The following is a 56,875-nucleotide window of genomic DNA, read 5'->3' on the forward strand; positions in this document are numbered from 1 at the left end:
ACCGTCCCTGCACCTGCCCGTACCCCGTCCCCGTCCCCGCCGCCGTGTTCCAGCCCGGGGCGAGGACGGTCGCCGCGTGGGCGGCGGAGGCGAGGGTGATGTGCCGGTGCCAGCCGCGGAAGGAGCGGCCCACGAAGTCGCGGAGGCCCGAGCCCTCGCCGACCGCGCGGAAGTCCCGCTCCACCCGGCGCGACAGCTTCGTCAGCCGCAGCAGCGGGCCGACCGCCGAGCCGGTCAGGTCGGTGATCCACAGGCGGGCCGGGGCCCGGCGCGGGTCGTCCCACTCGCCGAGCAGCAGGAGCGGGCGCTGCCGCTCCCCGGCCGGCACGGGCAGGGTGACCCGTACCGCCGTGGCCAGCGAGGTGCGCGAGGTGCGCACCCCGGCCGCCGAGTCCACCCAGCTCACCGGGCGCCGCAGCCCCTTGAGGGATTCCAGGATCTGCTGGGCGGTCAGCGGGCCCGCGCCGAAGCCGGGCAGCGAGCGGTCCGCGACGGTCAGCCGGCAGCCCGTGCCGATCCGCGCCACCACCGGCACGCCCGCGACGGCCAGCCGGTGCAGCGCCGCCCGTCCCGCGCCGCCCCGGATGTCGAGCAGCAGCGGCTTGCGGGTCACCTCGGGCCAGCGGGCGGTGTCGAGCGCCGCGTTGACCGCGCACTCCTCCAGCGTCTCCTCCGCCGCACCCTCGGGTACCTCCGCACGGTCGCGCCGCGTGCGGTCCTTGACCCAGGGGTCCGGCAGGAAGAGACGCCAGTTGACGGGGACGCTCAGCTCGTCGGAGGCGAACCACACCCCGAAGGCCTGCTGTCCGCGGAAGACCTGGCCGCGCTCCGGATCGAAGCGGCGGTCGACACCGACCGAGTGGTCGCCGGCCTTCGGTATCGGCATGGGGCGCACCACCCACGCCTGCGGGCCGCTGTTCTGCTGGAGGAACCTGGCCAGTTCCGCCCGCATCGGCCGCCAGTCCCACGTGGAGCTGGAGATGAAGTGGTGCAGGCTCTGCTCCGCGGCCGGCCCGCCGATCTGGGCGGCGATGTTGCGGATGGACTTGCGGCCCTGCGCGGTCAGCAGCCCGCGCAGATACTGCTCGGCCTTGATCCGCTGGTCGCGGCGCGGGAAGGCGGAGAAGAGCGCGGCGCACAACTCGCCGTAGACGTCCTCGTCCGCCGCGTCCTGGGGCGCGGCGACGGTCCTGAACCTGGTTGCGACGGATGTACTCACGACACTCCTGACCGACGGGTGCGCAGCTCCCTCCAGCTGCCCCTCCAAGGTCGCGGTTCCGCGCCGCCACGACGAGGTGTACCCGGCACCCGTCTGGGCCGCTCGATGGTGGCCGGACCACCGCCATACCCCGCGGGGGGATCTGACAGACTCGCCGGACCAGCTTTGACCCGTGCGCGGCCCGGCCCGGACCATCACTTCCGAGGCTGCACGGGCCGGACTCCGGTTAATGCCCCAGGCCGGGGTCCGTGCCTGTGCGCCTCGCTTCATCCGTACGCCGACGTACCCGCCGTGAGCTGCGCGGACGGCCCCGTGGGCGGGCCCGCGCGCGTCGACCGCCTAGCCTGGTCCCATGGGATTCCGTGCGCAGCTTCCGGTCGTCGGCGTGGTCGCCGCGGGCGGCGCGCTCGGCGCCAGCGCCCGGTACGCGGCGACGCTCGCCTGGCCCACGCCCGCAGGCGCGTTCCCCTGGACGATCCTCACCGTCAACGCGGCCGGCTGCGCGCTGCTCGGCGCGATCATGGTGTTCGCCACCGAGACCCTGACCCCGCCGCATCCGCTCCTGCGCCCCTTCCTCGGCACCGGGGTCTGCGGCGGATTCACGACGTTCTCCACCTACGCCCTCGACACCCAGCGGCTGCTCGCGGGCGGGGAGGCCGTGCGCGGGCTGCTGTATCTCGCCGGGACCGCGCTGACCGGGCTCGCCGCGGTGTGGGCGGGCGTCACCCTGGCGCGGGCCGCCGCCCGTGCCGTACCCGAGAGGAGGCGGCGATGACCCGGCTCGCGGGCCGCGCCCTGCGCCTGACGGTCCTCGTCGGCGAGCGCGACACCTGGCACCACCGGCCGCTGTACACCGAGATCGTGCACCGCGCCCACGCGGCCGGTCTCGCCGGGGCCTCCGTCTTCCGCGGCATCGAGGGCTTCGGCGGCTCCTCCCTCGTCCACACGACCCGGCTCCTCTCGCTCGGCGAGGACCTGCCGGTCGCGGTCCTGATCGTGGACACCGAGGAGCGGGTACGGGGCTTCCTGCCCCGGCTGGAGGGGCTGGTTTCGGACGGACTCGTGTTCCTCGACGCCTGCGAGGTCGTGCACTACGGGGACGGCACAGGCGCCGGGGACGCGTTGCGGGAGCCGCCCGCGTGAACTGGCTGTTCGTCGTCCTGGGCGCCGCCGTCGGCGCGCCGCTGCGCTATCTCACCGACCGTGCCGTCCAGGCGCGCCACGACTCGGTCTTCCCCTGGGGGACCTTCACCGTCAACGTCGCGGGATCCCTCCTCCTCGGCCTCCTCACCGGCGTCGCCTCCACCCGCGCGGGGCTGCTCCTCGGCACGGGCCTGTGCGGGGCGCTCACCACGTACTCGACCTTCTCGTACGAGACGCTGAAGCTGTACGAGTCGGGCGCCCGGTCCTACGCCGTGGCCAACGTCCTCGGGAGCACGGCGGCCGGGCTCGGCGCCGTCTGGCTGGGAGTGCGGCTCGCCTGACCGGGGGCGAGCCCCGCCGTGCGGGGGCGCTCGTCAGGATCGCGTCAAGAGCGGCCCTCCGCGCGTCAAGAGCGCGGGAGGAACGCGCGGTGGTGGCCGGAACGCGGCTCAGGCTGGGCAGATCTGTCGGGATCTGTTCAGAAGGGGAATGCGAGCATGGGCGTCCAGGCTGTGGAGAGCGAAGGCGTACGGGGTGTCGAGGAGCCTCCTGATACCGGGGCCCGGCACCGGCTCACCGCCGTCACCGGGCTCGCCGCCCTGTCGCTCGACGCGATGGCGTCGGTGGCGTATGGGCCCGAGGCCATCGTCCTGGTGCTCGCCGCGGCCGGCGCGCACGGGCTCGGGTTCACCCTGCCGGTCACGCTGGCCATCGCCGGACTGCTGGCCGTGCTCGTCGCCTCGTACCGGCAGGTCATCGCCGCCTTCCCGGACGGCGGCGGATCGTACGCGGTGGCCAAGGCGCACCTCGGGCGCCGGAGCAGTCTGGTCGCCGCCGCCTCGCTCGTCCTCGACTACGTCCTCAACGTGGCCGTCGCCGTCACCGCCGGAGTCGCCGCCCTCACCTCGGCCTTTCCCGGGCTGTACGGGGACCGGCTGTGGATCTGTCTGGGCGTGCTGGTCCTGGTGACCGGGGTGAATCTGCGGGGGATCGTCGACTCGGCGCGGGTCTTCCTCGTGCCCACCGCCGTGTTCGTCGGCGCGATCCTCGCCATGGTGGTGGTCGGGCTCCTCCGTGACGCGCCCGTCTCCACCGCCACCTCCGCCGGGCACGCCTCCGTCCTCGCCGACAACGCCGTCTCCGTCGGCGCGCTGCTGCTGCTCAAGGCCTTCGCCTCCGGCTGCTCCGCCCTCACGGGTGTCGAGGCCATCGCCAACGCCGTGCCCTCGTTCCGGGCCCCCGCCGTCCGCCGTGCCCAGCGGGCCGAGGTCGCCCTCGGCGTGCTCCTCGGGGTCATGCTGATCGGCCTGTCCGTGCTCATCTCCCGGTTCGGGCTCCAGCCGGTCGAGGGCGTCACCGTGCTCGCGCAGCTCGCCGATGCCTCCTTCGGGCACAACTGGGTGTTCTACGTGGTGCAGTTCGCCACGATGGTGTTGCTGGCGCTCTCGGCGAACACCTCGTTCGGCGGCCTTCCGGTGCTGTTGAAGCTGCTCGCCCGGGACAACTACGTGCCGCACGTCTTCGGGCTGAAGGCCGACCGGCAGGTGCACCGGCACGGGGTCGTCTGGCTGGCCGTGGTGTCGGGTGCGTTGCTGGTCTTCTCCGGGGGCGACACGAATACGCTCGTTCCGCTGTTCGCCATCGGTGTCTTCGTGGGGTTCACGCTCGCCCAGACCGGGATGGTGCTGCACTGGCGGGCCGGGCGGCAGTGGGGCAAGGCCGCGCTCAACGGGTTCGGGGCGCTGCTCACCGGTGTCTCGGCGATCGTCGTCGCCGCCACCAAGTTCCATGACGGGGCCTGGCTGATCGTCATCGCCCTGCCGCTGATCGTCGGCCTGTTCGAGGCCGTCCACCGGGCGTACGGGCGGATCGGCGAGCGGCTCGGTGTCGGGCGGGTGCCCGAGCCGCCGCACCGCGCGCACTCCCTGGTGCTGGTGCCGGTCTCCTCCCTGACCCGGCTCACCAGCGAGGCCCTCACCGCCGCCGTCTCCCTGGGCGACGAGGTCCGCGCGGTCACCGTCTGCCACCCCGACCCGGAGGACCGGGAGCAGACGGAGGCCCTGGAGCGCGACTGGGCGCTGTGGAACCCGGGTGTCCCGCTGGTCCGGCTGACCTCCGAGCGGCGTTCCCTGGGGCGTCCGATCAGCGCGTACGTACGGGAGCTCTCCGCCGGCCGGCCGGACATCCGCGTCACGGTGCTGGTGCCGGAGGCCGAGCCGGAGCGGCTGTGGCAGCGGCTGCTCCAGAACCAGCGGGGAGCCGTCGTCGCCCACGCGGTGCGCCGGGACACCGACGCGGTCGTCTGCCGGCTGCGGCTGCGGATCTGACGTCGGGTCCGTGGGTGTGGCGCCGTCCCCGGGTGGGGCGGCGCCACGCGTGTTCAGAGGCCCGACACCTTGAAGACCGTCTCCGCCGTCTCCCGGTCGATCCTGCGCTGCAACTGGTCCAGGGCCGTTCCGCCGCACAGCAGCGTGCCCTCGCGCTGGGAGGTGCGGGCGGCGGTGTCGACGAGCTGCCACAGGGGCGGGTTGGCGATCAGGACGCCCGGGTCGAGTTCGGCGCGGTTGCCGTACCGGTCGCGCAGGACCAGGCGTTGGGCCACGCCGTTCGACCAGCGGACCGACACCAGGCGGTCGGTGCGCACGCTGTGCCGGGACCACAGGCCGCGCACGGTCAGCCGGTTCGGCGCGGCGGACACCCGGGCGGGCAGCAGGACGACGAAGAGCAGGACGGCGAGGGTGAGCCACAGGGCGGTGCCCCAGGTCTCCAGGCCGCCGTCCATGGTGTCGATGCAGAGGCAGGCGGCCAGGAGCAGGACGGCGCAGCCGGTGGCGGCCCGCGCCTCGGCGGGCCAGCTCGTGTCGTGGACGGTGTCGGGGGGCTCGGCGGGGGTGCCCGCCGCGAACGGGGTCTTGTGGAGCTTCATGGGTTTCATGGAACGGACGCTAGGCCCGGCGGCCGGGGCCGCCGGGCCGCCCTGACACGCCGTTTACGCGGCGTACGGCAACCTTGACGCCGGGCTGACGCGTCCCGTCGCGTAGTGCGTGTATTCGCGCGCGAGCCGGAAGCCGGCCGTCCAGGCGAGGAGCCGACTGGGCCGGTTGTCCCGGGAGCAGCACCAGCTGGCGGTGCGGCCGCGGGCCGCGATGTCGGCGGTGAGGCCCGTGACGCAGGCCAGGGCGAGGCGTCGGCGGCGTTCCTCGGGGGCCGTCACACAGGCCACGTCCTCGTACGCGCCGCCGGCGAACCGGGTGCAGGCCACGGCGAGGATCCGGTCGCGGCGGAACGCGGCCCAGCCGTGCCCGGAGCCCGCCAGGCCGATCGGGCCGCCCCAACTGGCGTGGATCCAGGCCATGGTGGGGTCCAGGGCCGCCAGGGCCGGGCTGTCGTCGGCGGTCAGGCGGCGGACGGTCACGCCCCACGGCGGGTGCGGGCCCTCGACCGGGACGCGGTGCACGTAGAGCATCCGCTCCCAGGGGTCCAGCCGTTCGAAGGCGGCGCCCAGGGCGGGCAGGAAGCGGTCGGGGGCCTCGACGTAGTGGCCCGCGAGGGGGGTGAGCTCGGCCGGGGTGACCGCGGTGGGGTCGCCGGCCAGGAGGGTGTGTCCGGCGCAGGAGACGCCCACGATCCTGGGGTGCTCGGTCCGGTCGCTCCACCAGTGGCCGTGGCCGGTGGTCAGGACGTGCTCGGCCAGGGTCGACGTGCCGGGGGCGCCGGTGGGGAACGCGCGTGCGGCGGACGGGGGTTGGTGGGCTGGGTGCTTGATCATCCGTACTCCCGGCGGAGGGGGAGGGGCGGCCCGTCCCCCCGGACGGGCCGCCCCTGGGGCGGTCGGCGCTGTCAGGCGGCCCTGCGGCCGTGGTTCGCCTTCTTCTTGCGGCGGTCCTTCTTCTTGCGGGCGCGCTTGGACATGGCGGTGTGCTCCTTGGGGTGTTGTCCAGGTAGGGGTGTTGTTCAGGCGGTCTGGCCGACGAGGACGTCGGCCAGCTTGGTGAGGCGCTTGACGGTGCGCTCCTCGGTGGCGCCGGGGGCCGGGGAGACCCGGTGGTCGAGGTCGTAGTAGGCGCCGTTGACGATCTCGACGGCCGGGTCGCAGAGCCGTACGACATGGGCGGCGCCCTCGGCCGGGGCGACGCCCTCGTGGGCGTACAGCGGCAGCAGGCTGGTCGCGCAGATGCCCGGGTGGACGGAGACCGCGGTGACGCGCGGGTCGGCGGCGAAGACCGTCAGGGCCAGCTGCGACTGGGCGTAGGCGGCCAGCCGGGAGTAGCGGCGGGCGCGGTTGGGGTCGGACCACTGGATGGAGCCGGTGCGGTGCAGCGAGGAGGACACGTTCACGACGCGGCCGCCGGGGGCGGTGGTCAGCGCGGGCTCCAGGAGGTGGGTGAGGAGGTAGTGGGCCAGGAAGTTGACCTGGAAGGCGATCTCGTTGCCGTCGGCGGTGACCGTGTGGCGCTCGGGCGCGGCCATGCCGGCGTTGTTGACGAGGACGTCCAGGCGCGGGTGGCCTGCGGCGACCCGGGCGGCGAGCAGCTCGACCTCCTCCAGGCGGGTGAAGTCGGCCCCGTACGCGCACAGTCGCTCGGCGGGGACGTCGGAGAGGGTGACGAGCCGGTCGACGGCCGCGTGCGCCTCCTCGGCCGTGCGGCCGTGCACCAGGACGGTCGCCCCGCGTTCGGCGAGCAGCCGCGCGGTCTGGTGGCCGATGCCGGAGGTGGCGCCGGTGACGAGGACGGTGCGTCCGGCCAGGGAGGACGGGGAGGACGGGGCAGACGGGGCAGAAGACATGGCGGGTCCAGAGAGAGTGAAGGGATGAAGGGATGAAGGGATACGAAGAACGGGGCGCCGGACCTCAGCGGTCACGGCGCCCCGTGGCGGAGTGCGGGCAGGCGTCAGCGCAGGGCGGACGCGCCCGGACGGCAGCGGGGCGTGCGACTCGGCGACGCCTGATGAGGCGGCCGGTCGAGCAGGAGCCACGCGCTGTTCACATGTCCCATCGAAGCGTCGAGGCGGTCGCCGGGCAAGGACAACGGGCTTTCTCTGACGCTCTTCTGACGGGTGTTCACCCGAGGCCGGGGATCGTCGAGACCAGCAGGTCGATCGCCTTGATGCCGAGGAACGGCAGCACCAGGCCGCCGAGCCCGTACAGCGTCAGGTTCCGGCGCAGCAGCTCGTGCGCGGAGGCCGGGGTGTAGCGGACGCCGCGCAGGGCGAGCGGGATCAGCGCCACGATGATCAGGGCGTTGAAGATGATGGCCGAGGTGATCGCCGAGGTCGGGCTGTGCAGGCCCATGATGTTGAGCGCCTCCAGGCCCGGGTAGGCGCCGGTGAACATGGCGGGGATGATCGCGAAGTACTTGGCGACGTCGTTGGTGATGGAGAAGGTCGTCAGGGCGCCCCGGGTGATGAGGAGCTGTTTGCCGATCTCGACGATCTCGATGAGCTTGGTCGGGTTGGAGTCCAGGTCGACCATGTTGCCGGCCTCCTTGGCGGCGGAGGTCCCGGAGTTCATCGCCACGCCGACGTCCGCCTGGGCGAGGGCGGGGGCGTCGTTGGTGCCGTCGCCGGTCATCGCGACCAGCTTGCCGCCGGCCTGCTCGCGCTTGATCAGGGCCAGTTTGTCCTCGGGGGTGGCCTCGGCGAGGAAGTCGTCGACGCCCGCCTCCTGCGCGATGGCCCGGGCGGTCAGCGGGTTGTCGCCGGTGATCATGACGGTACGGATGCCCATGCGGCGCAGCTCGCCGAACCGCTCCCGGATGCCGTCCTTCACCACGTCCTTGAGGTGCACGATGCCGAGCACCCGAGGCCCGTCCCAGTCGTGCACGGCCACGAGCAGCGGGGTGCCGCCGCTCGCGGCGATGGCGTCGGCCCAGGTCCTGGCCTCGGCGGGGACGGGCCCGCCGCGCAGCGTGACCCACTCGGTCACCTGGGCCGCGGCGCCCTTGCGGATGGCGCAGCCGGCCCCGTTCTCCCAGCGCAGGTCGACCCCGCTCATCCGGGTCCTGGCGCTGAACTCGACGTAGCGCACCTCCGCGAACTCGCCGGGGGCCGGCGGCAGCAGCCCGTACCGCTCCTTGGCGAGGGTGACGACGGACCGTCCCTCGGGTGTCTCGTCGGCGAGCGAGGAGAGCTGGGCGGCGTCGGCGACCGTCCCCGCGTCGACGCCGGGCAGCGGGACGAAGTCGGCGGCCTCGCGGTTGCCGTGGGTGATGGTGCCGGTCTTGTCGAGCAGCAGGGTGTCGACGTCGCCCGCCGCCTCGACGGCGCGGCCCGACATGGCGAGCACGTTGCGCTGGACGAGCCGGTCCATGCCCGCGATGCCGATCGCGGAGAGCAGGGCGCCGATCGTGGTGGGGATCAGGGTGACCAGGAGGGCGACCAGGACGGTGGTGGACTGGGCGGCGTCCGCGTAGCGGGCCATCGGCTGGAGGGCGAGGACCACCAGGACGAAGACGATGGTGAGCGCCGAGAGCAGGATGTTCAGGGCGATCTCGTTGGGCGTCTTCTGCCGCCGCGCGCCCTCGACCAGGGCGATCATCCGGTCCAGGAAGGAGTGTCCGGGGCGGGAGGTGACCCGGACCACGATCCGGTCGGACAGCACCGTCGTACCGCCCGTGACGCCGGAGCGGTCGCCGCCCGCCTCGCGGATCACCGGGGCGGACTCGCCGGTCACCGCCGACTCGTCGACCGCCGCCACCCCGTCCACGACGTCGCCGTCCGCCGGGATCAGCTCCCCGGCCTCGATGAGGACGAAGTCGAACTGGCGCAGCTCGGTCGCGGCGACCGCCTCCGTCTCGGCGGTGTGGACGTTGGTCCCGTACCGCCAGTGCTTGAGCCGCAGCGCCACCGTGTCCGTACGGGCCCGGCGCAGCGACTCGGCCTGCGCCCGGCCCCGGCCCTCGGCGACCGCCTCGGCGAGGTTGGCGAAGATCACCGTCAGCCAGAGCCAGGCGCTGATCACCCAGGTGAAGACGGAGGGGTGGACGAGCGCCGACAGGGTGGTCAGGACCGATCCGACGGCGACGACGAACAGCACCGGATTGCGCACGAGCGCGCGCGGATGCAGTTTGCGTACGGCCTCGGGGAACGAGGTCAGGAGTTGTACGGGGTCGAGCAGGCCGCCCGGGACGGCGCGCCGGGAGGTGGCGGAGGACATGGCGGTCCCCTTCGTGAGGTCGTGAGGCCGTGCGGCCGGGAAGGGGCCGCCGCCGGGGCGGCGGCCCGCCGGTCCAGGGATGGGTGTCCTGGGGGACCGGCGGGCCGCCGGGCGGGGCGCGGTGCGCGAGGAGGCGCGCGCCGCGTCGGCTGCCTCCGAGGGCGGTCAGGCCACTGACGTCCTCGAAGCTGAGCGGCCGAGGAGGAATCTAGGGCCGATCGGGGCCGGGCGGGGCCCCGGCGGAAGGGTGTTGACGGCCTTCTGACGCGGCCCGACAAGGGCGCGTCAAGAGCGGCGCCGACCGGTCCCGGCGGTGTGGTGACCGGTCTCGGCGGGGTCCTGACCGGCTGCTGACCGGATCCGGCGTAGAGGATGCGTAAAGAGGACCGCCGGCGGCGTTAGGGGGCCGTCAACGGCGGCGGTGACGTGTCTGAAAAGCGGTTTGCTCGGCACGTCAGAAAAATCCGCTCTCTCTGTCAGGAGCTCACGATGGCCGACCTGGCCTTCGTGGTCACCACGATCGCGGTCTTCGCGCTGGTGGCCTTCATCGCCAAGGGGGTGGCGAAGCTGTGAACGCCGAGAACATCGTCGGCCTCATCGTCGCCGTCGCCCTGCTGGGGTATCTGGTCCTCGCCCTCGTCAAGCCGGAGAGGTTCTGAGCCCCGACATGAGCCCTGTCCTCGCCGGCATCCTCCAGCTCCTCGCCCTGATCGTCGCCCTCGGCCTGTCCTATGTGCCGCTGGGTGACTACATGGCGAAGGTCTACTCCTCGGAGAAGCACCTCAAGCCCGAGAAGTGGATCTACAAGGCCATCGGAGCCAATCCCGACACCGAGATGCGGTGGCCCGCGTATCTGCGCGGCGTGCTCGCCTTCTCCGCGGTGAGCGTCCTCTTCCTCTATCTGCTCCAGCGGCTCCAGGGCTCCCTGCCCGGCTCGCTCGGCTTCGTCTCCATCGACCCGGACCAGGCCTTCAACACGGCCGCGTCCTTCGTCGCCAACACCAACTGGCAGTCGTACTACGGCGAGCAGGCCATGGGCCACGTCGTGCAGACCGGCGGCCTCGCGGTGCAGAACTTCGTCTCGGCGGCGGTGGGGATCGCCGTGGCGGTGGCCCTCGTGCGCGGCTTCGCCCGCTCCCGTACCGGCGAGCTCGGCAACTTCTGGGCCGACCTGGTCCGCGGCACCGTCCGTATCCTGCTGCCGATCGCGGTGATCGGCGCGCTCGTGCTGGTCGCCACCGGCGCCATCCAGAACTTCGCCGGCATCCACGAGGTCGGCCAGTTCATGGGCGGCACCCAGCAGTGGAACGGCGGCGCGGTCGCCTCGCAGGAGGTCATCAAGGAGCTGGGCACGAACGGCGGCGGTTACTTCAACGCCAACTCGTCCCACCCCTTCGAGAACCCCAACGGGCTCTCCAACCTCTTCGAGATCTTCCTGATCCTGGTCATCCCCTTCGCGCTGACCCGCACCTTCGGCCGCATGGTCGGCTCGGTCAAGCAGGGGTACGCGATCCTGGCGACGATGGCCACCATCTGGGTCGGCTTCACCGCCCTGATGATGTGGACCGAGTTCGCCCACCCGGGCCCCGCCTTCGACCTCGCGGGCGGCGCCATGGAGGGCAAGGAGACCCGCTTCGGCATCGGCGGCTCGTCGATCTTCGCGGTGGCGACCACGCTGACCTCGACCGGCGCCGTGAACTCCTTCCACTCCTCGTACACCGGCTTCGGCGGCGGCATCACCATGCTGGGCATGCAGCTCGGCGAGATCGCGCCCGGCGGTGTCGGCTCCGGCCTCTACGGCATGCTGATCATGGCGATCATCGCGGTGTTCATCGCAGGTCTGATGGTCGGCCGCACCCCCGAGTACCTGGGCAAGAAGATCGGCACCCGCGAGATCAAGTACGCGGCCTGCTACATCCTGATCACCCCGGCCCTCGTGCTGACCTTCACCGCGCTGGCGATGGCCCTGCCGACGCCCGCGGACTCGATGACCAACTCCGGCGCGCACGGCTTCTCCGAGATCCTGTACGCCTACACCTCGGGTGCCAACAACAACGGCTCCGCCTTCGCGGGCCTGAACGCCGACACCCAGTGGTTCAACACGACGATCGGCATCGCGATGCTGCTCGGCCGCTTCCTGCCGATGGTGTTCGTGCTCGCGCTGGCCGGATCGCTCGCCGAGCAGGCACCCGTCCCCGAGACCGCGGGCACCCTGCGCACCGAGAAGCCGCTGTTCACCGGACTCCTCGTCGGCACCATCATGATCATCACCGGTCTGACCTACTTCCCGGCCCTCGCGCTGGGCCCGCTCGCCGAAGGGCTCGCGGCATGACCACCGACGTAAAGAATCAAGAGGACGCCATGTCCCGAGCGACCTCCTCCGCCGCCCCCTCGGGGGTCGCGCCCCACGACGACCTGTCCGGCGGGCACACGCCGTCGGCCGGCCGCGTCGGCGCGGGCCTGTTCGACCCGAAGCAGCTGCTCAAGTCGCTGCCGGACGCGATCCGCAAGCTGGACCCGCGCGTGATGGTCAAGTCGCCGGTCATGTTCGTGGTCCTGGTCGGCTCGGTGGTCACCACCGGGCTCGCGATCAAGAACCCGGGCGACTGGTTCGGCTGGGCGATCACCGCCTGGCTCTGGCTCACCACGGTCTTCGCCAACCTCGCCGAGGCCGTCGCCGAGGGCCGCGGCAAGGCGCAGGCCGACACCCTGCGCAAGGCCAAGACCGACACGGTCGCCCGCCGTCTGACGAAGACCGGCGAGGAGCAGGTCCCCGGCACCGAGCTGCGCATCGGCGACCTGGTGGTCTGCGAGGCGGGCGACGTCATCCCCGGCGACGGCGACGTCGTCGAGGGCGTTGCGAGCGTCGACGAGTCGGCCATCACCGGCGAGTCCGCGCCCGTCATCCGCGAGTCCGGCGGCGACCGTTCGGCCGTCACCGGCGGTACGAAGGTGCTGTCCGACCGGATCGTCATCAAGATCACGACGAAGCCCGGCGAGACCTTCATCGACCGGATGATCAACCTGGTCGAGGGCGCCGCGCGGCAGAAGACGCCCAACGAGATCGCCCTCAACATCCTGCTGGCGTCCCTCACCATCGTCTTCCTGCTCGCGGTCGTCACGCTGAAGCCCTTCGCGATCTACGCCGGGGCCGACAAGCAGACCTCGATGATCGTCCTCACGGCGCTCCTGGTCTGCCTCATCCCGACGACGATCGGCGCCCTGCTCTCCGCGATCGGCATCGCGGGCATGGACCGGCTGGTCCAGCGCAACGTCCTCGCGATGTCGGGCCGCGCGGTCGAGGCCGCCGGCGACGTGTCGACGCTGCTGCTCGACAAGACCGGCACGATCACCCTCGGCAACCGCCAGGCCGCCGAGTTCGTCCCGGTCAAGGGCACCACCGAGGCCGAGGTCGCCGACGCCGCCCAGCTCTCCTCGCTCGCCGACGAGACGCCCGAGGGCCGCTCGATCGTCGTCCTCGCCAAGGACAAGTACGGGCTGCGCGAGCGCCACCAGGGCGAGCTGGAGCACGCCACCTGGATCGAGTTCACCGCCCAGACCCGTATGTCCGGCGTGGACGTCGACGGCAAGCAGACCCGCAAGGGCGCGACCGGCTCGGTCATCGCCTGGGTCGAGGAGCAGGGCGGCACCGTCGCCCCCGACGCCCGGGACCTGACCGACGCGATCTCCCAGGCAGGCGGCACCCCGCTGCTCGTGGCGGTCAAGGACGACAAGGGCGCCCGGGTCCTCGGTGTCATCCACCTCAAGGACGTCGTCAAGGAGGGCATGCGCGAGCGGTTCGACGAGCTGCGCCGCATGGGCATCAAGACGATCATGATCACGGGTGACAACCCGCTGACCGCCAAGGCCATCGCCGAGGAGGCCGGTGTCGACGACTTCCTCGCCGAGGCCACCCCCGAGGACAAGATGGCGCTGATCAAGCGCGAGCAGGCCGGGGGCAAGCTGGTCGCGATGACCGGCGACGGCACCAACGACGCCCCGGCGCTCGCGCAGGCGGACGTCGGCGTGGCGATGAACACGGGCACGTCGGCCGCGAAGGAGGCCGGCAACATGGTCGACCTCGACTCCAACCCGACCAAGCTCATCGAGATCGTCGAGATCGGCAAGCAGCTCCTGATCACCCGGGGCGCCCTGACGACCTTCTCCATCGCCAACGACGTCGCCAAGTACTTCGCGATCATCCCCGCGATGTTCGCGGTTGCCTACCCCGGCCTGGACAAGCTGAACATCATGCAGCTCGCCTCGCCGGAGTCCGCGATCCTGTCCGCCGTCATCTTCAACGCGCTGATCATCATCGCGCTCGTGCCGCTCGCCCTGAAGGGCGTCCGCTACCGGCCGACCAGCGCCGACAAGATGCTGCGCCGCAACCTCGGACTGTACGGACTCGGCGGCCTGATCGCCCCGTTCATCGGCATCAAGATCATCGACCTGCTCCTCTCCCTCATCCCCGGAATCGGCTGACGGCAATGAACAACTCCGTAGGAAACGCAGGGCGGTTGCTCTGGGCGGGCCTGCGCGCCCTCCTCGTCCTCACGGTCGTGTGCGGCGTGCTCTACCCGCTCGCCGTCACCGGCCTGGCCCAACTCGCCTTCCACGACAAGGCGAACGGCTCCGAGATCAAGGACGCGAGCGGGAAGGTCGTCGGCTCCGAACTCATCGGCCAGACCTACAACCTGCCGCTGAAGGCCGGCGAGGAGACGGCGAGCCCGGACCTCAAGTGGTTCCAGCCGCGCCCCTCGAACGGCCTCGGCAGCAACAGCGTCAACACCCAGTACAAGCTGATCCTTTCGGGTGCGACGAACCGCTCCGGCGACAACGCCGACCTGATCAAGTGGGTGACCGACGCCAAGGCGGCCGTGGTCAAGGACAACTCCACCGCCGGCTACAAGGTGAAGCCGTCCGACGTCCCCGCGGACGCCGTCACCTCCTCCGGCTCGGGCCTCGACCCGCACATCTCCCCGGAGTACGCGAAGATCCAGGTCCACCGGGTCGCCGAGCTCAACAAGCTGGACGTCGCCGCGGTCGACAAGCTGGTCGCCGACCACACCGACGGCCGGATCCTCGGCTTCGTCGGCGAGCCGCGGGTCAACGTCCTCCAGCTCAACATCGCGCTGAAGGCACTCGTGGCGGCCAAGGGCTGACACGCACCACCGCACGCAGCAGGCCCCGCGGGCCCGGGAACGACCTCCCGGGCCCGCGGGGCCATGAACAGGAAGGCCGCACGATGACCCGGGTACTGGTCGTGGAGGACGACCCGCAGCTCGCGCGGGCGCTGGTCATCAACCTCCAGGCGCGGACGTACGAGGTCGACGCCGCGCCCGACGGGGCCACCGCCCTCCGGCTCGCCGCCGACCGCAGGCCCGACGTCGTCGTCCTCGACCTCGGGCTGCCCGACATGGACGGCCTCGACGTCATCGCGGGGCTGCGCGGCTGGAGCCGGGTGCCGATCCTCGTGCTGTCCGCCCGCAGCGCCTCCGAGGAGAAGGTGCACGCGCTCGACGTCGGCGCCGACGACTACATGACCAAGCCGTTCAGCATGGACGAGCTCCTCGCCCGGCTGCGGGCCGCCGCCCGCCGCAGGGAGGCCGTCCCCGACACCGAGGTCACCGTCGTGGCGACCGAGGACTTCACCGTCGACCTGGTCGCCAAGAAGGTACGCCGGGGGGACCGGGACGTCCGGCTCACCCCGACCGAGTGGCACCTGCTCGACATCCTGATCCGCAACCCCGGCCGGCTGGTCGCCCAGCGGCACCTCCTGGAGGAGGTCTGGGGCGCGGGCTACCGGGGCAACACCAACTACCTGCGCGTGTACATGGCCCAGCTGCGGCGCAAGCTGGAGCCCGACCCCTCGCACCCGCGCTATCTGATCACGGAGGCGGGCATGGGCTACCGGTTCGAGCCGACGGGTCCCGAGGGCGCGGCCCGTGGCTAGGCGGGGCCGGCTGCGCATCTACCTCGGCTCCGCGCCCGGCGTCGGCAAGACGTACGCGATGCTCTCCGAGGGGCACCGGCGGGTCGAGCGCGGCACGGACTGCGTCGTCGCGTTCGTGGAGCACCACAACCGGCCGCGCACCGAGGTGATGCTGCACGGTCTGGAGCAGGTGCCGCGCCGGGAGATCGAGTACCGGGGCGCCGTCTTTCCGGAGATGGACATAGACGCGGTCCTCGCGCGCCGTCCCGCCGTCGCGCTGGTGGACGAACTCCCGCACACCAACGTGCCCGGCTCCCGCAACTCCAAGCGGTGGCAGGACGTGGAGGAGCTGCTCGCGGCCGGGATCGACGTCGTCTCGACGGTGAACATCCAGCATCTGGAGTCGCTGGGCGACGTCGTCGAGTCGATCACGGGAGTGCGGCAGCGCGAGACCGTGCCGGACGAGGTGGTGCGGCGGGCGGACCAGATAGAGCTGGTGGACATGTCGCCGCAGGCGCTGCGGCGGCGGATGGCACACGGCAACATCTACAAGCCGGACAAGGTCGACGCGGCCCTGTCGAACTACTTCCGGCCGGGGAACCTGACGGCGCTGCGGGAGCTGGCGCTGCTGTGGACCGCCGACCGCGTCGACGAATACCTCCAGGAGTACCGGACCGAGCACCGGGTCTCCACCATCTGGGCCTCCAGGGAACGCATCGTCGTCGGCCTCACCGGCGGCCCCGAGGGGCGCACCCTGATCCGGCGGGCCGCCCGGCTGGCCGAGAAGGGCGCGGGCGGCGAGGTCCTCGCCGTCTACATCTCCCGCAGCGACGGCCTGACCTCCGCCTCGCCCAAGGAACTCGCCGTCCAGCGCACCCTCGTCGAGGACCTGGGCGGCACCTTCCACCATGTGGTCGGCGACGACGTCCCGGCCGGGCTGCTCTCGTTCGCGCGGGGCGTCAACGCGACCCAGATCGTCCTCGGGGTCAGCCGCCGCCGCTCCTGGCAGTCCGTGCTCAGCCCCGGCGTCAGCGCCACCGTCGCCCGCGAGTCGGGCCCCGACCTCGACGTCCACATCGTCACCCACGACGCCATGGCGAAGGGCCGCCACCTGCCGGTCGTGCGCGGCGCGCATCTGTCCCGGGCCCGGATCGTGTGGGGCTGGCTCGTGGGCGTGGCCGGGCCGCTGCCCCTGGCGCTGCTCCTCGCGGAGCTCGCCCCCGGCATGGGGCTCGCCAACGACATGCTGCTCTTCCTGACGCTGACGGTCGCGGCGGCGCTGCTCGGCGGGCTGCTCCCGGCGCTCGCCTCGGCGGCCGTCGGGTCGCTCGTCATCAACTACTGCTTCACCCCGCCGATCGGCGAACTGACCATAGCCGACCCGGAGAACATGGTCGCGCTGCTCATCTTCGTGGGCGTCGGCGCGTCCGTCGCCTCCGTGGTGAGCCTCGCGGCCCGCCGCACCCACCAGGCGGCCCGGCTGCGCGCCGAGGCGGAGACCCTGTCGTTCCTCGCGGGCAGCGTGCTGCGGGGCGAGACCGGGCTCGACGCCCTCCTGGAGCAGCTCCGCGAGACCTTCTCCATGGAGTCCGTCGCCCTCTTCGAGCGGGCCGGGGACGTCGAGCCGTGGACCTGCGTCACGAGCGCGGGCGGTGCCGACCGGGTGGCGCGGCCCGAGGACGCGGACGTCGAGATGGCGGTCGGCGACCATCTGGTGCTCGTCCTGACCGGCCGGGTGCTGCCCGCCGAGGACCGGCGGGTGCTCGGCGCGTTCGCCGCGCAGACCGCCGTCGTCCTGGAGCGCCAGCGGCTGGTCGGGGAGGCGGAGGAGGCCCGCAGGCTGGCCGAGGGCAACAAGATCCGCACCTCGCTGCTCGCCGCCGTCAGCCACGACCTGCGCACGCCGCTGGCCGGCATCAAGGCCTCGGTGTCCTCGCTGCGTTCGGACGACGTCGAGTGGTCCGAGGAGGACCAGGCCCTGCTCCTGGAGGGCATCGAGGACGGCGCGGACCGCCTGGACCACCTGGTCGGCAACCTCCTCGACATGTCCCGTCTTGAGACCGGCACGGTGACGCCCGTGATCCGCGAGACGGACCTGGACGAGGTGGTGCCGATGGCCCTCGGCGGCGTCCCCGACGGGAGCGTCGAGCTCGACATCCCCGAGACGCTTCCGATGGTCGCCGTCGACCGGGGTCTCCTGGAGCGGGCGGTCGCCAACATCGTCGAGAACGCGGTCAAGTACAGCCCCGCCGGCGTCCCCGTCCTGGTCTCGGCGGGCGCCGTCGCCGGCCAGGTCCAGATCCGGGTCGTCGACCGGGGCCCGGGCGTCCCGGACGACGCGAAGGACCGCATCTTCGCCCCCTTCCAGCGGTACGGGGACGCCCCGCGCGGCGCGGGCGTGGGCCTCGGCCTGGCGGTCGCCCGCGGCTTCGTCGAGGCCATGGGCGGGGCGGTCACCGCCGAGGACACCCCGGGCGGGGGGCTGTCGATGGCGATCACGGTGCCTTTGGCCCCGGCGGGGCCGCGCTGAGCTCGCTCACGGTGTACGCCGCACCCGGCCCGGCAGCAGCAGGGCCGGGAGCACCGCCGCCGCCAGGAGGGCCGCGGCCACCGCGAAGGCGGTGCGGAAGCCGGACGGGTGGATGCCGGCCGTGGTCAGGACGACCGAGCACAGGGCGGTGCCGATCGCGGCGCCGAGCTGGGAGTTGATGCCGAGCGCGGTGCTGGCGGCGGCCATGCGGTCCTTGGGGAGGGAGCGGGTGGCCGTGGTCATCGTGGGCATCAGGACCATGCCCGCGCCCATGCCCATCACCATCGCGGCGGCGACCACCCGCCAGGGCGCCACCCCCGGTGTGCCGGTCTCCAGGGCCGTCAGCGCCATGCCGAGGGCGGCGAGGGCGGCACCGGCCGGGATCAGCCGCCGGGGCGAGGCCGTGTCGACGCGGCGGGCGGCGATCTGCATGGTCACGCCGACCGTCAGCCCGACCGGGGCGACGAGCAGCCCGGCGGTGGTCGCGTCGAAGCCGCGCACTTCCTGCCAGTACATGGGGGCGAGGAGCATCGAGCCGAAGTAGCCGCAGGTGAACAGGGCCAGGGTGGCGATGCCGATCGCGAAGGTGCGGTCCCGCAGCAGGCGCAGGTCGAGCAGGGGCTCACGGACCGTCAGGGCCCGCCGGACGAAGGCGGCGACGAGCAGCAGCCCGGCGAGGGTGGGGGCCAGCGTCCCCGGGGCGGTGAAGTCGCCGGTCTCGCCGCCGCGCGCGAGCCCGTACAGGAGCAGCGCGAGGCCGGGGGAGAGGGTCAGCAGACCCGGGACGTCGAGGCGGGGCGCCGGGGCCCCGGGGCGCGGGGCGTCGGGGCGCAGCAGCCGGGCGGCGAGGAACAGCGCGACCGCGCCGACCGGCAGGTTGACCAGGAAGATCCAGTGCCAGGAGACGGCGTCGAGCAGCCAGCCGCCGAGCGCGGGCCCAGCCACGGGACCGACCAGGATGGGTAGTCCGAGCAGGGCCATCGCCCGCCCGAAGCGCGCGGGGTCGGCGGCCCGCATCACCATGGCCATGCCCACCGGCATGAGCAGCCCGCCGCCGAGCCCCTGGACCGCGCGGAAGGCGATCAGGCTGCCCGCGTCCCACGCGAACGCGGCGAGCAGCGAGCCGAGGGTGAACAGGGCGAGGGCGGTGAGGTACGTGCGCTTGGCGCCGATCCGGCCCATGGCCCAGGCGGCGGTCGGGATGACGGCCGCCAGGGCGAGGGAGTAGGCGGTCGCGGTCCACTGGATGGTGGCCAGCGGGGCGTCGAAGACCTCGGACAGCTTGCGCAGGGCGACGTTGACGATGGTCACGTCGAGGACGGACATCACCGAGCCGATGACGACGACGGTGAGGACCCGGCCCAGCGGGGTGCCCGCTGGGGCGTCGGTCGTGGCAGCCCGCCCGGCACGGGGTGCCGCGGTGCTCATCGGGCGACCTCCGCTCAGGCCTGGTAGGGCAGCGCGGTCCTGGCGGTGCGCAGCGCCCGCCCCCACCAGATGAGCTGGCCGAGCATCCCCTTCGCCGCGCCCTCGGCGACGGCGGTGTCGCGCGGGGTGCCGTCCGGGCCGAGCCCGGACCAGGGGCCGTGCAGGCTGACGGAGTCGCGGACGGTGGTGGCGTGCAGCTCGGCGAAGACCGTCCGGAGCTGCTCGACGGCGCGCAGTCCGCCGCCGAGGCCGCCGTAGGAGACGAAGCCGACGGGCTTGGCGTGCCACTGCTCGTGGTGCCAGTCGATGAGGTTCTTCAGGGCGGCGGGGAAGCTGTGGTTGTACTCGGGCGTGACGACCACGAAGGCGTCGGCGGCGGCGAGCCGCGGCGAGACCTCGGCGAGCGCGGCGGCGGCCCGCGCGTCCGGCTGTCCGCCCCAGCCCGGCATGACGAGCGGCAGGTCGACCTCGGCGAGGTCGACGACATCGAACTCCAGGCCGCCGTGGCGCCCGGCGACGTCGAGGAACCAGTCGGAGACGGCGCCGCCCTGACGCCCCTCGCGGACGCTGGCGACGAGGACGGCGACACGCAGCGGAGCGGCGGCGGTGGTGTCGGTGGTGGTGGCGGTGGTGTCGGGCATGGCGGGGTCCCCCCTGAGCGGTACGGAGCGCTGCGGACACGGGCTGCGTCCGGCGCGTTCCAGTAAAGTACAACGAGCGTTGTAGAAAGTGCAACGCTCGTTGTAGTTCACCGTGGCGGTTACGCTGCGGTGTCGACGAGGAGGAGTGCATGGGCAGCGGCAACGAGGCCTGGATCGAGCGGGCGCGGCGCGAGATCCCGCCCCGCAAACTGGAGAAGCAGCTCGCGATGGTCCGCGCCGCCTGCGGCGTCTTCGGCCACGAGGGCTACGCGCGCGCCTCCGTCGACTCGCTCGCCGCCGCGGCCGGCGTCTCCACGCGCACCGTCTACAACCACTTCCCCGGCGGCAAGGCGGAACTCTTCCGTACGGTCATCACCTGGACCGCCAACACCGTCCGCGACGCTCAACTCGCCAGGCTGCACGCCCTCCTGGATCCCGCCCGGCCGCCCCACCCCGACCTGCTGGAACGCGATCTGGTCGCCCTGGCCTACGCGTTCACCGACCTGATCGCCGAATACCCGGACCACTTCGCGCTCGTCCGGCACATCCACGCCGAGGCCGGACACCTCCCCGCCGACGTCATGGGCGCCTGGCAGCAGGCAGGACCCGCCCCGGTCGCCGACGCCCTCACCGAGGCCCTGGCCGGGCTCGCCGACGCGGGCCTGCTCGACGTGCACGGCGACGCGGCCCTCGCCGCCGTCCACTACCTGGCCCTCAGCTCGGCCACCATCGTCCAACGCTCCCACTACGGCGTGGTGCCGCTCCCGCAGGAGGAGACCGACCGTCTGCTCACCGGGGGAGTGGCCGCCTTCCTGCGCGCCTACCGCGCCTGACCGCCCGGCACCGGCACATAGGCGCGGGCCCGCGCCCGGACCGCCGCCGCCGGGGCGAGGGCCAGGGCGAAGCCGTGGTTGGCGGCGACCGAGCGGATGTGGTCGGCCGACAGGGAACCCTGGCGTTCCAGGGTGAGCGCGGGCAGCCCCGAACGCCCCCGGCCCGCCGCGCGGTGGAACGAGACCACACTCGTCGACACCGGCTCATGGTGCGGATACCCGCGCCGGGCGGCGGCGTCGTCCGCGTGCGCGAGGATCCGAAGGCCCGGCTCGCGCCCGAAGTCCGCGACGACCCCCTCGGCCCGCCAGTGCGGCAGCTCCCGCGAGCGGTTGGCCGAGGTGATGAACAGGAACTCCGCGCCGGTGCGCTCCAGGGCCGCCGCGAAGAACGCGTTCGACGGGCAGGCCCGGCCCGGCGCGATGACCTGCACGGTCGGCACCCCGTCCTGGACCGCCGTCAGATGCCCCGGCACCCGCTCCGCCGCCGGCCCCCGGAAGCCGAACGGGCCGAGCCCGTACAGCTCCTCCATCAGCGACCGGACCTGCCGCCGGGGCAGCTCCGCGGGCAGCCGGGTCCAGTCGAACAGGCCGGGCAGGGCGGACGGCACGGTCGTGACGCTGCCGGTCTGCCCGGCCGGGCGCCCCTTCAGCAGGTTGACCCGCTCGACGACGGCCCGGTCGGCGCGGGCGGTCATCGCGTAGAAGTTCGCGAAGCCGTGCACCACCGCGTACCCCGCGGCCACCTCCCCGGCCGCCCGCGGCACGCCCTCCGCCCCGCCCAGGACCGGCTCCCCGCCCCGCGTCTCGACCAGCTCCTTGACCAGCACCGACCGCTCGTCACCCACTGCCGCGCCTCCACTGCCGTTCGCCTACGTGATCGTTTACGGCGTGCAACGACTTCACCGCCCTCCGGTCACGTGGTCGCAAAGACCGCCGCCCGGAACGCGTCGCGCACCGCCGTCACCGGGCCGGTCTCCCGGGTGAAGTAGAGCTTGTTGGTGAGCAGCACCGCCCAGCGGCCCCGGGTGGGGCTGACCCACATGCCGGTGCCGGTGAAGCCGTAGTGCGTCCACACGTCCTCCGCCACCCCCGTGCCCGGCGCGAGATGCCAGAACAGGCCGCGTGGCGGGGCGAGTTCACCGGTGCGGATCCGGAGCGACTCCGCCACCCAGCCGGGCCCGAAGGGACCCGCCGGACCCGCCGGACCGGCCCCGGGTGCCAGCGCGTACGCGAGGAAGCGCCCCAGGTCCCCCGCCGTGGAGAAGGCGCCCGCTATCCCGCACGCGCCCCCGAGCAGCCGGCTGGAGAAGTCGTGCACGGTGCCCTTCAGGTGGGCGCCGCTCGCGTCGTCGAACTCCGTCGGCGCGCAGCGCGCGGCCACGGCCGCCGCCAGCGGCCCGTACCGGGTCTCCGTCATGCCGAGCGGCCCCCAGATCCGGTCCGCCGCCAGCTCCCGCAGCGGCCGCCCGGTGAGGAACTCGGCGAGATAGCCGAGCACGAGTGCCGCCCGGTCGGTGTACTCGACGGCCTCGCCGGGCCGCCGCCGCAGCTCCTCGCGCAGCACCCCGTCCCGTACGTCCTGGGGGTCGGACCCGTACAGCTGCCGCAGGTTGGCCCGCAGCGGCAGTCCCGCCGTGTGGGTGAGGAGCTGGTGCGGGGTCACCGGGGCCAGCGGCTGTCCGGCGACCTCCGGCCAGAAGGTGCCCAGCGGCGTGTGGAGGTGCAGCTTCCCGGCCTCGACCAGCGTGCCCACGACCGGCCACACCGCGATCACCTTCGTGAGGCTGGCCAGGTCGAAGAGGGTGTCGGGCCGCGTGGGCCCGTCGCCCCGCGCGGGATCGAGCACCCCGACGGCCCCGCCCGCCACCGTCCCGCCGGCGTCACCGACGGCCCACGCGGCCCCGGGGAAGACGAGGGAGCGGACCCCGTCCTGGAGGAGCCGCTCGATACGAGGAGTCCTGGACGTCATGTTCACACGGGGTGTCTACCCCGTCCCGGGCCCGTCCCGTCGGGGAATGCGGCCGGAGGAGTGGCGGCGTGGGGTGCAGGACGAGGGCGACATCGAAAGGATCTTGCATGCGGCGAGTATGGACGTACCGTCCTATTGTGCGTGTATCCGACACGCGTCGACGGGCAGGGTGCCGACCCAGATCCCGGTCACGGCGCTCACGTACCGGGCGCCGCAGCGGTCCGAGGGGACGACCAACTGGGTGCCAGCCGCGTCCAGTTCCTCGCCGTCCATCCGGGTGGCCAGGAGCACGGGGGCGTCGCCGAAGTCGGCGTCGATCTCCGCCCAGGACAGCACCGTGTGGTGCCCGTCGCCGCCGCTCACCGTCAGCAGGAAGCGTGAGCGCTCCTTGCGCCGGGCCGGGTCGAACTCCGGGCGGGCGCGGCCCACGACCTCGCGCAGCAGCGGGCCCTCGAAGGTGTGGTGCTGCGGCCCGGCGGTGGCGCAGTCGAAGACGACCCGGGCCCGGTGCGCGGTCCACTCCCGCCGCAGGTCGGCGACGGTCAGCGTGCCGGGTCGCGCCAGCTCTCCCCACAGGGCGAAGGCTCCGGTGACGGCTCCGGTCATCGTCGTTCCCCTTCCCGCGTCGTCCCGCGGCGTCCTGCGTCGCCTGGCTGCCCGACTGCATACCCGGCCACGGGGAGCGGAACCGTGCCTGCGGTCCAAATCCCCGCAGAGGCCCGGCATTTGTGAGCTTGCTACGAGGAGAGCGGGCGCACCTTCCGGTCCTATACGCCAACTCCCCGGGCCGCCCGGTCCAGTGCTACCCACACCCGGTCGCGGGTGAACGGCGCCTCGGTGAAGCGGATGCCGGTCGCGTCGCGCAGGGCGTTGGCGAAGGCCGGGGGGACCGGGTTGAAGGGGCTCTCGCTCATGGACTTGGCGCCCAGCGGGCCGATGGAGTCGGTCGTCTCGGTGAAGTGGACCTCGGTCCTGGGCACGTCCGCCAACTGCGGGAGCCGGTAGCGCCGGAACGCCGCCGTCGTCACCTCGCCCCGCTCGTCGATCCGGACGTTCTCGAAGAGCGTCGCGCCGAGGGCCTGGGCGACACCGCCCTCGACCTGGCCCCGGCACTGCATGGGGTTCATGACCTTGCCCGCGTCGGCGGCGTGGACGCTGCGCAGGATGCGGATCTCCCCGCTGCCGGGATCCACCGCGACGCGGAACCACTGCGCGTTGAAGGCCACCGAGCGCGGCGAGCCGCCCCAGTGCCCGTCGGCCGCCAGCTCCTCCGCCGCGCCCAGCGCGTGCGCCGCCTCGTACAGCTCCTTGAGTGGGACGGTCCGCCCGGCGCAGTCGATGCTCTCCGCGCCGAGCACGCACAGGTGCCGGGCGACGCCGGTGTGCCGGGCGGCGAGGCTCCGCAGCCGTTCCGCGAGCGAGCCCGCGGCCAGCAGCACGGCCTTGCCCGCGACGACGGTCCCGGCGGAGCCGAAGGCGCCGGTGTCGTGACGTACGACGTCGGTGTCGGACTGGCGGACCGTGAGCCGGTCCTCGGTGGTGTGCAGGGCCCCGGCGGTGATCTGCTTGTGGACGGTCGTGGTGCCGTTGCCGAACTCGGCGGTGCCGACGGCGATGTCGTACGTGCCGTCCGCGAGCAGCGAGACCCGGGCGTCGGCGTAGTGGCCGCCGGGCGGGCCGGTGGCGATCATCGCCATGGCGGTGCCCTGGCCGACCAGCCACCCCTCGGGGGCGTCCTCGGCGCTGCGGTCCTCGGCGAGCGCCTTGCGGACGACCGCGAGGCACTGGTCGAGCCCGTACGAGGCGATGTGCAGGTCCTCCTCCTCGCCGATCGGGCTGTGCATGCCCTCGCCGGGCCCGATGACGTTCTTCTCGCGCAGCGCGAGCGGGTCCATGTCCAGGCGGCGGGCCAGTTCGTCCATGGCGGACTCGACGGCGAAGGTGACCTGGCCGAGGCCGTAGCCGCGGAAGGCGCCCGCCGGGACGGCGTTGGTGTAGACGGAGTAGGCGTCGACCTTCTTGTGCGGGGCGCGGTAGACGGCGAAGGACTCACCGACGCTGTGGAACATCACGGCCGGGCCGTGGTTCCCGTACGCGCCCGTGTTGGACACGACCCGCATCCGCACCGCCGTCAGCGTCCCGTCCGCGCGGGCGCCGACCTTGATGCCGATGGTGAAGGGGTGGCGGGTGGTGGCCCCGTAGAACTGCTCGGCGCGGGTGTACTCCAGCTTCACCGGCCGCCGCAGCCTGAGCGCGGCGAGGGTCACGATGTCCTCCGTCAGCATCTCCTGCTTGCCGCCGAAGCCGCCGCCGACCCGGCCCGCGACCACCCGCACCTCGTCCTCGCGCAGGCCGTAGAGGGCGCACAGGGCGCGCCGGGTGAGGAACGGCGTCTGGGTGGAGGAGCGCACGGTCAGGCGCTCGCCCGTGCCGTCCTCCTTCGGCTCGAAGTACGCGACGCAGCCGTGGGTCTCCAGGCTGGCGTGCTGGACGCGCTGGGTGCGGAAGGTCTCCTCGTACACGACGTCCGCCTCGGCGAAACCGGCCTCGACGTCGCCGATCTCCCCGTGCACCTCGCCCGCCACGTTGTTCTCGACCCGGGCGATCCGCGCCTCGGGCCCCTTGCCCGCGTGGACGACGGGCGCGCCGGGGCGCATCGCGGCCTCCGGGTCGATGACGTACGGCAGTTCCTCGTACGTCACCTCGATCCGGCGGCAGCCCTCCTCGGCCGCCTGCTCGCTGTCGGCGACGACGGCGGCGACCCGCTGGCCCACGTACCGGACGACGTCGTCGAGCACCCGGGTGTCGTCCGGGTCCTCCGTCGGGTGCTCGTGCCGGGCGCTGGAGTAGAGGGTGTCCGGCGCGTCCTCGTGGGTGAGGACGGCGACCACGCCGGGGACCCGCAGGGCGGTGGCGGTGTCGATCGCGAGGATCCGGGCGTGCGGGTGCGGGGAGCGCAGCAGCTTCATGTGGAGCAGGCCGGGGACCTGCACGTCGAAGGTGTAGCGGGCGGTGCCGGTGACCACCTGCGGTCCGGCCGGGGCGCCGACGTTGCGGCCCACCGCCTGCCCCGCGCACGGGCGTTCGGTGTGCGCGACCCCGCGCACGGCGTCCTCGACGGCCCGGTAGCCGGTGCAGCGGCAGATGTTGCCCTTGAAGGCGCGCGGCAGGTCGTCCAGCTTGCCGTCGTCGTGCTCGGTGCCCCGCTCGGCCTCCAGGGCGGCGGTGGTCATCAGGAACCCGGCCGTGCAGAACCCGCACTGGAAGCCCTGCGCGGCAAGGAACTTCTGTTGTACGGGGTGGAGTTCACCGTCCGGGGAGGCGAGCCCCTCGACCGTGGTGACGGCCCGGCCCGCCGCCCGCACCGCCGGATACAGGCAACTGTGCACGGGCTCCCCGTCGACGTGGACGGTGCAGGCGCCGCAGTCCCCGGCGTCGCAGCCCTTCTTCACGCCGAACCAGCCGCGCTCGCGCAGATAGGTGCGCAGACACTGGCCGGCCCGGGGCTCGTCCTCGAAGGGACGGTCGTTGACCTGGACGCGGAAGCTCATCGGGCACGCTCCTGAGGGTCGGCGGGGGCGGCGGGGCCGGCGGGGCCGGTGGTGAGTTCGCGGCGGACCTCCTCGGCGAGCCGGAAGCCCATGTGCCGCCGCCACGCGGGGAGTCCGTGGATGTCGTCGAACCAGTCCCCGTCCCCGACGGCCAGCTCGATGGCGGCGCGCAGCTTGGCGCGCGAGGGCGGCAGCGGGAACCAGAGCCGGAACGGGCGTACGGTCGCCGCGCTGATCGTCACCGCCAGCGAGCCGTCGACCGGGTCGAGGGCGCCGATGACCAGCGCGCCGGAGCGGCCGAGCCCGTACAGCGACGCCTGCCGGAACGCCGTACGGCACTCCAGGGCCCGGCCGGGCAGGGTGACGGACCGCAGCAGCTCGCCCGGCGCGAGGTCCTTGCGCCCGGCGCCCGTGACGAAGTCGACGACCTTCACCTCGCGCAGCGAGCCGTCCTGGGCCTGGAGCAGACAGCTGCCGTCGAGGGCGGCGGTCAGCGAGATCATCGGCCCGGCGGGCAGCCCGTTGCAGAGGTTGCCGCCGACGGTGGCCATGTTCCAGATCTTGAACGAGGCGAGGAAGGCCCGGCAGCACTGCTCGAACAGCGGCGCCGCCACCGCGTCGAGGCCCCGCCGCCCGAACCGCGAGAGCGTCGCGATCGTGCAGGTCGCGGCGATCTCCAGCGAACCGTCCGGGTGCCGGGTCAGCGGCTCCCAGCCCATCCGGCCCAGGTCGATCAGCCGCCGCAGGTGCGGCTGCGGTTCGGAGAAGAGGTACGTGCCGCCGCCGAGCCACGCGTCCCCCGGCCGCCAGGGCTCGCGCAGCCGGGCGTCGCGCACGTCCGCCACCGTGTTCAGGTCCATGGCGCCAGTGAAGCCGGACGACGGGGGCGGAACGACTGGTGCGGGGCCCGGAATACGGCGGGCGGGGAGGGAGCGGGGCTGGAGGATCCACCAGGGGGGAGAGGCGGCGTACGGGGGCGCCCGCCGGCCGGGCTCAGGTGGTGTAGTCGGCGTTGATCTTCACGTATCCCTCGGTGAGGTCGCAGCCGTAGACGGTGAACTCCGCCTCGCCCAGCCCCAGATCGACGCCGATCACCACCTCGGCGCCTGCGAGGTGCGCGGCGGCGGCGGCCAGCAGCTCCTCGCCCGCCTCGCCCGGGTAGAGGCCGACGTCCCCGATGCGGATGGAGACGAGCTCGGGGGAGAGCGTGGGGTCGTCCAGCTTGCCGACGGCCATGGCGACCCGGCCCCAGTTGGGGTCGGCGCCGTGCACGGCCGTCTTCACGAGCGGCGAGTTGACCACGCTCTTGCCGACGGCCTTGGCCTGCGCGGTGTCCCGGGCGCCGCTGACCCGGACCTCGATCAGCTTGGAGGCGCCCTCGCCGTCCGAGGCGATGTCCCGCACGAGCCGCAGCGCGCACGCGTGCAGCGCCGCCTCGAACGCGGCCGGGTCCACCGGTCCCGCGAGCCCGTTGGCGAAGACGGCGGCGGTGTCGCTGGTGGAGGTGTCGGTGTCGATGCTGAGCGCGTTGAAGGTGCGGTCCACGACCCGGCGGAAGACCGCGTCGAGCTCCCCGGCCGGGACCTCCGCGTCGGTGAAGAAGAAGGTGAGCAGGGTCGCCATGTCCGGCTCGATCATGCCGACGCCCTTGGCGATGCCGACGAGCACCGCGTCCCCGCAGCGCACGGCGACATGCTTGGAGCGGGTGTCGGTCGTCATGATGGCGCGCGCGGCGGCCTCGAAGTCGGCGGCGGGGAGCGGCTGGGGGAGCAGGGCGAGCCCGTCGCGCACGGCCGCCATGGGGTAGCGCCGCCCGATCACCCCGGTGGAGGCGATGACGAGCTCCTCGGTCCCGATCCCGGCGGCCTCGGCGACCCGGGCCCGCACCTCGGCCGCGTCCCGGTCGCCGGCCGGGCCGTTGGCGACGTTGGCGTTCTTCGAGAGGACGACGACCCCGCGGCTCCGCGCGGAGGGCGCGTCGCCCCGGCTCAACAGCACGCTGGGCCCGGCGAAGCGGGACCGGGTGAAGACGGCGGCGGAGACGCACGGGACCTCGGAGACGAGGACGGCGAAGTCGTCACCGTCGTCCTTCAGGCCTAGCCGGGCGGTGTGGCCGCGGAAGCCTTGGGGGGTGAGGGGAGCTGGGGGCATGGGAGTTCCTCCGTCGACTGACTCGTGCGCGTGGCTCGTGGGTGTGATCCATGGGCCATGATGCATGAGTATGCAGTCTTGCGTAACTCTATTCTTCCCTCTGTCCCTCGGCCTCGCTCAGATCGCGCAGGCGAGATACAGGTCGACGCGGTCGCGGGCGGTGGACAGGTCGCGGCCGGTGAGCCGCTCGATGCGGCCGACGCGGTAGTGCAGCGTGCTCACATGGATGTGGAGCGCGGCCGCGGCCGTCCGCCAGGCGCCGTTCTCGCCCAGGAACACCGTCAGGGTGCGGACGAGCTCGGCGCCGTGCTCGGCGTCGTACGCCTCCAGGGGGCCCAGCAGCCGGTGCCGGTACGAGGCGCGGATCTCGGCCGGGACGCCGGCGAGCAGCAGCAGGTGGGAGTCGAGTTCGGCCGCGGTGACGAGGGCGAGCCGCTGGGGGCGCAGGGCGGCGAGGCGGGCCGCGTGCCGGGACTCCTCCAGGGCGCGGTCCAGGCCGGAGGCGTCCGCGGCGGTGGCGCCGAGGCCGAAGGCGATCCGCCCGCCGTCGGCGGCGGGTTCGAAGGCGGCGAGGCGGGCGCGCAGCAGTTCCGCCAGACGCTCGCCGCCGTCCTCGCGGTCCAGCGAGACGAGCAGGGTCAGCCCGTGCTCCCCGCCGGCGACGACGGCCTTGGCGCCCGCCGTCTCGTCGATGACGCTCTCGGCCAGGTCGGCGGCGAGGTCCCAGGGCCGCAGCGCGCCGCGCGTGAGGGCGGTGAGGGCCAGGAGCGGGCGGTCGGGGGCGAGACCGGCGGTGAGCAGCCGCGCGTGGACGGTGGACGGGGGCGCGCCGCTGTCGACGAGGGCGATCAGGTCGGCGTGGAAGCGTTGTTCGGTGCGGCGGCGCTCGTCGCGCCGGGCGCCGCCGAGGGCGAGCAGCTCGGCGGTCTGCTCGGCGGTGCCGAGGGCGTCCGCGCCGAGCTCGTCGGGGGCGCCGCGGACCACGAGATGACCGCCGCCCGCGCCGTGCCGCCCGATCGGGAACAGGGTGTGCCCGTCGACGGCCGCGGGCCGCCGCTCGGCCCGCAGCGCCTGGGTGGCCAGCCGGGCCCGCAGGGCCGGGTCCAGGTCGTCGCCGGGACCCGCGAGGAGGCGTCCGGCGACGGAGAGCGCCCAGCAGTCGGTGTCGAGCTCGGTGGCGAGCATCGCCACGAGGCCGCCCAGGTCGGCGCCCTCGACGAGCGCGGCGACCAGCCGCCGGTGGCGGCCCAGGACATCGGCGAGCTCCCGGCCGCGCTCCCGGTTGATCCGCTCGATGACGGTACGGGAGAGGGCGCCGTACGAGATCTCGGGCGGCGCGGCGAGTACGGGGATGCCCCGGCGCGCGCAGGCCTCGACCAGCAGCGGGGGCACCTCGCCGAGGAGGAGGTCGCCGGCGACGAGGGCGGCGGCCCCGCCCTCGTCGAGCGAGGCGGCGAAGGTCTCGCAGTCGGCGGGCGCGCGGTACCAGCCCTCGCTGGTGAGGACGAGCTCGCCGCCGCCGAGGAAGGCGGCCGGCTCCAGCAGGTCGGTGGTGTAGACCCAGCGCAGCTCGTGGTCGAGCGGCACGTCCGGAGTCAGCAGCTCAAGCCGCAGCCCGGGCTCGCCGAGCAGATCCCGTACGCGCATGCTTCCCGCCCTCGCCCTCGCCCTCACTGATATGTCTCCGACGATCGTAGGAAACAGCGACGGATTCCGGCCACTGTTTCCGAGCGCTGGACGCTGCCGACGGCCTGCTGGGCGGGTGTGTACTGCCGTTGCTGCAGCACACCGACATCCCTGACTTCCTACGAATGATGGAAGGGGGCACGACATGACCTCATCAGGCCCTCTCGCGCGACGGCTCTCCGCCGCGGTGCGCTCCGCCACCACGGTGGAGACCTCGGGCGTCGAACCGATACCCGCCGACGACCGCGAAGGCGGACCGGGTTCGTCGTTCACGCTCTGGTTCAGCTCCAACGTGCAGTTCTCCAGCCTCACCAGCGGCATGCTCGCCACCGCCGCCTTCGGCCTCGGCTGGACGCAGGCCCTGCTCGCGATCGTGCTCGGCAGCGCCGTGGGCGCGGCGGCCATCGGGATCACGTCCACGTTCGGGCCGCCGAAGGGCGTGGGCCTGCTCGTCCAGACCAGGCTGCCGCTCGGCCGGCGCGGCGCGGCGATCCCCGCCGTGCTGGTCTTCTTCAAGGCCTGCGCGTGGTTCGCGGTCAACTCGATCCTCGGGGCCTTCGCCGTCCAGACCCTGATCGGTACGGGCTTCGGACCGGCCTTCGCTCTCGTCACCGTCGCCCAGGTGGCCATCGCGCTCGTCGGCTACGGCTTCATCCACCTCGTACAGAAGGCCATGGCCCTCGTCCTGCCCCTGCTCTTCATCGGGGTCTCCCTGTACGGGTACACCGAGAGCGACCTCGGTTCCGGCTTCGACGCCGCCAGGGCCGGCCCGCTCGGCCTCGCCGGGGCCTTCGCCCTGGTCGTGGCCATCCAGGCGGCGCGGGCGCTGAGCTTCTCCTCGTACGCCGCCGACTACACCCGCTACATGCCCGTCGACACCCCGCCGCGCACGCTGTTCCTGTACGCCTTCACAGGCACCTGGCTCGGCTCGGTGTGGATCGCCAGCCTGGGCGCCGCCATCGGCACGATCGCCTTCATCGGCACCCCGACCGACCTCGTCGGCCAGGTGCTGCCCGGGGCGCTCGCCACCGTCACGATGCTCGCGCTGGGCGTCTCCACGGTCACCTCCAGCTGCCTGGACTGCTATTCGGGCGCCCTGGCCTGGCTGATCGCCGGGGTCCGGATGGCCCGCTGGCAGGCGGTGCTCGTGGTCGGCGGCCTCGGCAGCGCGATCGGCTGGTTCGCCGGCCAGGGCGACTACTGGAAGTCCTTCGAGAACTTCCTGATCGTCCTCGGCAACTGGATCGCCCCCTGGCTCGCCGTGATGCTCGTCCAGCGCTTCCTCGTCGCCGCCCCGGACCGCGCCCACGACTCCGCCCTCGACCTCGCCCCCGCCCCCGACGAGAGGGAACCCCGGAACTTCGGACCCGGATTCGCCGCCTGGCTGATCGGACTGCTCGCCGCCGTCCCGTTCATGAGCCAGCCCGGTGTCTTCGTGGGCCCGATCGCCGAGAGCCACCCGGCCCTCGGCGCCTGCGCCGCGGCCGTCGCCTTCCTGACGGCCGGGCTCCTCCACTACGCGCTCACCCGGAACCGCCGGCCCCGAGCCGCCCACCGCTCCACCGACACCTCCAAGGAGATCCACGCATGACCGCCGTCCCCGCCACCGGTACCGGTATCGACACCGACACCGACCTGGCCCGCCTCCGCGCCGCGGTGGAGATCGCCCGCCGCTCCCGCGCCGCCGGCAACCACCCCTTCGGGGCCGTCCTCACGGGCCCCGACGGCGAGATCCTGCTCGAAGCGGAGAACACCGTCACCACCGAGCGGAACGCCACCGGCCACGCCGAGACCAACCTCGTCCGCCTCTCCACCGCGGCGTACGACGCGGACTTCCTGCGCACCTGCACGCTCTACACGAGCACGGAGCCGTGCGCGATGTGCTCCGGCGCCATCTACTGGGGCAACATCGGGCGGGTCGTGTACGCGCTCGGCGAGGACGAACTCCTCGCGATGACCGGCGCCAACGACGAGAACCCGACCATGGCGCTCCCGTGCCGCGAGGTCTTCAGGTCCGGCCAGCGCGACCTCCCGGTGGTCGGCCCGGTCGACCTCCCCGAGGCCCGCGAGGTGCACACCGGCTTCTGGAACTGATTCCGGGAAGCCCCGATGAACACCCTCCCGGGGGCTGTCAGGGACCCCCGGGAGGGCTCGCGCCGTCTCCCCCCCTCAGACCGCGCGACGGTTTCCGGCCTCGTCGCAGGGCAGGTCGGCGGCCGGATGGTTCTGCGTGAAGTCGCGTTCGGCCTGGCGTTCGGCCTCGGCGATGGCGGTCGGCTCGACGTTGATGATGCCGCCGAAGGGCCGGTCGACGTCCCGGATGATGCACAGGGTCGTCGTGAGCAGCGCGGTGATCACGGCGAGGGTGAGGATCTGCCCCCGGTTGTTCTTGCGCGGCAGGCAGATGCCCAGGGCCATGACCGTGATGGTGAGGGTGGCCAGCAGGAACCAGAAGATGGCGCTGGGGATGCTGGCGGTCGCCTGGGTGAGGCGTTCCTCGCGCTCGTCGGACCGTTTGTTGTCGGCGGCGACCAGCATCCCGAAGACCGGCTCGCCCTGGAGCGTCTTGAACGCCGCCCGGAAGTCGGTCGACCAGACGCTGGGCGCCGGTGAACCCTCCGCTTCGGACATCGCCGGCCACTCCTGGACCCGTACGGCACGGGCGTAACAGACGGCGTCGGCCTGGATCCTGGCCCGCTGGAGCGCCGGCGCGTACTCGGCGGTCTCCACGAGCTGGTCCAGCGCCCGCGCCTCACCGCGCGAGGCGACCTCGGCCTTCCCGTACGAGCCGTTGGCGGTGACGAGCACGAACGCCAGCAGCAGCACCGTCAGCGTCAGCAGCGGCCCGACGAGATCCTTGACCGCCATCCCCTCGTCGTCGTCGGCACTGACCAGCCGCGGCCGCAGCCAGCGGTTCGCGGCGAGTCCCGCGAGCAGGGCGAGTACGGCGACGACGATGACGAGGACCACGGGGGCCACCTCCGGGGCACGAGGACAGACGGGACCGCCGCGATCATTCCCGTACCCCCACCGCCCCCGGAACGACGGAAACGTTCCCTCGCCTCCACACGGGGGACGCGCCTTGCGCCGGGCGGCGGATCGGGCCCCGCACGGCCCGCGTCCGTTGAGGTGATCTCGCGGAAGCCGGCCCGCGCCCGCCCTCCCCTCCGGCGTCCTTGTCCGACCGATGAAGAAACGATCTGGCAAGGAGCGCGCCGCCGCGGCGCGGTGCCCCGAGCGGTCGGAATACCAAATTCCGTTTCACTACTGTCCGGACGGACGCGTCGAACCGACCAGCCGGAGGAACAGTGAAGAAGACAGCGACCATCGCCCTCGCGATCACGATGACCGCGAGCGCCGGGTTCATCGCGCTGGCCGCGACCGGTGCCTCGGCGACGGTGTCCGGTGACGGCGGCGACCGTATCGGGATCGTGAAGGGCGACGGCTCCGCGTACGTGAAGGCCGGTGGGCTGAGCGCGCTGTGGGTGGGGCAGGCCGACGACGTGAAGCAGATCGTGCTGTCGGGGTCGCGGATCGGTGTGCTCAAGGACGACGGCAACGTCTGGGTCAAGGAGGGCACCCTCACGGCCGAGTGGAAGTGGCAGGCCGACCACGTCAAGCAGATCGCCCTGGCCGGCGACCGCGTCGGCGTCCTGAAGGGCGACGGCGCCGCGTACGTGAAGGCGGGCGACCTCGACGCCGAGTGGGTGGGCGAGGCCGACAACGTCAAGACGCTGGAGCTGTCGGGCAACCGCATCGGGATCGTCAAGGGCAACGGCGCCGCGTACGTGAAGGAGGGCGCGCTCGACGCGCTCTGGAAGGGCCAGGCGGACGACGTCGTCGACATCGACCTCAGCGGCAACCGCATCGGCGTCCTCAAGGGCAACGGCGCCGCGTACGTGAAGGAGGGCAATCTCGACGCCCTGTGGAAGGGCCAGGCCGACAACGTCATCCAGCTGGAGCTGTCCGGCAACCGCATCGGGGTCCTGAAGGACGACGGCGTCCTCTACGTCAAGGAGGGCGCCCTGGACGCCCTCTGGAACCAGCAGGCCACCCACGCCATCCAGTTCGCCCTCTCCGGCACCCGCGTGGCCTACCTCTCCGACAACGGCACGGCCTTCGCCAAGCAGGGCGCGGTGAACACCACCCAGTGGGTGACGGAGGAGAACCACGTCACGGAGATCGCCCTCTCCTGACCCGCGATCTCCGCCGACCGGGCCGTCCTCGGGGGACGGCCCGGTCGGCGCGCGTCCGGCTACTCGGGCAGCAGCCGCTCCAGCATGAACTGCGTATCCGGATCGGGCTCGACGACCAGCGACTGGACCCGGTACCGACGGACCGGCAGCTCGACACGAACGGCTTCCACCCGCTCCCGCCCGTCCCCCAGACACCCGAGAATCCGGTCCCCCTCGTAGAAGGCGTCGGTCAACACGTACCGCCCACCGAGTTCGACCCGGAGCACGTCCTCCCAGCCGTCGTCCGCCATGGCGGCGCGGACGGCGGGGAGCAGCCCCGCGTCGTCCTCGGCGTAACACCACCGCGCGAACGTCAGATGCTCCCCGAGCCAGGCGACAGCCAGCGGCTCAGCACCGAGCGTCAGCACATCCCGCCCCGCGAGCCGGAACCCCGAGACGTACGCGCCGATCACGTCGTCCGCCTCGGTCCCCTCCCAGGAGGAGAGCAGCCCCTCGGGGACGAGCGCGTAGCGGGCGAAGTCGGTGCCGTCGATCCAGGTAACCATGCGGAGGATCATCACACCGGCCTCTGACAGAGCCGCTGACAGATCCTCCGACAGAGCCGCTGACAGAGCCTCCGAACACCGGCCTCCGACAGAGCCTCCGACAGAGCCGCCCCTCGCGGCCCGAGGTCGCACCCCGGGCCGTCCCCACTCGTTGATCACGCGCGGGCGCGGCGCGTCCCGCCAGCAGGGGCGGAAGGCCAAGGCCCGCCCCCGCCCCCTCCACCGGTCCGTGATCCGCTCTGAATCGAGGCACCCGTGCGTCACCGAACACCTCCCCGGAACGTCTGCTCCGCCCCGCCCGGCGCCCGCCGGAGGGCCGCCGCGGCCGGGGCGCTGGCCCTGGTGGCCACGCTCCTCGCCGCCCCGGCCGGTCTGGCGGCCGCGCCCGCGAGCGCGGCGGGCCCCGCGCATCCGACGGCGTACGTGGCGAACTTCGACGGCATGAGCGTGTCGGCCGTCGACACCGTCACCGGCGAGACCGTGGCCACGGTCCCGGTGGGCAAGTACGCCGAGAGCGTGGCCGTCACTCCCGACGGCACCCGCGCCTACGTCGCCCACGGCTCCGACCGCGCCATCTCGGTGATCGACACCGCCACCAACACGGTCACCGCCGCCTTCCCCTTCGGGCGGTACCCGGCCGACATCGCGATCGCCCCCGACGGCACCCGCGCCTACGTCGCGGACAACTTCGAGGGCGTGGTACGGGTCCTGGACCTGGCCACCAACACCGAACTGGCCTCCGTCCCCACCCCCGACAACCCGGTCGCCGTCGCGGTCAGCCGCTCCGGCAAGGAGGTGTACGTCGCGAGCGCCACCACCGGCCAGGTGCGCGCGATCGACACGGCCACCGACACCGTGACCGCGACCATCGAGGTCGGCGGAGATCTCCAGAGCCTGGCCATCGCGCCCGACGGCCGCCACGTCTACGTAGGCGACGTCTCCGGCGGCGCGGCCGTGGTGATCGACACCGCGAGCCACACGGTCACCGCCACCGTCCCCACCGGCAAGCGCCCCAGCGCCGTCACCGTCTCCGCCGACGGCACCCGCGCCTACGTGGCCAACGCGGCCGACAACAACGTCTCCGTGATCGACACGGCCACCCACACGGTCACCGCCACGATCCCGGTCGGCAAGGAGCCGGGCGGATTGGCGCTCACCCCAGACGGGCGCGGCCTGTACGTCGCCAACTTCAACAGCGCCACCGTCTCCGTCGTCGACACCGCTACCAACACGGTCACGGCGACCAGGGCGGTCGGCCGCTCCCCGACGAGCGTCGCCATCACCCCGCCCGCCGATCTGGCCCTCGCCCTGACCGCCACCCCCGTCCCGGGGCTCGCGGGCCGGATCGACTACACCGTCACCCTCACCAACCGGGGCCCCGCCGCCGTCACGGGCGTCGTCGTCACCGCCACCCTGCCCGAGGGAGCCACCGCCACCAGCGGCGACTGCACCACCGCGCCCGGCACGGTGACCTGCGCCCTGCCCGACCCGCCCCCGGGGACGAGCGCGACCCGCACCTTCAGCATCCCCGTCGCCCCCCTGGCCCTGGGCACCCCCTACACCGTCACCGCCGCCGTCACCGCCTCGACCCCGGTCGACCCGGACGCCGGGGCCAAGTCGGTGAGCCGCACCTGCACGGTGATCACCGCCCTGGCCGTCAACTGCACCTGACCGACGGGGCTTGTCGGGACCCCTGCCAGGCGCCCCCTATGGGATAACGGAATTCACTCAAAATCCTATAAAGGGGGCGCAAAGTGGTCGAAGTCGACAAGGCGGCTGCCCGGCGAATGGCCGACGCACTGTTCATCGAGCGGGCGTGGCGCAGTCGCAGTGCTTCGCGGTTCTGGGTGCTGCTGGTCCTCGCGTCGGTCATCGCGGGCGCGGGGGTGGTCGGGGACTCCACCGCCACCGTCATCGGAGCGATGATCGTGGCTCCGCTGATGACGCCCATCCTCGGTACCGCCCTCGCCCTGGTCCTCGCCGACCACGCGCACGTCGTACGCAGCGCGCTGCTCGTGCTCGGCGGTGCGGTGGCGGTCGTGCTCATCGGGATGCTGCTGGGCTGGATCGCCGCGCCTCCCGACGCGTTCGCGAGCAACAGCCAGGTGTCCTCCCGGATCAGCCCGCGGCTGATCGACCTGCTCGCCGCGCTCGCCACCGGAACGGTCGGGGCGTTCGCCCTGGTCCGTACCGACATCTCCGACACCCTGCCGGGCGTCGCCATCGCCATCTCCCTCGTCCCGCCGCTGGCCGTGACGGGGCTGCTGATCACGGTGGGGCGCTACCACGACGCCGGCGAGTCCGCACTCCTGTTCGCCACCAACGTCGCCGCCATCGTCGCCACCGGCACCCTCGTCTTCCTCGTCTACCGGGTCCGGGACGCCGCCCGCGCGGCCGGTCTGACCGTGGGCGCCTTCCACGGACGTACCCTCGTGGCGGTCGCGGCCGTGGTGCTGCTCGTCGCCGTCCCCCTCACCACCGGCACGATCTCCGTCGCCAGGGACCGCGCCCTGGCCGCCGACGCCCGTCCCGTCGCCGAGCGCTGGGCGGCGGCCGGAGCCTGGCAGATCGCCTCCGTCGAGGCCCGTAACGGCGTCGTCCTCGTCGGTGTCCTCGGCCTTCCGCCCCAGCCCGCCCCCACCGCCCTGCGCGCCGCGCTCGACCACGCCGGGATGGGCGACGCCGACCTCCAGCTCCGGCTCGTCGGCGGGCGCACCCACTGGTGCCCCGCCGGCACCGCCACCTGCACCGTGGCGGACGCGCCGGTCGGCTGACCGTGATCGCGAGGCCGTCGCGATCACGGTCGGGCGGCGTGGGTCAGAGGGCGGTGAAGTCGGGCAGGCCCCAGGTCTTGTCGAAGTAGGGCTGGGTGGGGCCGTAGAGGCGGAAGTAGACGAACCAGCCGTCGTCGCCGGTGGTCTTCATCCAGTTGCTCCCGGCGCCTTCGGGCGCGGTCGGGCCGATGTAGAGGTCGATGCTGCCGTCGGTGTTGAAGACGAGGCTCTCGTCGCGGCTGTCGAGGCTGACGTCGCGGATGGTGGTCCCGCCGTTGTCGTAGGGGCGGCGGGTGGCCTCGCTGTAGAGGGTCAGGGACCAGAACTGGTTCACGGGGACGCCGTCGGGGACGTGGAGGCGGTAGGCGCGGTCGGCGCGGAGGAGCGCGCCGTCGCCGTCGCGCTTGGTGGTCATGTAGACCTGCCCCTTGTCGACCGTGGGGCTGACCATGCCCTTGCTGCTGCCCACGGCCTCGTAGAACCAGGTCGCGCGCTCGTCGAGCTGGAGGGCGGTGTCGGTCTCCTGCTCCAGGGAGAAGTCGAAGCTCTTGAACCAGCGGGTGCCCTCCCAGTACGGGCTGTCGTGACGGGGAGAGACCTGGTTGGCGCGGGCCATCAGCTCGCCGATCGCGGCGCCGTTCTCCAGGATCAGACGCTGGCGGGCGTCCGGATCGAACGGCTGCCCGGGGGCGATGCCCAGGGGTTCGAGCATGGCCATGATGCCCTTGTCGATCTCCCGGACCGGTTCCTGCTCCAGGACGTTGGCGAGGTCCTGCCAGTAGCGCAGACCGCGGGCGGGGCTCGCGGACCACTCCTGGTCGACGTTCTCGATGAACCGCGCGGGCCCCGGCTCGTCGCCCTCGCGCCAGATCCGGAAGCCGTCCTTGACCGCTTCCATCACCTTCGGATCCGGGTCGAGGACGCGGAAGAGGATCCAGGAGTTGACCGTCGCGGAGCGGACCACGACCCGGCCGGAGTCCTCGTAGGGTGCGGCGTCCGCGTCCGGGCCCAGGACGACGTAACCGCCGCCGTTCCCGCCGTCGGGGCCGGTCTGCCCGAGGTCGGTCGCCGGGCGCTGCCAGAAGTCCAGGACGCCGCCGGCGGTGGGGCCGGCCGGGTAGTCGAAGAGGACCGGGCCGTCGGCCAGGCTCATGAAGTTGCCGATGTACGGGGTCGTCAGGTTCGCCGTGAGGATGCCGCGCTTCTCCCGCAGCGTCTGGTAGACGACGAAGTCGGCGAGACCGGTGGCGCCGAAGGTGGCGGCGGCCTGGTCGCGCCAGGTGGCCGTACCCATGAGCGGCGTGAACCACACGTACGCCTGGCTCGCACGCTGCGCGTCCAGCTCGTTCAGGAGCAGGGCGGACGAGGCGTCGGTCGGGTAGTTCTGTTCCAGACGGATCGTGCCGAACGACGTCTCGATCGTCTCGTCACCGGTCAACGACGCCTCGCGAGGACTCGTCATCTGCTGGACCACATCCCTTGTCGTGTGCCGCTCCGCACTCCGCACTCCGCAGGAGGGCAGCCGGAAGCCACCCGCCGACCCCCACGGGGGCGGATACCGTGCGTGATGATGTCTGACGCAGCGTAGGGTGCGGCGGGCGCCCGCCTGAAGGCTCCTTCCGGACAATCGGACGGCTGGGCAATCGGACTGCCGGACTGCCGGACTGCCGGACTGCCGGACCGCCGGACTGCCGGACGACCGGACCGCCGGACGACCGGACCGCCGGACCGAAGCCCGCCACGGGTCACCCGTTCGGCCCTCCCCGGTCGCCGGCCCGCCCCGGCGTTCTTAACGTGCCACCTGTCGGGGAGCACGCGAAGAGAAGACGGGAAGGGGCAGAGCATGTCGTCTGAGCTCGCAGGTCCGGGGGCGCTGACCCGGATGCCGGAATCGTTCGTGCGGGCGATGGGCCGGGTCGCCTACATCTGGGGCTGGCCGATGGTCTCGATGATCAACCGGCGCACCGCGCTCACCTCCGTACCGGAGCCGGGACTTCGCGGCGGAGTGCTGCCGAACGCGCCCGTCGGCCGGGTGTGCATGATGACCGACTACATTCCCGCGGGGCAGCGATTCGTGGCGTGCACCAACCAGGACGTGCTGTACGGGTTCGGCTTCGGCAGCCTGGACGAGCAGCCGGCGGTCTTCCAGATCCCCGACTTCGGCGACCGTTTCTGGGTCGCCGCGGCCTGGGACCACCGCACCGACTCCTTCGCCGAGATGGGCAAGCAGTACGGCACCAAGCCCGGCTTCTACGCCGTCGTCGGCCCGAACTGGAAGGGCGAACTGCCCGCCGGAATCACCGGCTCGTTCCGCTCCTCGACGGCCCTGGCCGCGTTCTGCCCCCGGGTCTTCATCGAGGACACCCCGGAGGACCGCGCGAAGGTCATGGAGCTCCTGCCGTACGTCACGATCTACCCGCTGGACCAGTTCGACGGCACGATGAAGACCGAGGACTGGGCGAACGTCCCGACCTTCCCCGTACCCGGGGAGGCGACCGAGGGCGAGATCCGCTGGGTCGACCCCGCCCACTTCTTCGACCAGCTGCCCGAGGTCCTCGCCACCGTGCCGCCCCTGCCCGGCGAGGAGGCGCTCTACGGGCAGTTCCGCCGGCTGCTGGCGGCGGCCGAAGCCTCGCCCGAGGTCAAGAAGACCCTGGTCGACGTGGCGCACGAGACCGAGCGGGAGGCCATCACCCCGCTGCTGCGCTGGGAGTTCAACGGCCCCGCCGCGGGCAACAACTGGTTCTCCCCGACCAACAACTCCGCGTTCGGCACCGACTACCTCACCCGCACGGCGATCGCCCGCTCCAACATGTTCGAGAACACGCCGCGGGAGACCAAGTACCTCTTCACCGACACCGACATCGACGGTGCCCCGCTCGACGGCACCCACACCTACACGGTGCACTTCCCCGCCGGCGAACTTCCCCCGGTGAACGGATTCTTCTCACTGACCCTGTACAACGAGCACCACTTCTACTACGAGAACGATCTGGGCCGGTACTCCCTGGGAACGAAGAACCCCGACCTGGTCCACGGCACGGACGGCTCCCTCACCCTCTACGTGGGCAACACCCCGCCCCCCGACACCCCGCCGGCCAACTGGCTCCCCGCCCCCACAACCGCGTTCTCCCTCTACATCCGCGCCTACTGGCCCCAGCCCCCCATCCTCGACACCACCTGGACCCCACCCCGCGTCGAACGCACCAACTGACCGAACCACCGGCCGGCCCACCCGCCCGTGACTGAAGACCGCCCCCGACCATGCGCGGATGCGGCCGGCAGCCGGGCGCCGCCGAAGACGTCGGGCGGCGTCTTCGGGACGGCTGGACTGTCAGTGGCTCCGGATAGCGTGCGGCGCATGGGAGCGAAGACGGCACTACTGGCGTACGCGGACGGAGACGTGGCCTCGGTGCTGAAAGCGGTCGGTGAGCCGACAGCCGAGGACACGGCGGCGCTGATCGCCCGCGTCTTCCAGGGCTGCCGCGCGGAGCCGACGGAGGGGGAGGTGCTGGCAGAAGCGACGCACCCGCCGGACGGCCTCACGTACGCGGTCAGCTTCCAGGGCGTGGACGTGGTCTGCGACCGGCGCCTGATGTTCGACCGCCCGTCGGAGCTGCCGGCACATCTCCTGGAAGTGGCAGCGGGACGCCGCGTGATTCTGCACGCGATGCACAGCGTCTCGGACTGGCTCGCCTTCGCGGTCTGGGAAGACGGCCGCCTCATCCGATCACTGAGCCTCTCCCCGGACGGCGGCATCTCGGAGAACATCGGCGACCCACTCCCCTTCGAGACGCCCTACTGGGCAGGCGACCGTCCCGTGAAGTTCCCCCCGGAGCGAGGCGAGCAGCCATACGCGCTGTCCTTCCACCCCCTGGATCTGGGCAACGAAGCCTTGCGCGCCTTCTTCGGCTTCCGCCTGGAAGGCCGGCCCGCCCCCGACGACGTCGACCCGGATGAGGTCCCACTGCTCGGTTTCCGCCGGCCTCGCCATGGCGAACGGCGAGGGCACCCCATCGCCCGCTGAAGCGGCCACGCGCCTTCCCGAGGTGCACCGCACCGGAGGCGGGGCTCGCGGACTGGCCGCTTGTTCGGGTAGCAGCCGGTCCAGCGTGTGCAGGCGAGCTGGTCAGGAGGGGGTCTGCGGCGTGCCGGGGTGCTCGGCGTGTGCCTGGGGCTGGGTCCGAGCCTGGGGCGGAGTCTGGGCCGGGTGGCTGTCGGTGACCTGGTAGGTGGCCTGTTGTTCCGGGGCGCCCTCGGTCTTCATCGCCTTGGTCTCGCTCTTGAGGATGCGTGCGGCCTTGCCGGCGTTCCGGGCGAGCTCGGGGAGCTTCTTGGCGCCGACGAGGAGGATCACGACGATCAGGAGGATCGCTATCTCGCTGATACCGAACACGGTCTTCCGTTCTCTGGCTCTGGAGGGGTGTTCCGGGCGGGCGTGTCTCAGACGTTGACGCCGAAGTCGGCAGCGATGCCTGCGAGTCCGGACGCGTAGCCCTGGCCGACGGCCCGGAACTTCCACTCGGCGGCGTGCCGGTACAGCTCGCCGAAGACCATCGCGGTCTCGGTGGCGGCGTCCTCGGAGAGGTCGTAGCGGGCGAGCTCGACGCCGTTCGCCTGGTTGACGACGCGGATGAAGGCGTTGCGGATCTGGCCGAAGCTCTGGCCCCGGTTGTCGGCGTCGTGGATCGAGACCGGGAAAACGATCTTCGTGACATCGGCGGGGACGGCGGACAGGTCGACCTTGATGCTCTCGTCGTCCCCGTCGCCCTCGCCGGTGAGGTTGTCGCCGGTGTGCTCGACGGAACCGTCCGGGCTGGTCAGGTTGTTGTAGAAGACGAAGTGCAGGTCGGAGGCGACCTTTCCCGTGTCGTTCAGGAGCAGCGCGCTCGCGTCCAGGTCGTGGTCGGCGCCGGTCGTCGTACGGACGTCCCAGCCGAGGCCGACCAGGACCGCGGTCAGCCCGGGGGCCTCCTTCGTCAGCGAGACGTTGCCGCCCTTGGCGAGGCTCACACCCATGTCTGGTTCCTTCCGGGCCGTGACGTACTGGAGTCGTTAAATCTACAGTGTTGTAGAAGGCTCGGGGAAGGGCGGGATCCGGCGTGTGCCGGCTCAGTACGATGTACCTCCCCACTGGGCGGGTCGGCGCGACGGGAGGGGCGGCGGAATGACGAAGAGCGAGCGAGGCGGCGTGGACGCCTCTCGCAGGCGGCGGGGGCAGGGCGAGCTGGAGATCCAGGTCCTGGCCGCCCTGCGGCAGTCGCCGGGGCCCCGCACCGCGGGGTGGGTGCGGGAGCGACTCGGCGGCGACCTCGCGTACACGACCGTCATCACGATCCTGACCCGGCTGCACGGCAAGGGCGCGGTGAGCCGAGAGCGGGTGGGCCGTTCCTTCGAGTGGACGGCGGTCTCCGACGAGGCGGGTCTCGCGGCGCTGCGCATGCGCAGGGTCCTGGACGGTGAGACGGATCGGGAGGCGGTGCTGGCCCGCTTCGTGACGGGGCTCTCGTCGCATGACGAGTACCTGCTCAGGGGCCTGCTGGCACAGGACCCCGTGGAGGGGGAAGACTGACCGCATGGGGGTCTTCGTCTTCCTGCCGCTGGTTCTGCCGCTGACGGCATGGCCTGTCGCACGCCTCGCCGCACACCGCCTCCATCCTCGGATGGCCACGTGGCTGCTGACGGTCGTCTCCGCCGTACTCGCCCTGTGCAGCACCCTGTGCCTGGTCCTGTTGATGGTGGTCGGGACGGCGCAGCTCCCCGGCAACCCGCTGCCTGACGGATGGTCCGATCCCGAAGTGCGCGAGGCCGTTCCGTACGACGAGGTCGCGGGCAAGGTCGCCATCCCTGCTCTGTGCGCCGTTCTCGCCTCCTGCATGCGGGCCGCGTGGCGGCATCGATGGCTACGCCGCGAGGCCGGCCGGGCGCTGGCGGGTCTGCCCGCCACCGCGGTCGTGGTGCTGCCCGAGGAGAGCGCCTACGCGTACGCGCTCCCGGGTGGAAGGGGCGGAAGAGGCGGCAGGGGGCGTGTGGTGGTCACGACGGCGATGCTCGACACCCTGACCGGACCGGAGCGCCGCGCACTCTTCGCCCACGAGCGCGCCCACCTGGACGCCCGGCACCACCTGTTCCTGTTGACCGTCCAACTGGCGGCCCGCGCCAACCCGTTCCTGCGGCCCCTTCGCACGGCGGTCGCCTACACCGCGGAGCGCTGGGCGGACGAGGAGGCCGCCGACCGGGTCGGCAGTCGGCGGACCGTGGCCCGGGCGGTCGGCAAGGCCGCGCTGATCTCCCGGGGCGCGCCCTCCGTGACGCTCGCGGGATTCGCCCCGGCGGGGCCCGTGCCCCGCCGCGTCGCCGCTCTGCTGGGCCCCGCGCCCGCCGCGCTGGCCTGGCCGTCGCTGTTCACGAGTGCGGGCCTGGCCGCGTGGGCCGCGGCGGCGGGCACCACGCTCTCCGCGCTCTCCTCGGCGAACTCCGCCGTCACGCTGTTCCTGATTCTGAAGGCGGCGACCCCGCTCTGACGCGGCCCGATGTGCGGCCGCCCGCAGGCCGCACATCGGGCGGGCGCCCGGGGGCTCAGCCCTCGTCGCCCTCTTCCTCGTCGCCCTCTTCCTCGTCGCCCTCGAAGAAGTCACCGATCTCGTCGATGGCCTCGGCCGCGACCATTCCGCCGACGACGCCGACGGCGAGTCCGCCCGCGCCCGCGGCGATCGCGGTGCCCATGCCCGGTCCGGAGCGGTGCCCGTGGTCGTCGTGGTGACCGTCGTGCCCGTAGTGCCCGTGACCGTCCTTGTCGGCGTACGGGGAGCCATGGCCGTAGCCGGAGTGGGATCCGTACGCGGAAGGGGCAACGTACGCGGCGCGGTGCTCGACGAGGCGACGGATCCAGCCGTCCACCTCGGCGTTCCAGTCGGTGTGCTCGACGCCGTGGTGGGCGACCGTGAAGCGGGTGAGGGCGTCGTGCCCCTCGGAGAAGAAGCTGCCGCGCTTGTCGGCCTCCAGGACCACCTCAAGGCCGGCCGGGCCGGCCAGGAAGGTCACCTCGATCTCGTTGACCTGATGGGCGTACGGGGGTGCCGGGGCGAGCTCGATCTCCTGGTAGAAGGGCAGCTGCTGGTGGGTCCCCCGGATATGGCCGAGTTCGAGGTCGGCGGACTTGAAGCCGAAGCCGAGCTGGCCGAGGGCTTCGAGGATCGCCTCCTGGGCGGGCAGGGGCCGGACGGAGAGCGGGTCGAGGTCGCCCTTGTCCTTGGCGCCGGCGACGCCGAGCTCGGTGCGTACACCGAGGACGACGCCGAGGCCCTGCCCGTACAGCTCGGTGATCGGCGTCTCCCACGGCAGCGGGAACGCGAACGGAACGCTGCGGTGCTCGTCCGCCGAGAGGCGGAAGTTCCCGCCGGCGACGTACCGGTGGAAGACCACCATGCCCTCGGACTCGCCGCCGTCGTGCTCGGCCTCGACGCGGGCCACGAGCTCCAGGGTGATGTGCTCGATGCCGAAGTCGGCGTTGCCGCCCCGCAGGTGGATCTGGCCGCTCAGGGTGCCTCCGGGCGTGATCGAGCCGGGATCGAGCACGGTGTCCACAGAGGGGCCCCCGACGCCGAGCGAGCCGAGCAGACGCTTGAACACCATGAGACGTTCACTCCTTCACATAGCTTGTGTGGTCCGGCAGTTCGGGCGGTCCGACCTCAGACCATCTACACGTCTGTAGAAGCATAGGGCCGCCCGCCCGCTCGCGAAATCGACCACCATCGAACGGGGGCGGCTTCCGGCCGCTCGCGCTTCGTCGAGCATCCCGGGCTTCGCACAGGCGTGCATAAAGCCGCCCGCTCGCCTGCCCGTCGATGCCACCCGAGGACGAGAACGGAGCGAGCGCCCCGCGATGGCTGAGCCTCCCGGCAACAGCCGTAGCGTCTCCCGCCGACACGCTCTCCCGCGCGGTCGAACAACTCCGCCGGCGCCGTGGGCGGCCCGAAAACCTCAGGCCGCTTTCGGGCCGATCGCCCGCCGGGGGCCGATTCTGACCGGTTCCAGCCGGACCGATCCGGCCACGCGTGCCCGGCACCCGAGTACGCGCCGACCTCCCCACCCGCGACCGAAAACCACCCCCGACCAGCAAAAAGACCCTCCCGAAGGAGGGTCTGTGGCGTTGCGCCCCCGGCAGGACTCGAACCTGCGGCCAAGTGCTTAGAAGGCACCTGCTCTATCCGCTGAGCTACGGGGGCCGGCGGTGGCCCGGTGGTGGGCCGGGGTCCGCGGGTGGGGCGGGTGTGGCCTGACGGGACAAGGATAGGGCTCCGATCCCCCTGGCCCGCTTGCTTCACCTGCGTGCCACGATGTGGAGGTTCGGTGAAGCGGTCCGATAATCGCAGGCAGGTGCGATTCGCGCAGCGCTTTTCGCGCCACTCGGGCCGGGTGTTGTGCACTCGTTATGCCTGAGCTCTCCCGGCTACATCCGTTCGGTCGGCGCGTAGGGTCCCCATACGCTTCAAAAAGACTCCAAAATTGGGCATTCTTCACATGTGGTGACCTTGGACGAACGGCCTCAGCTGATCGACGCACTCTCCGCCCTGCGCGACCGTGTCGCCGCCGTGCGTCTCCCCCTCCCTCTCCCGGGCGCCCCCCGGGCCCGGCAGACCCGGGCCGAGCTGCTCGCCCAGCTCGACGACTATCTGGTGCCCCGTCTCAGAGATCCCGACGCCCCGCTGCTCGCCGTCGTCGGCGGGTCCACCGGGGCCGGCAAGTCCACGCTCGTCAACTCGCTGGTGGGGCGCCGCGTCAGCGAGGCCGGAGTGCTGCGGCCGACCACCCGTACGCCCGTCCTGGTCTGCCACCCCGAGGACCACCACTGGTTCGCCGGCATGCGCGTGCTGCCCCAGCTCACCCGCGTCTGGCTGCCCCAGCAGGACGAGGAGCAGCCCGCCGACGAGCCCGAGGAGGAGAACTCCCTGCGCGTCGAGACCGCCGCCACCCTGCCCCGCGGGCTCGCCCTCCTCGACGCCCCCGACATCGACTCCCTCGTCGTCGAGAACCGGCTCCTCGCCGCCGAGTTGATCTGCGCCGCCGACGTCTGGATCATGGTCACCACCGCCTCCCGGTACGCCGACGCCGTCCCCTGGCATCTGCTCCGTACCGCCAAGGAGTACGACGCCACCCTCGTCACCGTCCTCGACCGCGTCCCCCACCAGGTCATCGGCGAGGTCTCCCGCCAGTACGAGGCGCTCCTCGACAAGGCCGGGCTCGGCGACCTGCCCCGGTTCACCATCCCCGAGCTCCCCGAGTCCGCCGGCGGCGGCAGCGGACTGCTCCCCGACACCGCCGTCGCCCCGCTGCGCGGCTGGCTCGCCCACTGCGCCCAGGACCCGGCCGCCCGCCAGCAGGCCGTCGGCCGTACAGCCGCCGGTGTCATCGACTCCCTCGACACCCGCATGCCCGAGCTCGCCGGCGCCGTCGCCGCCCAGTACGCGGCGGCCGTACGCCTCGGCGGCGCCGTCGAAGGCGCCTACGGCGAGCAGGGGCGACGGGTCCGCGAGCAGGTACGCCGGGGCGCCGTCCTCGCCGGGGACGCCCGCACCCGCTGGCGCGGCTACCCCCGCGACAGCACGGCCGAGGAGCTCCTCGACGCCCTCGTCGAATCCCTCGCCGCCCTCGTCCAGTGCGCCGTCGCCGCCGCCGACGAGCGCGTACGTGACGCCTGGCGCCGCGAACCAGCCGCCGGCGCCCTCGCCCCCGGCGACCGCACCGGGCCCGGCAAGGACGCGGGCGAGCGGACCGCCATGACCGTACGGCGCTGGCGGCGCGTCCTGGAGGAGACGGTCGAGGAAGAGGTACGGGGGATGGAACGCCCGGCCGCCTCGCGGGGATCGGGCCGGGGTACCGGCCGGGCACGCGGCGCCACCGCCGCCGCGCCCGACAACGAGACCCTCACCGCCCTCCTCGCCGCCGTCCTCCTCGGCGGGCGCCGCACCCGTGCCGCGGGCGACCGCCTCGCCGAACTCCTCGGCGCCCAGGGCGCCCTGCTCCTGCGCGACAAGGGCGGCGAGCTGCTCCGCACGTATCTCGACCGCGCCCTCCACACCGAACGCGACCGGCGTCTCGCACCCCTCGACGCCCTCGACGTGACCCCCGAGCCGCAGGCCGAGCTGATCGCCGCGCTCTCCGTACTGCAGAAGGAGAAGTGACGCAGTGGCAGTGAGTGATGCAGGGAGCCGCGCCGGGAGCGGTGCAGTAAGCGGTGCAGTAAGCGGTGCAGTGAGCGGTGCAGTGAGCGGTGCCGTGAGTGATGCAGTGAGTGATGTAGGGAGCGGTGCCGGGGGGCAGGCCGAGCCCAAGCGTTGGGACGACGGGCTCATCGCGCGGCGTGCCGCCGAACGGGCCGCTCCCCAAGGGGGCGGCGTCGGGCGGGAGGAAGTGGACGACGAGGACGGGCTTCCGCCGCTCGGCGGGGTGTACGGGGGGTCCCTGCGCACCCGGCTCGACGCCCTCCACGAGCTCGTCGGGCTCTCCCGTACCCGGGTCGAGAACGACGCCCTCGCCGAGGCCGGGCGGGTGCTCGACGAGGCCGCCGCGCGGCAGCGGCTCTCCGCGCGGCACACCGTCGTCGCCATCGCCGGCGCCACCGGCAGCGGCAAGTCCACCCTCTTCAACGCCCTCGCCGGCGTACCCGTGTCCGACACCGGACTGCGCCGCCCCACCACGTCCGCACCCATCGCCCTCAGCTGGTCCGAGGGCGCGGCGGGGCTGCTCGACCGGCTCGGCATCCCCGGGCGGCTGCGCCGCAGGCCGCTTGCGGGCGGCGCGGGCGACGCCGAACTCCAGGGCCTCGTCCTCATCGACCTGCCCGACCACGACTCGGCCGTCACCGCCCACCGCGACCAGGTGGACCGGCTGCTCGGCCTCGTGGACGCGGTGATCTGGGTGGTGGACCCCGAGAAGTACGCGGACGCCGCCCTGCACGAGCGCTATCTGCGGCCCCTCGCCGGGCACGCCGAGATCACCTTCGTCGTCCTCAACCAGACCGACCGGCTCGGCACCGAGGCCGCCGACCTCGTCCTCGACGACCTGCGCCGCCTTCTCGACGAGGACGGCATGGCCCTCGGCGAGCACGGCGAACCCGGCGCGACCGTCCTCGCCCTGTCCGCGCTCACCGGCGACGGCGTCCCCGAGCTGCGCGAACTCCTCGGCCGGTTCGTCCAGGACCGCACCGCGCCCGAACGGCGTCTGTCCGCCGACGTGGACGCCGCCGCGGCCCGGCTGCGCCCGGTGTACGTGGCGGACGGCCGGCCCGGTCTGGGGGAGCGGGCCAGGGAGGAGTTCGCCGACCGTCTCGCACTCGCCGTCGGCGCCCAGGCCGCGGGCGAGGCCGCCGAACGCGTCTGGCGGCGCGGCGCCATCCGCGCCTGCGGCACGCCGTGGCTGCGGCTCTACCGCTGGTACGAGCGGGTCCGCGCGCACGGCAGCACCGACCCCCGCCTGGAGAACCCGGTCGAGGACGAACTGACCGCCCGGCAGCGGGTCGAGCAGGCGGTACGGATCGTCTCCGACGACGCCTCGCGCGGCCTGCCCGGGCCGTGGGCGCACGCCGTACGCGAGGCCGCGCTGCGGGGTGCCGACGGGCTGCCGGAGGCGCTGGACGAACTGACCGTGTCCATGGGCGACCCGGCCGCCCGTCCGCCACGCCCCGCGTGGTGGCCGGCCGCGGTCTTCGCGCAGGTGGTGATGACCTTCCTGCAGATCTTCGGCGCGTTGTGGCTGGTGGCCCAGATCGCCGGGGTCGTCGAGCCGCTGCTGTGGCCGCCCGTGCTCATCATGATCGCCGGGATCGTCGGCGGTCCGCTGGTCGAGTGGGCCTGCGCGGCGGCGGTACGGGGCCCGGCCCGGCGTTACGGTCAGGAGGCCGAACGCCGCCTGCGCGAGGCGGCGTCCGCGTGCGGCAGGGCCCGTGTGCTCGACCCGATCGCCGCCGAGCTGATGCGTTACCGGGAGGTGCGCGAGCAGTACGTGACGGCCTCGGGCGCTACGCGGGGGGTGACGACCCGGATCGGCGGGACCCGGATCGGCGGGACGCGGATCGGAGCGACGAAGCTGGGACCCACGACGACGATGACGCGGAGGGCGGGCGCGGCGAGGGCGCGGTAGCGACAGTCGCTGGAGTCCACCCCCCCCGTACGAGTGACGGAGATATCCCCAACCCTCCCCCTATCCACAGGCTTCAGCGGATTTCTCCGTCCCGCGCCAGCATGGATTCCGTGGCCGAAGCGGCCGAACGGAAGGGGAGGGGCGAGGACATGAACGAGACGACGGTGACGCTGGTCGGGAACGTGGCGACCAATGTGGAGTACCGGGAGACGCTGACGGGTGGGGTGGCCAGGTTCCGCTTCGCGGTGACGGCCCGTCGCTGGGACCGGGAGCGGGCGCTCTGGACGGACGGTCCCACCAGCTTCTACTCGGTCTCCGCGTGGCGCTCGCTGGGGATGAACGTGGCGGCCTCGGTCTCGGTGGGTGAACCGTTGGTGGTGCACGGACGGTTGAAGGTGCGTGAGGAGGAGCGGGACGGGCACCGGAAGACCTTCGTGGACGTCGACGCGGTGGCGGTCGGACACGATCTGACGCGCGGCACGGCGGCCTTCCGCCGGACGGCCCGCCAGAATCCCGAAGTGCCCGTACCTGAAGTGCCCGTATCCGAAGTGCCTGTATCCGAAGTGCCCGTACCCGATCTCTGGCAGACCCCGGAGCCGGCTGTGGAACCCGCGCTGGAGGCGGCGGTCGGAGGGGTGGTCGACGGAGTTTCGATCGATCTTGTAACCGTGCCCTGACCTTGCGTTGTGGGGATATGTCGATACCGTGACCAGCGGTTTCATTATCAACTTCCCCTGCCTGATAACGATTTCGAGTCGGTATGGTTATCAGATGGCACGACTGGACATCGGGGGGTTCCGGATACCTAGGATTCCCGAGTACTCATGAGGCGCTTGCTTTCAGTGGGTCAGTGAGTCTGCTGGCAGGTGCTCCCCCCACGCGTATCGATCGATGACGCGGAGCAGCCTGCCCGGAGGGGAAATTCCATGTTTTCTGTACGGAGGCGCGGCGTTGCCCGCCTTGCCGCCGCGACTCTGGTCTCGGGCCTCGTCGCGGCCGGGTCCATAGCCATCGCCGGTCCCGCGATGGCCGATGAGGTCAGCACGGGCGGCGCGGCCGCGACGCTGGGCAACGTCGTCGACGGCGGCAGCATCGACGTCAAGGTCGGGGACAGGACCGAGACCTACAACGGCGGTCTCTTCGACCTCACGGTCAAGGGCGGCGGCTCGCTCAAGGCCTACTGCATCGACCTGTTCACCAAGACCAAGTCGGGCACGTCCTACAAGGAGGTCGGCTGGGACGAGTCGACGCTCCACAACAACAAGAACGCCGGCAAGATCCGCTGGATCCTGCAGAACTCGTACCCCGAGGTGAACGACCTCGGCGCGCTGGCCGCCAAGGCCAAGGTCAACGCCAAGGGCCTGACCAAGGACGACGCCGCGGCGGCCACCCAGGCGGCGATCTGGCACTTCTCGGACAACGTCGAGACGGCCCCGAAGGACTCCGACGCCAACGCGCTGACGAAGTACCTCGTCGCCCAGGCGGACAAGGCGCCGACGCAGGAGGAGCCCAAGGCCTCCCTCAGCGTCTCGCCGACCTCCCTCGCCGGTAAGTCGGGCACGCGCCTCGGCCCCGTGAAGGTCAGCACCAACGCGGGCGCGGGCGTCACCAAGGTCTCCCTGTCCGCCGACGCCCCCCAGGGCGTCAAGGTGGTCGACAAGGCCGGCAAGACCATCACCTCCGTCAACGACGGCGACGAGCTGTACGTCGACGTCCCGGCCGGTGCCGGTGACGGTTCCGCCAAGGTGAGCCTCCAGTCCACCACCAAGGTCTCCATCGGCCGCGTCTTCGCCAGCACCACCGAGAAGCGTCAGCAGACGCTGATCCTCGCGGGCAGCAGCGACTCCACGGTCACCGCCCAGATCGACGCGACCTGGGCCAAGCAGGGCGCTGTCCCCGCGGTCGACTTCAAGGAGAACTGCGCCAAGGGCGGCGTGGACCTCACCGTCTCCAACAAGGGCGACGAGGACTGGACCTTCGACCTGAAGGGCCAGAGCCACAAGATCGCCCCCGGCGCCTCCGAGACGATCACCGTCCCGGTCGCCGAGGACGAGGCGTACAACTTCACGATCACCGGCCCGAACGGCTTCGCGAAGGTCGTCGAGGGCGTCCTCGACTGCAAGACCTCCACCCCCGGCCCGTCGCCGTCGGAGACCCCGTCCGGCACGCCGTCGCCGTCCGAGACCCCGGCCACCGGTGGCACCGGCACCACGGGCTCGACCGGCTCCACGACCGGTGGCGGCGACCTCGCCGAGACCGGTGGCTCCAGCGCCACCCCGATGATCGCCGGCGTTGCCGCCGCGCTCGTCCTGGTCGGCGGCGGCGCGGTCTTCTTCCTCCGTAAGAAGAAGACGGCCGGTCAGTAGGGCCAGCAGGACCAAGTAGGACCAAGTAGGACCAAGCAGTAAGGACGGTCCCGTCGCGCATCGCGCGGCGGGGCCGTTCCGTTTAGGTATCGTTCACGGGCCACGGCGGTGGCCCGTGATGTTCTAGGGAGTGAGTGACAGTGCCGGGGATTCGGAAGCGTCCGATCGAGGAGTACCTCGACGTCGCGTCGATCTCCGAAGCGGGCACCTCCGAGAGGTATCAGCGCGCCTCCTCCCCGCACACCGTGTTCACCTGGTGGGCCCGTCGGCCGTTCTCCACGGCGCGGGAGCTCATCTCCGCGTCCCTCGACCCCGACCGTCCGGCGGGGGAGTCGAGGGTGCTCGACCCGTTCGTCGGCGGGGCCACCTTCCCGCTGGCCGGCACACGCCTGGGCGTCGAGATGTACGGGATGGAGAACAACGAGCTCGCCTACTTCACGGCGACGTCGCTCCTCGACCTCGGCCCGTCCGCCGGCCGGCAGCTCCGGCATCTGCTGATGCTGGAGGGGCGGCAGGTCCTGGACCAGCTGAAGGTGGAGACCGGCGCTCTCTATCCGGCGCGCGCCGACAACATCATCTGCTACTTCTGGAGCCGCTCCGCCGCCTGCACCGGCTGCGGCGGCGAGATGCCGCTCCAGAAGCGCCCCTGGCTCTCCAAGAAGCCGGGGAAGCAGCGCGCGGTCGTGCAGCGGCCCGATCCCGCCACCAGGTCGTTCGACGTCCGCGTGGTCGAGTCGCCCGACGACGCCGCGCTGGCCGGCTCCTCCGCGTGGAGCGGGCGGAACGCGCTGCGGTGCCCCTTCTGCGGGCAGGACTACGACCGGCAGCAGACGGCAGATCTGGTCCGGACGGACTCCGCCGACAAGCTCACGGCCGTCGCCCGCCTCGACAAGGGCAAGCACTTCCTTCCCGCGACGCGGGACGGGGGCGAGGGTGAGGGCGAGGGCGCCGACTACATCGCCGAGGCCTCCGCCGTCGCGGAGCGAATGATCAAGGAAGACTGCGCCGCGCTCGGCCTTCCGGTGCCGGACGTCGGCATCCCCGCCTGGTCCGGGATCACCAACCCCACCGTGTACGGGCACGACACCGTCGCCTCCCTGTTCACCGAGCGGCAGCTCGCCGTCACCATCCGCCTGTGCCGGATCCTGAACGAGCGGCAGAAGGGATGGGAGGAGACGTACGGGGAGCGTCCGGCGAAGGCGATCGCCGCCTTCCTCTCCGGGCTCGTCGACCAGCTGGCCGACTGGAACTCCCGGCTCTGCATGTGGATCTCGCAGAACGAGCAGGTGGGGCGCGGCCTCTCCGGTCCCGGCATGCCCATGCTGTGGGACTTCGTCGAGATCGACCCGCTCCTGCTCGGCCCGGCGAACCTGTACGGAAAGCTGGAGCGGATCGCCGCGGGCGTGGACGAGATCCCCGTCCCCCCGGACCAGGCGGACCAGGCGGACCAGGCGGGTCACCCGGACCGGATCACCCGGGGCGACTCCCGTTCCATGCCCTACCCGGACGGCTTCTTCGACGCCGTCGTCACGGACCCCCCGTACTACGACAACCTCTACTACAGCATCCTCGCCGACTGCATCTACCCCTTCAAAAGGATGGCGCTGATCGGCTGCTTCCCCGAGGTCTTCGGCGAGCCGAGGACCGACTCGACGAGGGAGCTGAGCGCCGCCCCGCGCCGCCAGGGGAGCACGGAGGAGGCCTGGGCCTACTTCAGCACGGGCATGACGCGGGTCCTGAGCGAGGCGCGGCGGGTGGTCAAGCCGGACGGGGTGATCACGGTCTGCTACGCGCACAGTTCCGTCAGCGGCTGGTCGTCGCTCGTCGCGGCCTACGTACGGGCGGGGCTCACGCTCACCCAGCTGTGGCCCCTGACGATCGAGCGGACGCACCGGCCCCGCTCGATGCGATCGGCCGCGATCAACACCTCGCTCGTCCTGGTCGCCAGGCCCCGTGAGGCGGCGAGCGCCCTGGGGCGGGCGGGCGAGGCGCCGGGCGTCGACGAGCTGATCGACGCGGCCGTGGCCCGCGCGGCCGCCGCCGACTGGCCGGACGACGTGGCGGCGACCCTGGCGTTCGTCTCCGCCGTCGAGGCCCGGCTCGGGCGGCTCACCGACGAGCAGCTGAGCCGGCAGGACGCGGTGAACGCGGCGTGCCGGGAGGTCGCCGAACGGGTGTACGCGCGCGTCCCCGGGTTCAGGTTCACGACCAGGTGACGTTCCCCGGCTCCCGCGCGGCGGGCTAGCGGTCCCGCGTCTCCATCTCGTCCATGAGCGCCCGGGTCTTGGCCACGCGCGCCTGGATGGTCCGCCGCTTGCTGTCGATCTTGAGCGCGTCTATGGCGATCTCGACGAGCCTCTCGCGGCTCATTCCGCCGATGCGCGCCCGCTCCTCGTCGAGGTACAGAAGCTCCTCCTCCGCGCTGTGCAGGAGGCTCTCGAAGTACTGGCCCCGGGCCCGCGCCCACTCGGCCGCGCCCCACCCGAGGACGTCGCGCAGCGCGCGGTCCAGCGCGCCCCAGTAGCGCGGGGCGCTCGGGGTGGCCGTCGGGTGCTCGGCGCCGCGCAGCCAGATGGGCTCCAGCCGGTCCGGGCCCGCACCGGAGTCGATCATCAGGGCGAGGTGCGAGTAGGACAGCAGCGTCACCCGGAAGCGGTCGGCCTCGACGTAGAGCCGGCTCGTCCCCTCCGGGTACCCGGCGATGGGGGCGACCAGGAGCGCGTGGTCGGCTCCCTTGCGCCACTTGCTCAACGCCTCGATCTTGTAGTCCTTGGGGTTGAGCGCCGTACGGGAGAGCCGGAAGGCCTTGGCGTCCGCCACCAGGGAGTGGGACGGCGAACCGCCCTCGGCCACCACGTCCGCCGCGTTGGACCTCTCCTGCGAGACCTCGGCCCGGTAGCCGATCCGCCGCAGCGACTCGGCGACGACCACGTCCATGGCCTTGGCGTACAGCTTCTCCTCGCTGGAGTCGTGCCCGTACCGCTCCGGAATGCACCCGGCCCGCACCAGCAGCCCGGAGAAGTCCGCGTCGCCCAGGCTCCGGACGATCCCCTCCATCTCGACGGCCGCCCGGTCGAAGGGCAGCCCCTCCTCCACGAGCCCGTCGACGACCGCGTCCATCGAGAAGTACACCGTGCCCCCCGTACCCGTACCCGTACCCGTACCCGTCCGTGTCCCTGACCCGGTTCCCGCCCCTGCGGACGGCCCGGACGATCATGCTAGCGACCGGACGCCGACGCTCCGGGAACCCGCAGGTCAGCGGGGAGTGGGCGCACTGGTTGGCCCCGGGGGGTGGCGGTCAGGCAAGATGGGGTGTATCTGCCCACTCACTCCTTGCCGGACGGTTTCTCTTGGCTGAGTACATCTACACCATGCGCAAGACGCGCAAGGCGCACGGCGACAAGGTCATCCTCGATGACGTGACGCTGAGCTTCCTGCCCGGTGCGAAGATCGGTGTGGTCGGCCCGAACGGTGCCGGTAAGTCCACCGTGCTGAAGATCATGGCCGGTCTTGAGCAGCCCTCCAACGGTGACGCGTTCCTCGCGCCCGGCTACTCCGTCGGCATCCTCATGCAGGAGCCGAAGCTGGACGAGTCCAAGACGGTCCTGGAGAACGTCGAGGACGGCGTCGCCGCGATCAAGGGCAAGCTGGACCGGTTCAACGCCATCGCGGAAGAGATGGCGACGAACTACACCGACGAGCTCATGACCGAGATGGGCAAGCTGCAGGACGACCTGGACCACGCCAACGCGTGGGACCTCGACGCCCAGCTGGAGCAGGCCATGGACGCGCTGGGCTGCCCGCCCGCCGACTGGCCGGTCAACAACCTCTCCGGTGGTGAGAAGCGCCGCGTCGCCCTCTGCAAGCTGCTCCTTGAGGCGCCCGACCTGCTGCTCCTCGACGAGCCCACCAACCACCTCGACGCCGAGTCCGTGAACTGGCTGGAGCAGCACCTGGCCCAGTACAAGGGCACCGTCGTGGCCATCACCCACGACCGGTACTTCCTCGACAACGTCGCCGAGTGGATCCTGGAGCTCGACCGCGGCCGCGCGATCCCCTACGAGGGCAACTACTCGACCTACCTCACCAAGAAGTCCGAGCGGCTCAAGGTCGAGGGCAAGAAGGACGAGAAGCGCGCCAAGCGCCTCCGCGAAGAGCTGGAGTGGGTGCGGTCCAACGCCAAGGGGCGTCAGGCCAAGTCCAAGGCGCGTCTGGCGCGCTACGAGGAGATGGCCGCCGAGGCCGACAAGATGCGGAAGCTGGACTTCGAGGAGATCCAGATCCCGCCGGGCCCGCGTCTGGGCTCCATCGTCGTCGAGGTCAGCAACCTCTCCAAGGCCTTCGGCGACAAGGTCCTCATCGACGACCTCAGCTTCACCCTGCCCCGTAACGGCATCGTCGGCGTGATCGGCCCGAACGGCGCCGGCAAGACCACGCTCTTCAAGATGATCCAGGGCCTGGAGACGCCGGACTCCGGCGAGATCAAGGTCGGCGAGACCGTCAAGATCTCGTACGTGGACCAGTCCCGCGCCAACATCGACCCCAAGAAGACGCTGTGGGCCGTCGTCTCCGACGAGCTGGACTACATCAACGTCGGCCAGGTCGAGATGCCGT

At 72.3% G+C, this 56,875-nt stretch carries 49 protein-coding genes and 1 tRNA gene (2 of these 50 running past the window's edge); 27 read left to right on the top strand and 23 right to left on the bottom strand.

Going from position 1 to position 56,875, the window contains the following annotated elements; all coding sequences use genetic code 11:
• A protein-coding gene (locus ABTZ54_RS08445) for an IS701 family transposase (protein WP_351658679.1) crosses the window boundary here: on the bottom strand, positions 1–1,219 show its 5' portion. It extends 11 nt beyond the left edge of the window; 1,219 of the gene's 1,230 nt are visible here — the first part of the coding sequence; it begins with the start codon at positions 1,217–1,219; the stop codon falls past the left edge of the window.
• Positions 1,220–1,571: 352 nt separating this feature from the next.
• Between ABTZ54_RS08445 and crcB (ABTZ54_RS08450) the strand changes: the two genes are divergently transcribed.
• The 4 genes from crcB (ABTZ54_RS08450) to ABTZ54_RS08465 all read left to right on the top strand — a co-directional run bounded on the left by crcB (ABTZ54_RS08450) (position 1,572) and on the right by ABTZ54_RS08465 (position 4,689).
• On the top strand, positions 1,572–1,994 hold the full coding sequence (gene crcB / locus ABTZ54_RS08450; RefSeq protein ID WP_351658680.1) for a fluoride efflux transporter CrcB: 423 nt from the start codon (positions 1,572–1,574) through the stop codon (positions 1,992–1,994).
• The gene (locus ABTZ54_RS08455; RefSeq protein WP_351658682.1) at positions 1,991–2,362 is read left to right on the top strand and encodes a DUF190 domain-containing protein; all 372 of its coding nucleotides are present in this window, start codon (positions 1,991–1,993) and stop codon (positions 2,360–2,362) included. Before crcB (ABTZ54_RS08450) ends, ABTZ54_RS08455 begins: the two co-directional genes overlap by 4 nt.
• Positions 2,359–2,703, top strand: coding sequence for a fluoride efflux transporter CrcB (gene crcB / locus ABTZ54_RS08460; RefSeq protein ID WP_351658684.1), 345 nt, complete (start codon positions 2,359–2,361; stop codon positions 2,701–2,703). Before ABTZ54_RS08455 ends, crcB (ABTZ54_RS08460) begins: the two co-directional genes overlap by 4 nt.
• Positions 2,704–2,859: 156 nt before the next feature.
• On the top strand, positions 2,860–4,689 hold the full coding sequence (locus tag ABTZ54_RS08465; RefSeq protein ID WP_351658686.1) for an APC family permease: 1,830 nt from the start codon (positions 2,860–2,862) through the stop codon (positions 4,687–4,689).
• A 53-nt stretch (positions 4,690–4,742) separates the two neighbouring features.
• Here the strand turns inward: ABTZ54_RS08465 and ABTZ54_RS08470 are convergent, their stop codons facing one another.
• From ABTZ54_RS08470 to kdpB (ABTZ54_RS08485), 5 genes are all read right to left on the bottom strand, one after another.
• Entirely contained in the window at positions 4,743–5,297 is a 555-nt protein-coding gene (locus ABTZ54_RS08470) for a hypothetical protein (RefSeq protein ID WP_351658688.1), read from the bottom strand.
• A gap of 54 nt (positions 5,298–5,351) precedes the next feature.
• The gene (locus ABTZ54_RS08475; RefSeq protein WP_351658690.1) at positions 5,352–6,131 is read right to left on the bottom strand and encodes a GNAT family N-acetyltransferase; all 780 of its coding nucleotides are present in this window, start codon (positions 6,129–6,131) and stop codon (positions 5,352–5,354) included.
• A 71-nt stretch (positions 6,132–6,202) separates the two neighbouring features.
• On the bottom strand, positions 6,203–6,274 hold the full coding sequence (locus ABTZ54_RS35695; protein ID WP_502997211.1) for a 50S ribosomal protein bL37: 72 nt from the start codon (positions 6,272–6,274) through the stop codon (positions 6,203–6,205).
• A gap of 42 nt (positions 6,275–6,316) precedes the next feature.
• Positions 6,317–7,150, bottom strand: a complete 834-nt coding sequence (locus ABTZ54_RS08480) for an SDR family NAD(P)-dependent oxidoreductase (protein ID WP_351658692.1) — start codon at positions 7,148–7,150, stop codon at positions 6,317–6,319.
• A 274-nt stretch (positions 7,151–7,424) separates the two neighbouring features.
• The gene (gene kdpB, locus ABTZ54_RS08485) at positions 7,425–9,518 is read right to left on the bottom strand and encodes a potassium-transporting ATPase subunit KdpB (protein ID WP_351658694.1); all 2,094 of its coding nucleotides are present in this window, start codon (positions 9,516–9,518) and stop codon (positions 7,425–7,427) included.
• Positions 9,519–9,944: 426 nt separating this feature from the next.
• On the opposite strand from kdpB (ABTZ54_RS08485), the gene ABTZ54_RS08490 reads away from it, so the two are divergent.
• From ABTZ54_RS08490 to ABTZ54_RS08520, 7 genes are all read left to right on the top strand, one after another.
• Positions 9,945–10,091 (top strand): hypothetical protein, encoded by a 147-nt coding sequence (locus ABTZ54_RS08490; RefSeq protein ID WP_351658696.1) that lies wholly within the window; start codon positions 9,945–9,947, stop codon positions 10,089–10,091.
• Positions 10,088–10,177: a K(+)-transporting ATPase subunit F gene (kdpF, locus tag ABTZ54_RS08495; protein ID WP_063785316.1), complete on the top strand. Its 90-nt coding sequence runs from the start codon at positions 10,088–10,090 to the stop codon at positions 10,175–10,177. The genes ABTZ54_RS08490 and kdpF overlap by 4 nt, the downstream gene beginning before the upstream one ends.
• A gap of 8 nt (positions 10,178–10,185) precedes the next feature.
• Positions 10,186–11,850 (top strand): potassium-transporting ATPase subunit KdpA, encoded by a 1,665-nt coding sequence (gene kdpA, locus ABTZ54_RS08500; RefSeq protein WP_351658698.1) that lies wholly within the window; start codon positions 10,186–10,188, stop codon positions 11,848–11,850.
• The gene (kdpB, locus tag ABTZ54_RS08505; protein WP_351658700.1) at positions 11,847–14,000 is read left to right on the top strand and encodes a potassium-transporting ATPase subunit KdpB; all 2,154 of its coding nucleotides are present in this window, start codon (positions 11,847–11,849) and stop codon (positions 13,998–14,000) included. The genes kdpA and kdpB (ABTZ54_RS08505) overlap by 4 nt, the downstream gene beginning before the upstream one ends.
• Positions 14,001–14,005: 5 nt before the next feature.
• A complete protein-coding gene (locus ABTZ54_RS08510) occupies positions 14,006–14,680 on the top strand; it encodes a potassium-transporting ATPase subunit C (protein ID WP_351658702.1) in 675 nt (224 codons plus the stop codon).
• An 83-nt stretch (positions 14,681–14,763) separates the two neighbouring features.
• The gene (locus tag ABTZ54_RS08515; RefSeq protein ID WP_351658703.1) at positions 14,764–15,471 is read left to right on the top strand and encodes a response regulator; all 708 of its coding nucleotides are present in this window, start codon (positions 14,764–14,766) and stop codon (positions 15,469–15,471) included.
• A complete protein-coding gene (locus tag ABTZ54_RS08520) occupies positions 15,464–17,980 on the top strand; it encodes an ATP-binding protein (RefSeq protein WP_351658705.1) in 2,517 nt (838 codons plus the stop codon). Before ABTZ54_RS08515 ends, ABTZ54_RS08520 begins: the two co-directional genes overlap by 8 nt.
• A gap of 6 nt (positions 17,981–17,986) precedes the next feature.
• Here the strand turns inward: ABTZ54_RS08520 and ABTZ54_RS08525 are convergent, their stop codons facing one another.
• Together ABTZ54_RS08525 and ABTZ54_RS08530 are read right to left on the bottom strand one after the other, a co-directional pair.
• Positions 17,987–19,408, bottom strand: coding sequence for a DHA2 family efflux MFS transporter permease subunit (locus tag ABTZ54_RS08525; protein WP_351658707.1), 1,422 nt, complete (start codon positions 19,406–19,408; stop codon positions 17,987–17,989).
• Positions 19,409–19,422: 14 nt separating this feature from the next.
• Positions 19,423–20,049, bottom strand: coding sequence for an NADPH-dependent FMN reductase (locus ABTZ54_RS08530; RefSeq protein WP_351658709.1), 627 nt, complete (start codon positions 20,047–20,049; stop codon positions 19,423–19,425).
• A gap of 149 nt (positions 20,050–20,198) precedes the next feature.
• Between ABTZ54_RS08530 and ABTZ54_RS08535 the strand changes: the two genes are divergently transcribed.
• Positions 20,199–20,882 carry a TetR/AcrR family transcriptional regulator gene (locus tag ABTZ54_RS08535; protein ID WP_351658710.1) on the top strand — a complete coding sequence of 228 codons (684 nt, stop codon included), beginning with the start codon at positions 20,199–20,201 and terminating at the stop codon, positions 20,880–20,882.
• Here ABTZ54_RS08535 and ABTZ54_RS08540 read toward each other — a convergent pair.
• The 7 genes from ABTZ54_RS08540 to ABTZ54_RS08570 all read right to left on the bottom strand — a co-directional run bounded on the left by ABTZ54_RS08540 (position 20,870) and on the right by ABTZ54_RS08570 (position 30,200).
• Positions 20,870–21,727 carry a hypothetical protein gene (locus ABTZ54_RS08540; protein ID WP_351658712.1) on the bottom strand — a complete coding sequence of 286 codons (858 nt, stop codon included), beginning with the start codon at positions 21,725–21,727 and terminating at the stop codon, positions 20,870–20,872. The genes ABTZ54_RS08535 and ABTZ54_RS08540 overlap by 13 nt on opposite strands.
• 68 nt (positions 21,728–21,795) lie before the next feature.
• Positions 21,796–22,851, bottom strand: coding sequence for a serine hydrolase domain-containing protein (locus ABTZ54_RS08545; protein ID WP_351659165.1), 1,056 nt, complete (start codon positions 22,849–22,851; stop codon positions 21,796–21,798).
• 132 nt (positions 22,852–22,983) lie between these two features.
• Entirely contained in the window at positions 22,984–23,457 is a 474-nt protein-coding gene (locus ABTZ54_RS08550; protein WP_351658714.1) for a molybdopterin-dependent oxidoreductase, read from the bottom strand.
• A 161-nt stretch (positions 23,458–23,618) separates the two neighbouring features.
• A complete protein-coding gene (locus ABTZ54_RS08555) occupies positions 23,619–26,402 on the bottom strand; it encodes a molybdopterin-dependent oxidoreductase (protein WP_351658715.1) in 2,784 nt (927 codons plus the stop codon).
• Complete coding sequence (locus tag ABTZ54_RS08560; protein ID WP_351658717.1) at positions 26,399–27,262, bottom strand: FAD binding domain-containing protein; 864 nt, start codon at positions 27,260–27,262, stop codon at positions 26,399–26,401. The genes ABTZ54_RS08555 and ABTZ54_RS08560 overlap by 4 nt, the downstream gene beginning before the upstream one ends.
• Positions 27,263–27,395: 133 nt before the next feature.
• Positions 27,396–28,553 (bottom strand): bifunctional glutamate N-acetyltransferase/amino-acid acetyltransferase ArgJ, encoded by a 1,158-nt coding sequence (argJ, locus tag ABTZ54_RS08565; RefSeq protein WP_351658719.1) that lies wholly within the window; start codon positions 28,551–28,553, stop codon positions 27,396–27,398.
• A gap of 117 nt (positions 28,554–28,670) precedes the next feature.
• Positions 28,671–30,200, bottom strand: coding sequence for a PucR family transcriptional regulator (locus tag ABTZ54_RS08570; RefSeq protein ID WP_351658720.1), 1,530 nt, complete (start codon positions 30,198–30,200; stop codon positions 28,671–28,673).
• A 184-nt stretch (positions 30,201–30,384) separates the two neighbouring features.
• Between ABTZ54_RS08570 and ABTZ54_RS08575 the strand changes: the two genes are divergently transcribed.
• Both ABTZ54_RS08575 and ABTZ54_RS08580 read left to right on the top strand, forming a co-directional pair.
• Positions 30,385–31,830 carry a purine-cytosine permease family protein gene (locus tag ABTZ54_RS08575; RefSeq protein ID WP_351658722.1) on the top strand — a complete coding sequence of 482 codons (1,446 nt, stop codon included), beginning with the start codon at positions 30,385–30,387 and terminating at the stop codon, positions 31,828–31,830.
• Entirely contained in the window at positions 31,827–32,333 is a 507-nt protein-coding gene (locus tag ABTZ54_RS08580; RefSeq protein WP_351658724.1) for a nucleoside deaminase, read from the top strand. Before ABTZ54_RS08575 ends, ABTZ54_RS08580 begins: the two co-directional genes overlap by 4 nt.
• A 75-nt stretch (positions 32,334–32,408) precedes the next feature.
• On the opposite strand, the gene ABTZ54_RS08585 is transcribed toward ABTZ54_RS08580, so the two are convergent.
• Entirely contained in the window at positions 32,409–33,209 is an 801-nt protein-coding gene (locus ABTZ54_RS08585) for a bestrophin-like domain (RefSeq protein WP_351658726.1), read from the bottom strand.
• A 338-nt stretch (positions 33,210–33,547) separates the two neighbouring features.
• Between ABTZ54_RS08585 and ABTZ54_RS08590 the strand changes: the two genes are divergently transcribed.
• Positions 33,548–34,435, top strand: a complete 888-nt coding sequence (locus ABTZ54_RS08590) for a peptidase S1 (protein WP_351658728.1) — start codon at positions 33,548–33,550, stop codon at positions 34,433–34,435.
• A gap of 59 nt (positions 34,436–34,494) precedes the next feature.
• Here the strand turns inward: ABTZ54_RS08590 and ABTZ54_RS08595 are convergent, their stop codons facing one another.
• On the bottom strand, positions 34,495–34,980 hold the full coding sequence (locus tag ABTZ54_RS08595; RefSeq protein ID WP_351658729.1) for an Imm21 family immunity protein: 486 nt from the start codon (positions 34,978–34,980) through the stop codon (positions 34,495–34,497).
• A gap of 255 nt (positions 34,981–35,235) precedes the next feature.
• On the opposite strand from ABTZ54_RS08595, the gene ABTZ54_RS08600 reads away from it, so the two are divergent.
• Together ABTZ54_RS08600 and ABTZ54_RS08605 are read left to right on the top strand one after the other, a co-directional pair.
• Entirely contained in the window at positions 35,236–36,651 is a 1,416-nt protein-coding gene (locus ABTZ54_RS08600; protein WP_351658731.1) for a YVTN family beta-propeller repeat protein, read from the top strand.
• A 116-nt stretch (positions 36,652–36,767) separates the two neighbouring features.
• Positions 36,768–37,754: a DUF389 domain-containing protein gene (locus tag ABTZ54_RS08605; RefSeq protein WP_351658733.1), complete on the top strand. Its 987-nt coding sequence runs from the start codon at positions 36,768–36,770 to the stop codon at positions 37,752–37,754.
• Between the two features lie 43 nt (positions 37,755–37,797).
• On the opposite strand, the gene ABTZ54_RS08610 is transcribed toward ABTZ54_RS08605, so the two are convergent.
• Entirely contained in the window at positions 37,798–39,216 is a 1,419-nt protein-coding gene (locus ABTZ54_RS08610) for a DUF1214 domain-containing protein (protein WP_351658734.1), read from the bottom strand.
• 381 nt (positions 39,217–39,597) lie between these two features.
• Between ABTZ54_RS08610 and ABTZ54_RS08615 the strand changes: the two genes are divergently transcribed.
• Together ABTZ54_RS08615 and ABTZ54_RS08620 are read left to right on the top strand one after the other, a co-directional pair.
• Complete coding sequence (locus ABTZ54_RS08615; RefSeq protein ID WP_351658736.1) at positions 39,598–40,968, top strand: DUF1254 domain-containing protein; 1,371 nt, start codon at positions 39,598–39,600, stop codon at positions 40,966–40,968.
• 147 nt (positions 40,969–41,115) lie between these two features.
• Positions 41,116–41,781, top strand: coding sequence for a DUF6928 family protein (locus ABTZ54_RS08620; RefSeq protein ID WP_351658738.1), 666 nt, complete (start codon positions 41,116–41,118; stop codon positions 41,779–41,781).
• Between the two features lie 102 nt (positions 41,782–41,883).
• On the opposite strand, the gene tatA is transcribed toward ABTZ54_RS08620, so the two are convergent.
• Both tatA and ABTZ54_RS08630 read right to left on the bottom strand, forming a co-directional pair.
• On the bottom strand, positions 41,884–42,150 hold the full coding sequence (gene tatA, locus ABTZ54_RS08625) for a Sec-independent protein translocase subunit TatA (RefSeq protein WP_351658739.1): 267 nt from the start codon (positions 42,148–42,150) through the stop codon (positions 41,884–41,886).
• Between the two features lie 47 nt (positions 42,151–42,197).
• On the bottom strand, positions 42,198–42,773 hold the full coding sequence (locus ABTZ54_RS08630) for a TerD family protein (protein WP_351658741.1): 576 nt from the start codon (positions 42,771–42,773) through the stop codon (positions 42,198–42,200).
• 148 nt (positions 42,774–42,921) lie between these two features.
• Here ABTZ54_RS08630 and ABTZ54_RS08635 point away from each other — a divergent pair, with 148 nt between their 5' ends.
• Positions 42,922–43,326, top strand: coding sequence for a BlaI/MecI/CopY family transcriptional regulator (locus ABTZ54_RS08635; protein ID WP_351658743.1), 405 nt, complete (start codon positions 42,922–42,924; stop codon positions 43,324–43,326).
• 4 nt (positions 43,327–43,330) lie between these two features.
• A complete protein-coding gene (locus ABTZ54_RS08640) occupies positions 43,331–44,278 on the top strand; it encodes a M56 family metallopeptidase (protein WP_351658745.1) in 948 nt (315 codons plus the stop codon).
• Between the two features lie 55 nt (positions 44,279–44,333).
• Here ABTZ54_RS08640 and ABTZ54_RS08645 read toward each other — a convergent pair whose 3' ends face one another.
• Positions 44,334–45,389, bottom strand: coding sequence for a sporulation protein (locus ABTZ54_RS08645; RefSeq protein WP_351658746.1), 1,056 nt, complete (start codon positions 45,387–45,389; stop codon positions 44,334–44,336).
• Positions 45,390–45,909: 520 nt separating this feature from the next.
• Positions 45,910–45,982, bottom strand: a tRNA-Arg gene (locus ABTZ54_RS08650).
• A gap of 306 nt (positions 45,983–46,288) precedes the next feature.
• Between ABTZ54_RS08650 and ABTZ54_RS08655 the strand changes: the two genes are divergently transcribed.
• The 5 genes from ABTZ54_RS08655 (at position 46,289) to ABTZ54_RS08675 (ending at position 54,477) form a co-directional block, all read left to right on the top strand.
• The gene (locus ABTZ54_RS08655) at positions 46,289–47,938 is read left to right on the top strand and encodes a dynamin family protein (RefSeq protein WP_351658748.1); all 1,650 of its coding nucleotides are present in this window, start codon (positions 46,289–46,291) and stop codon (positions 47,936–47,938) included.
• A gap of 94 nt (positions 47,939–48,032) precedes the next feature.
• Positions 48,033–49,895, top strand: coding sequence for a GTPase (locus ABTZ54_RS08660; RefSeq protein WP_351658750.1), 1,863 nt, complete (start codon positions 48,033–48,035; stop codon positions 49,893–49,895).
• A 149-nt stretch (positions 49,896–50,044) separates the two neighbouring features.
• On the top strand, positions 50,045–50,572 hold the full coding sequence (locus ABTZ54_RS08665) for a single-stranded DNA-binding protein (protein WP_351658752.1): 528 nt from the start codon (positions 50,045–50,047) through the stop codon (positions 50,570–50,572).
• A gap of 249 nt (positions 50,573–50,821) precedes the next feature.
• Positions 50,822–52,261 (top strand): Cys-Gln thioester bond-forming surface protein, encoded by a 1,440-nt coding sequence (locus ABTZ54_RS08670; protein WP_351658754.1) that lies wholly within the window; start codon positions 50,822–50,824, stop codon positions 52,259–52,261.
• Positions 52,262–52,401: 140 nt separating this feature from the next.
• A complete protein-coding gene (locus ABTZ54_RS08675) occupies positions 52,402–54,477 on the top strand; it encodes a DUF1156 domain-containing protein (RefSeq protein ID WP_351658756.1) in 2,076 nt (691 codons plus the stop codon).
• 25 nt (positions 54,478–54,502) lie between these two features.
• Here the strand turns inward: ABTZ54_RS08675 and ABTZ54_RS08680 are convergent, their stop codons facing one another.
• The gene (locus ABTZ54_RS08680; RefSeq protein ID WP_351658758.1) at positions 54,503–55,393 is read right to left on the bottom strand and encodes a HindIII family type II restriction endonuclease; all 891 of its coding nucleotides are present in this window, start codon (positions 55,391–55,393) and stop codon (positions 54,503–54,505) included.
• Positions 55,394–55,611: 218 nt separating this feature from the next.
• On the opposite strand from ABTZ54_RS08680, the gene ettA reads away from it, so the two are divergent.
• Positions 55,612–56,875 carry the 5' portion of an energy-dependent translational throttle protein EttA gene (ettA, locus tag ABTZ54_RS08685; protein WP_351658760.1) on the top strand. It continues 401 nt past the right edge of the window, so only the first 1,264 of its 1,665 coding nucleotides appear in the window; its start codon is at positions 55,612–55,614; the stop codon falls past the right edge of the window.

Source organism: Streptomyces sp. NPDC094032, assembly GCF_040303965.1.
Lineage (GTDB): Bacteria > Actinomycetota > Actinomycetes > Streptomycetales > Streptomycetaceae > Streptomyces.

Excerpts from the sequence above, each read along its gene's own strand:
- ABTZ54_RS08575 (WP_351658722.1), top strand. The coding sequence starts at position 30,385 with ATGACCTCATCAGGCCCTCTCGCGCGACGGCTCTCCGCCGCGGTGCGC.
- ABTZ54_RS08550 (WP_351658714.1), bottom strand. The coding sequence starts at position 23,457 with ATGACCGGAGCCGTCACCGGAGCCTTCGCCCTGTGGGGAGAGCTGGCG.
- argJ (WP_351658719.1), bottom strand. The coding sequence starts at position 28,553 with ATGCCCCCAGCTCCCCTCACCCCCCAAGGCTTCCGCGGCCACACCGCC.
- kdpB (WP_351658694.1), bottom strand. The coding sequence starts at position 9,518 with ATGTCCTCCGCCACCTCCCGGCGCGCCGTCCCGGGCGGCCTGCTCGAC.
- ABTZ54_RS08570 (WP_351658720.1), bottom strand. The coding sequence starts at position 30,200 with ATGCGCGTACGGGATCTGCTCGGCGAGCCCGGGCTGCGGCTTGAGCTG.
- ABTZ54_RS08610 (WP_351658734.1), bottom strand. The coding sequence starts at position 39,216 with ATGACGAGTCCTCGCGAGGCGTCGTTGACCGGTGACGAGACGATCGAG.
- ABTZ54_RS08465 (WP_351658686.1), top strand. The coding sequence starts at position 2,860 with ATGGGCGTCCAGGCTGTGGAGAGCGAAGGCGTACGGGGTGTCGAGGAG.
- crcB (WP_351658680.1), top strand. The coding sequence starts at position 1,572 with ATGGGATTCCGTGCGCAGCTTCCGGTCGTCGGCGTGGTCGCCGCGGGC.
- ABTZ54_RS08455 (WP_351658682.1), top strand. The coding sequence starts at position 1,991 with ATGACCCGGCTCGCGGGCCGCGCCCTGCGCCTGACGGTCCTCGTCGGC.
- ABTZ54_RS08635 (WP_351658743.1), top strand. The coding sequence starts at position 42,922 with ATGACGAAGAGCGAGCGAGGCGGCGTGGACGCCTCTCGCAGGCGGCGG.
- ABTZ54_RS08670 (WP_351658754.1), top strand. The coding sequence starts at position 50,822 with ATGTTTTCTGTACGGAGGCGCGGCGTTGCCCGCCTTGCCGCCGCGACT.
- ABTZ54_RS08640 (WP_351658745.1), top strand. The coding sequence starts at position 43,331 with ATGGGGGTCTTCGTCTTCCTGCCGCTGGTTCTGCCGCTGACGGCATGG.
- ABTZ54_RS08560 (WP_351658717.1), bottom strand. The coding sequence starts at position 27,262 with ATGGACCTGAACACGGTGGCGGACGTGCGCGACGCCCGGCTGCGCGAG.
- ABTZ54_RS08510 (WP_351658702.1), top strand. The coding sequence starts at position 14,006 with ATGAACAACTCCGTAGGAAACGCAGGGCGGTTGCTCTGGGCGGGCCTG.
- ABTZ54_RS08580 (WP_351658724.1), top strand. The coding sequence starts at position 31,827 with ATGACCGCCGTCCCCGCCACCGGTACCGGTATCGACACCGACACCGAC.
- ABTZ54_RS08630 (WP_351658741.1), bottom strand. The coding sequence starts at position 42,773 with ATGGGTGTGAGCCTCGCCAAGGGCGGCAACGTCTCGCTGACGAAGGAG.
- ABTZ54_RS08545 (WP_351659165.1), bottom strand. The coding sequence starts at position 22,851 with ATGACGTCCAGGACTCCTCGTATCGAGCGGCTCCTCCAGGACGGGGTC.
- ABTZ54_RS08530 (WP_351658709.1), bottom strand. The coding sequence starts at position 20,049 with ATGCCCGACACCACCGCCACCACCACCGACACCACCGCCGCCGCTCCG.
- ABTZ54_RS08595 (WP_351658729.1), bottom strand. The coding sequence starts at position 34,980 with ATGGTTACCTGGATCGACGGCACCGACTTCGCCCGCTACGCGCTCGTC.
- ABTZ54_RS08665 (WP_351658752.1), top strand. The coding sequence starts at position 50,045 with ATGAACGAGACGACGGTGACGCTGGTCGGGAACGTGGCGACCAATGTG.
- ABTZ54_RS08525 (WP_351658707.1), bottom strand. The coding sequence starts at position 19,408 with ATGAGCACCGCGGCACCCCGTGCCGGGCGGGCTGCCACGACCGACGCC.
- ABTZ54_RS08480 (WP_351658692.1), bottom strand. The coding sequence starts at position 7,150 with ATGTCTTCTGCCCCGTCTGCCCCGTCCTCCCCGTCCTCCCTGGCCGGA.
- ABTZ54_RS08475 (WP_351658690.1), bottom strand. The coding sequence starts at position 6,131 with ATGATCAAGCACCCAGCCCACCAACCCCCGTCCGCCGCACGCGCGTTC.
- ABTZ54_RS08555 (WP_351658715.1), bottom strand. The coding sequence starts at position 26,402 with ATGAGCTTCCGCGTCCAGGTCAACGACCGTCCCTTCGAGGACGAGCCC.
- ABTZ54_RS08605 (WP_351658733.1), top strand. The coding sequence starts at position 36,768 with ATGGCCGACGCACTGTTCATCGAGCGGGCGTGGCGCAGTCGCAGTGCT.
- kdpB (WP_351658700.1), top strand. The coding sequence starts at position 11,847 with ATGACCACCGACGTAAAGAATCAAGAGGACGCCATGTCCCGAGCGACC.
- ABTZ54_RS08535 (WP_351658710.1), top strand. The coding sequence starts at position 20,199 with ATGGGCAGCGGCAACGAGGCCTGGATCGAGCGGGCGCGGCGCGAGATC.
- ABTZ54_RS08470 (WP_351658688.1), bottom strand. The coding sequence starts at position 5,297 with ATGAAACCCATGAAGCTCCACAAGACCCCGTTCGCGGCGGGCACCCCC.
- ABTZ54_RS08620 (WP_351658738.1), top strand. The coding sequence starts at position 41,116 with ATGGGAGCGAAGACGGCACTACTGGCGTACGCGGACGGAGACGTGGCC.
- ABTZ54_RS08515 (WP_351658703.1), top strand. The coding sequence starts at position 14,764 with ATGACCCGGGTACTGGTCGTGGAGGACGACCCGCAGCTCGCGCGGGCG.
- ABTZ54_RS08645 (WP_351658746.1), bottom strand. The coding sequence starts at position 45,389 with ATGGTGTTCAAGCGTCTGCTCGGCTCGCTCGGCGTCGGGGGCCCCTCT.
- ABTZ54_RS08615 (WP_351658736.1), top strand. The coding sequence starts at position 39,598 with ATGTCGTCTGAGCTCGCAGGTCCGGGGGCGCTGACCCGGATGCCGGAA.
- kdpA (WP_351658698.1), top strand. The coding sequence starts at position 10,186 with ATGAGCCCTGTCCTCGCCGGCATCCTCCAGCTCCTCGCCCTGATCGTC.